Source organism: Streptomyces sp. NPDC001508 (genome assembly GCF_040298665.1).
In the GTDB taxonomy this organism is placed as follows: Bacteria; Actinomycetota; Actinomycetes; order Streptomycetales; family Streptomycetaceae; genus Streptomyces.
In genome coordinates, this window is record NZ_JBEPAP010000069.1 from 1 (window position 1) to 50321 (window position 50321).

Annotated in this window: 42 protein-coding genes, 9 tRNA genes, 1 other RNA gene and 4 pseudogenes; 28 read left to right on the forward strand and 28 right to left on the reverse strand. The window is 70.5% G+C overall.

All coding sequences use genetic code 11. The features are described 5' to 3' along the window. A partial coding sequence (locus ABT245_RS38290) for a DNA-directed RNA polymerase subunit alpha C-terminal domain-containing protein (protein WP_351743404.1) occupies positions 1-308 on the forward strand: 308 nt, incomplete at its 5' end. A gap of 136 nt (positions 309-444) precedes the next feature. On the opposite strand, the gene ABT245_RS38295 is transcribed toward ABT245_RS38290, so the two are convergent. The 4 genes from ABT245_RS38295 to ABT245_RS38310 form a co-directional block, all read right to left on the reverse strand. Then, positions 445-906 (reverse strand): hypothetical protein, encoded by a 462-nt coding sequence (locus tag ABT245_RS38295; protein ID WP_351743407.1) that lies wholly within the window; start codon positions 904-906, stop codon positions 445-447. Between the two features lie 139 nt (positions 907-1045). Then, positions 1046-1471, reverse strand: a complete 426-nt coding sequence (locus tag ABT245_RS38300) for a PIN domain-containing protein (protein ID WP_351743410.1) — start codon at positions 1469-1471, stop codon at positions 1046-1048. Then, positions 1468-1746, reverse strand: a complete 279-nt coding sequence (locus ABT245_RS38305) for a CopG family transcriptional regulator (protein ID WP_351743413.1) — start codon at positions 1744-1746, stop codon at positions 1468-1470. Before ABT245_RS38305 ends, ABT245_RS38300 begins: the two co-directional genes overlap by 4 nt. Positions 1747-1908: 162 nt before the next feature. Continuing rightward, positions 1909-2436 carry a hypothetical protein gene (locus ABT245_RS38310; RefSeq protein WP_351743416.1) on the reverse strand — a complete coding sequence of 176 codons (528 nt, stop codon included), beginning with the start codon at positions 2434-2436 and terminating at the stop codon, positions 1909-1911. Between the two features lie 239 nt (positions 2437-2675). On the opposite strand from ABT245_RS38310, the pseudogene ABT245_RS38315 reads away from it, so the two are divergent. From ABT245_RS38315 to ABT245_RS38335, 6 genes and pseudogenes are all read left to right on the forward strand, one after another. After that, a pseudogene (locus ABT245_RS38315) lies at positions 2676-3265 on the forward strand (tyrosine-type recombinase/integrase); the annotation flags it as partial. Between the two features lie 167 nt (positions 3266-3432). Continuing rightward, positions 3433-4125, forward strand: coding sequence for a Crp/Fnr family transcriptional regulator (locus tag ABT245_RS38320; protein WP_351743419.1), 693 nt, complete (start codon positions 3433-3435; stop codon positions 4123-4125). A gap of 138 nt (positions 4126-4263) precedes the next feature. Beyond that, a pseudogene (locus ABT245_RS46330) lies at positions 4264-4866 on the forward strand (hypothetical protein); the annotation flags it as partial. Further along, positions 4847-5239, forward strand: coding sequence for a Pycsar system effector family protein (locus ABT245_RS46335; protein WP_502982265.1), 393 nt, complete (start codon positions 4847-4849; stop codon positions 5237-5239). The pseudogene ABT245_RS46330 and the gene ABT245_RS46335, both read left to right, overlap by 20 nt. A gap of 76 nt (positions 5240-5315) precedes the next feature. Beyond that, positions 5316-5600, forward strand: coding sequence for a hypothetical protein (locus ABT245_RS38330; protein ID WP_351743424.1), 285 nt, complete (start codon positions 5316-5318; stop codon positions 5598-5600). Continuing rightward, the gene (locus tag ABT245_RS38335) at positions 5582-5995 is read left to right on the forward strand and encodes a DNA-binding protein (protein ID WP_351743427.1); all 414 of its coding nucleotides are present in this window, start codon (positions 5582-5584) and stop codon (positions 5993-5995) included. Before ABT245_RS38330 ends, ABT245_RS38335 begins: the two co-directional genes overlap by 19 nt. Positions 5996-6106: 111 nt before the next feature. Here the strand turns inward: ABT245_RS38335 and ABT245_RS38340 are convergent, their stop codons facing one another. The 3 genes from ABT245_RS38340 to ABT245_RS38350 are packed head-to-tail and all read right to left on the reverse strand — an operon-like array spanning position 6107 to position 7354. Then, positions 6107-6247, reverse strand: a complete 141-nt coding sequence (locus ABT245_RS38340) for a hypothetical protein (RefSeq protein ID WP_351743429.1) — start codon at positions 6245-6247, stop codon at positions 6107-6109. Continuing rightward, positions 6244-6840 (reverse strand): plasmid pRiA4b ORF-3 family protein, encoded by a 597-nt coding sequence (locus ABT245_RS38345; RefSeq protein ID WP_351743432.1) that lies wholly within the window; start codon positions 6838-6840, stop codon positions 6244-6246. The genes ABT245_RS38340 and ABT245_RS38345 overlap by 4 nt, the downstream gene beginning before the upstream one ends. Further along, positions 6794-7354 carry a hypothetical protein gene (locus tag ABT245_RS38350; protein WP_351743435.1) on the reverse strand — a complete coding sequence of 187 codons (561 nt, stop codon included), beginning with the start codon at positions 7352-7354 and terminating at the stop codon, positions 6794-6796. Before ABT245_RS38350 ends, ABT245_RS38345 begins: the two co-directional genes overlap by 47 nt. 110 nt (positions 7355-7464) lie before the next feature. On the opposite strand from ABT245_RS38350, the gene ABT245_RS38355 reads away from it, so the two are divergent. Together ABT245_RS38355 and ABT245_RS38360 are read left to right on the forward strand one after the other, a co-directional pair. Next, on the forward strand, positions 7465-8190 hold the full coding sequence (locus tag ABT245_RS38355; protein WP_351743438.1) for a hypothetical protein: 726 nt from the start codon (positions 7465-7467) through the stop codon (positions 8188-8190). A 58-nt stretch (positions 8191-8248) separates the two neighbouring features. Then, positions 8249-9580: a helicase-associated domain-containing protein gene (locus ABT245_RS38360; protein WP_351743440.1), complete on the forward strand. Its 1332-nt coding sequence runs from the start codon at positions 8249-8251 to the stop codon at positions 9578-9580. 200 nt (positions 9581-9780) lie between these two features. On the opposite strand, the gene ABT245_RS38365 is transcribed toward ABT245_RS38360, so the two are convergent. Further along, a tRNA-Ser gene (locus tag ABT245_RS38365) sits at positions 9781-9865 on the reverse strand. 71 nt (positions 9866-9936) lie between these two features. Here ABT245_RS38365 and ffs point away from each other — a divergent pair. The 6 genes from ffs (at position 9937) to ABT245_RS38395 (ending at position 19699) form a co-directional block, all read left to right on the forward strand. Then, positions 9937-10035: signal recognition particle sRNA small type (gene ffs / locus ABT245_RS38370), an RNA gene on the forward strand. A 60-nt stretch (positions 10036-10095) separates the two neighbouring features. Beyond that, positions 10096-12402, forward strand: a complete 2307-nt coding sequence (locus tag ABT245_RS38375; RefSeq protein WP_351743443.1) for a DNA polymerase III subunit gamma and tau — start codon at positions 10096-10098, stop codon at positions 12400-12402. 656 nt (positions 12403-13058) lie between these two features. Beyond that, a complete protein-coding gene (gene purD / locus ABT245_RS38380; RefSeq protein ID WP_351743445.1) occupies positions 13059-14309 on the forward strand; it encodes a phosphoribosylamine--glycine ligase in 1251 nt (416 codons plus the stop codon). A 269-nt stretch (positions 14310-14578) separates the two neighbouring features. Continuing rightward, on the forward strand, positions 14579-16675 hold the full coding sequence (locus ABT245_RS38385) for a M48 family metalloprotease (RefSeq protein ID WP_351743515.1): 2097 nt from the start codon (positions 14579-14581) through the stop codon (positions 16673-16675). Between the two features lie 547 nt (positions 16676-17222). Then, on the forward strand, positions 17223-18731 hold the full coding sequence (locus tag ABT245_RS38390) for a N,N-dimethylformamidase beta subunit family domain-containing protein (protein WP_351743448.1): 1509 nt from the start codon (positions 17223-17225) through the stop codon (positions 18729-18731). 68 nt (positions 18732-18799) lie between these two features. After that, a complete protein-coding gene (locus ABT245_RS38395; protein ID WP_351743451.1) occupies positions 18800-19699 on the forward strand; it encodes a phosphoribosylaminoimidazolesuccinocarboxamide synthase in 900 nt (299 codons plus the stop codon). A gap of 45 nt (positions 19700-19744) precedes the next feature. Here ABT245_RS38395 and ABT245_RS38400 read toward each other — a convergent pair. The 8 genes from ABT245_RS38400 to ABT245_RS38435 form a co-directional block, all read right to left on the reverse strand. Beyond that, positions 19745-19817, reverse strand: a tRNA-Gly gene (locus tag ABT245_RS38400). A 23-nt stretch (positions 19818-19840) separates the two neighbouring features. Then, complete coding sequence (locus ABT245_RS38405; RefSeq protein WP_351743454.1) at positions 19841-20455, reverse strand: response regulator; 615 nt, start codon at positions 20453-20455, stop codon at positions 19841-19843. Continuing rightward, positions 20452-21690: a sensor histidine kinase gene (locus ABT245_RS38410; RefSeq protein ID WP_351743457.1), complete on the reverse strand. Its 1239-nt coding sequence runs from the start codon at positions 21688-21690 to the stop codon at positions 20452-20454. Before ABT245_RS38410 ends, ABT245_RS38405 begins: the two co-directional genes overlap by 4 nt. 28 nt (positions 21691-21718) lie before the next feature. Next, a complete protein-coding gene (locus ABT245_RS38415) occupies positions 21719-22570 on the reverse strand; it encodes an ABC transporter permease (RefSeq protein ID WP_351743460.1) in 852 nt (283 codons plus the stop codon). Then, positions 22567-23511: an ABC transporter ATP-binding protein gene (locus tag ABT245_RS38420; RefSeq protein WP_351743463.1), complete on the reverse strand. Its 945-nt coding sequence runs from the start codon at positions 23509-23511 to the stop codon at positions 22567-22569. Before ABT245_RS38420 ends, ABT245_RS38415 begins: the two co-directional genes overlap by 4 nt. A gap of 142 nt (positions 23512-23653) precedes the next feature. Next, a tRNA-Gly gene (locus tag ABT245_RS38425) sits at positions 23654-23726 on the reverse strand. Positions 23727-23806: 80 nt separating this feature from the next. Continuing rightward, positions 23807-23878, reverse strand: a tRNA-Gly gene (locus ABT245_RS38430). Positions 23879-24002: 124 nt separating this feature from the next. Then, positions 24003-24320, reverse strand: coding sequence for a histone-like nucleoid-structuring protein Lsr2 (locus ABT245_RS38435; protein ID WP_351743466.1), 318 nt, complete (start codon positions 24318-24320; stop codon positions 24003-24005). Positions 24321-24629: 309 nt separating this feature from the next. On the opposite strand from ABT245_RS38435, the gene purS reads away from it, so the two are divergent. From purS to purM, 7 genes are all read left to right on the forward strand, one after another. Beyond that, a complete protein-coding gene (gene purS, locus ABT245_RS38440; RefSeq protein WP_067056252.1) occupies positions 24630-24902 on the forward strand; it encodes a phosphoribosylformylglycinamidine synthase subunit PurS in 273 nt (90 codons plus the stop codon). Then, positions 24899-25579 (forward strand): phosphoribosylformylglycinamidine synthase subunit PurQ, encoded by a 681-nt coding sequence (gene purQ, locus ABT245_RS38445; protein WP_351743470.1) that lies wholly within the window; start codon positions 24899-24901, stop codon positions 25577-25579. The genes purS and purQ overlap by 4 nt, the downstream gene beginning before the upstream one ends. After that, a complete protein-coding gene (purL, locus tag ABT245_RS38450) occupies positions 25576-27834 on the forward strand; it encodes a phosphoribosylformylglycinamidine synthase subunit PurL (protein ID WP_351743473.1) in 2259 nt (752 codons plus the stop codon). The genes purQ and purL overlap by 4 nt, the downstream gene beginning before the upstream one ends. Positions 27835-28284: 450 nt before the next feature. Then, positions 28285-29085, forward strand: coding sequence for a maleylpyruvate isomerase family mycothiol-dependent enzyme (locus ABT245_RS38455; RefSeq protein ID WP_351743476.1), 801 nt, complete (start codon positions 28285-28287; stop codon positions 29083-29085). 32 nt (positions 29086-29117) lie between these two features. Then, positions 29118-29957: an META domain-containing protein gene (locus tag ABT245_RS38460; RefSeq protein WP_351743479.1), complete on the forward strand. Its 840-nt coding sequence runs from the start codon at positions 29118-29120 to the stop codon at positions 29955-29957. 73 nt (positions 29958-30030) lie between these two features. Next, positions 30031-31560, forward strand: a complete 1530-nt coding sequence (gene purF / locus ABT245_RS38465; RefSeq protein ID WP_351743483.1) for an amidophosphoribosyltransferase — start codon at positions 30031-30033, stop codon at positions 31558-31560. 30 nt (positions 31561-31590) lie between these two features. After that, on the forward strand, positions 31591-32655 hold the full coding sequence (gene purM, locus ABT245_RS38470; RefSeq protein WP_351743486.1) for a phosphoribosylformylglycinamidine cyclo-ligase: 1065 nt from the start codon (positions 31591-31593) through the stop codon (positions 32653-32655). A gap of 74 nt (positions 32656-32729) precedes the next feature. Here the strand turns inward: purM and ABT245_RS38475 are convergent, their stop codons facing one another. Both ABT245_RS38475 and ABT245_RS38480 read right to left on the reverse strand, forming a co-directional pair. Beyond that, complete coding sequence (locus tag ABT245_RS38475) at positions 32730-32981, reverse strand: DUF3073 domain-containing protein (RefSeq protein ID WP_121895237.1); 252 nt, start codon at positions 32979-32981, stop codon at positions 32730-32732. 352 nt (positions 32982-33333) lie between these two features. Next, positions 33334-34422: a Leu/Phe/Val dehydrogenase gene (locus tag ABT245_RS38480; RefSeq protein ID WP_351743489.1), complete on the reverse strand. Its 1089-nt coding sequence runs from the start codon at positions 34420-34422 to the stop codon at positions 33334-33336. A 282-nt stretch (positions 34423-34704) separates the two neighbouring features. Here ABT245_RS38480 and ABT245_RS38485 point away from each other — a divergent pair, with 282 nt between their 5' ends. Then, on the forward strand, positions 34705-35547 hold the full coding sequence (locus tag ABT245_RS38485; protein WP_351743492.1) for a DUF8083 family protein: 843 nt from the start codon (positions 34705-34707) through the stop codon (positions 35545-35547). Between the two features lie 507 nt (positions 35548-36054). Next, positions 36055-36261, forward strand: coding sequence for a developmental transcriptional regulator BldC (bldC, locus tag ABT245_RS38490; protein WP_003949541.1), 207 nt, complete (start codon positions 36055-36057; stop codon positions 36259-36261). 486 nt (positions 36262-36747) lie between these two features. Here bldC and ABT245_RS38495 read toward each other — a convergent pair whose 3' ends face one another. The 8 genes from ABT245_RS38495 to ABT245_RS38530 form a co-directional block, all read right to left on the reverse strand. Continuing rightward, positions 36748-36948: a DUF6274 family protein gene (locus ABT245_RS38495; protein WP_351743494.1), complete on the reverse strand. Its 201-nt coding sequence runs from the start codon at positions 36946-36948 to the stop codon at positions 36748-36750. Between the two features lie 154 nt (positions 36949-37102). Further along, positions 37103-37177: transfer RNA gene (locus tag ABT245_RS38500), tRNA-Asp, on the reverse strand. Between the two features lie 94 nt (positions 37178-37271). After that, complete coding sequence (gene hrpA / locus ABT245_RS38505) at positions 37272-41249, reverse strand: ATP-dependent RNA helicase HrpA (protein WP_351743497.1); 3978 nt, start codon at positions 41247-41249, stop codon at positions 37272-37274. Positions 41250-41625: 376 nt separating this feature from the next. After that, on the reverse strand, positions 41626-42456 hold the full coding sequence (locus ABT245_RS38510) for a hypothetical protein (RefSeq protein ID WP_351743499.1): 831 nt from the start codon (positions 42454-42456) through the stop codon (positions 41626-41628). An 852-nt stretch (positions 42457-43308) separates the two neighbouring features. Continuing rightward, positions 43309-43382, reverse strand: a tRNA-Phe gene (locus ABT245_RS38515). Between the two features lie 26 nt (positions 43383-43408). Continuing rightward, positions 43409-43483 (reverse strand) — tRNA-Asp (locus tag ABT245_RS38520). Positions 43484-43520: 37 nt separating this feature from the next. Then, positions 43521-43593: transfer RNA gene (locus ABT245_RS38525), tRNA-Glu, on the reverse strand. A 202-nt stretch (positions 43594-43795) separates the two neighbouring features. Then, complete coding sequence (locus ABT245_RS38530; protein ID WP_351743502.1) at positions 43796-45364, reverse strand: metallophosphoesterase family protein; 1569 nt, start codon at positions 45362-45364, stop codon at positions 43796-43798. 146 nt (positions 45365-45510) lie between these two features. On the opposite strand from ABT245_RS38530, the gene ABT245_RS38535 reads away from it, so the two are divergent. From ABT245_RS38535 to ABT245_RS38545, 3 genes are all read left to right on the forward strand, one after another. Further along, on the forward strand, positions 45511-45861 hold the full coding sequence (locus ABT245_RS38535; protein ID WP_351743504.1) for a metallopeptidase family protein: 351 nt from the start codon (positions 45511-45513) through the stop codon (positions 45859-45861). Between the two features lie 83 nt (positions 45862-45944). Continuing rightward, positions 45945-46460 carry a hypothetical protein gene (locus tag ABT245_RS38540; RefSeq protein WP_351743507.1) on the forward strand — a complete coding sequence of 172 codons (516 nt, stop codon included), beginning with the start codon at positions 45945-45947 and terminating at the stop codon, positions 46458-46460. 244 nt (positions 46461-46704) lie between these two features. After that, on the forward strand, positions 46705-48966 hold the full coding sequence (locus tag ABT245_RS38545; protein ID WP_351743510.1) for a DEAD/DEAH box helicase: 2262 nt from the start codon (positions 46705-46707) through the stop codon (positions 48964-48966). A 177-nt stretch (positions 48967-49143) separates the two neighbouring features. On the opposite strand, the pseudogene ABT245_RS38550 reads toward ABT245_RS38545, so the two are convergent. Then, positions 49144-49341: pseudogene (locus ABT245_RS38550) on the reverse strand (IS110 family transposase); the annotation flags it as partial. Between the two features lie 596 nt (positions 49342-49937). Between ABT245_RS38550 and ABT245_RS38555 the strand changes: the two are divergent. Further along, positions 49938-50010, forward strand: a tRNA-Lys gene (locus ABT245_RS38555). Between the two features lie 146 nt (positions 50011-50156). Here ABT245_RS38555 and ABT245_RS38560 read toward each other — a convergent pair. After that, a pseudogene (locus ABT245_RS38560) lies at positions 50157-50321 on the reverse strand (SAM-dependent methyltransferase); the annotation flags it as partial.

Here is a 50321-nt window from a genome sequence, read left to right on the forward strand (position 1 = left end):
CCCCGACGGACGCCGCCCTGGCCGCGGACCTCGCGCTGCCGATCGAGGAGCTGGAACTCACCGTCCGCTCCTACAACTGCCTCAAGCGTGAGGGCGTCCACTCGGTGGGCGAACTCCTGGCGCGCTCCGAGGCGGACCTGCTGGACATCCGCAACTTCGGTGCGAAGTCCATCGACGAGGTCAAGGCGAAGCTGGCCGGCCTGGGCCTGGCCCTGAAGGACAGCCCGCCCGGATTCGACCCGACCGCCGCCGCCTTCGACGCGGACGACAACGCGACCTCGGGCTTCGTGGAAACCGAACAGTACTGACCGCTGAACGCTGCGCCGGGCGTACCCGGCGCACAAAGCCCCCTCGGAGCCCCCTCCGAGGGGGCTGTTCGCGGGGACGCAGCCACGGAGTTCGCTCGCGATCGCCGTATTCCGGGACCGGTGCTGATCAATTTCCTCAGCACCCCTGCGAACCCGCGCGGTCCGCGACGATCTCTACATGGAGCAGGCCGTCGTCCGGGCCCTCCGTACCGAGGTAGGCCGTCGTCCCGCCCATCGACTTGGTGAAACAACCGGGCACCGTCCGGCCCTCGGCCGTGGTTCTCGGCTGCCAGCCGTCCGCCCTGGCGGCCTCTTGATAGTGAGCCAAGACACTCTTCGCAGACCCGCCGTACCGGTACTGCGTCCCGACGACCACGCGGCGATCGTCATCGTCGCACTCCCGGTAGCGGTCCTCCGGATCAGCACCCTCCGGGGCCGTGTCCAGCACCGCCGCGCCCGCCATTACGTCGGCGAGCCGGCCCTCGTCCTCACCACAGCCGTAGGCGGCCAGGAAACACACCGCGGGCAGCCCCACCAGCACCAGCCCCGAAACGGCCACGACAACGGCCAGACGGGACCCCACCGCACTTCTCTTCATGCCGCCGGACGCTAGCGCACCCCCCCCGTGAAGGCCCTCCGCGCTGAGGCCTGGGGCGGACGGAGCAGGTCAGCGGCCGGGTGGTGGACGGCGCTGGACGGCGGTGGACGAAACACCAGGAGTGAGACCAGAACGCCGGTCATACCCGCTTGACGACGATCGAGCCCGGGACCAGTCTCTCCAGGTCGTCCACGTCCGAGGTGAAGACGGTGACCAGCCCTTTCTGCCGGCGCGCGATGACGGCGAGTACGGCGTCGATCGCGTACTTGTGGCCGTGGAGCTTGGCGTCGGACAGGAGACGGCGGGCCCGGCGGGCCTCGTCCTGCCCGATGTCGGTGACCTTGAGCCGGGAGAGCACCCAGTCCCAGCGCTGCCCGGTGGTTCTGCCGTCGTACGCCTCGACCAGCGTCATGGGCGACGTGACCACCTCGGCTTCCCCTCCAGCCGCGAGATCGAGCCAGGCGATCATTCTCCGATCGCCGCGCACAGCCAGGGACAGCGCCTCGCGGTCGAGCACAAGGACGCGCAGGGGCCGCTGCCTGTGCTCACCGGCTCGCTTCTTCACGCAGCTCCTCCGGCGTCATGCCCTCCGGCGGTGCGGCGCCGCTCGTGCTCGGCATCGAGATCTTCCAGCTCCGCGCGTGCTGCGGCGTGCTCGTCCTCGGTGACCGGGCCGTGTTCCTCCTGAAGCCAGTCGACCAGCTCCAGCAGCCGGTCCCGGTCGCGTTTGAACCGCAGCGCTTCGGCGACATACGCGGAAAGCCCCCGCTCAGCCGCCTCGGCGCGGATCTCGTCCAGGAGATCCGCGGGGATCGTCACCGTCACTTTCTTGGCGGCCATACAAGGGACCATGCTCTTGGTGTAAGCGCCCCTACGAGGGGTCGTCGGCCTCGCCGCCGGTTGACGTCCGGGGTCGACCGCCGGCAGCAGGGGCCACACGCCCCCCGGAAGGACGGCTTCGCCCCGCCGGAGCCAGACCGGCGGGGCGGAGCGGCCGGATGGTCAGCAGCGCTTCGATGTGACCGCCTGGCCCGCCACCGGGTCGCCGGGGGCGCGAAGGGTGCCGATGCCCGCGGTGCACTCGTTCACCGTGTCCGCCGGCAGGGACCAGAACTCCTGGGCGTTCGTGGCCTTCCACGAGGCCTGGCCCACGACCTGGTCGCGCGCGTAGCTGTAGACGCCGGTGCTGACGTCATAGTCCTTGATCTTGTCGCGGAAGCTCTGCCACACCCACAGGTAGCCGTAGTTGCGGTCGCAGTTCGGCGAGTAGAACTGCTTCACAGAGGCGACGTGCGCTCCCCCTCGGTCGATGTAGGCGGTGGTGCCGATCTGGTAGGCGTCCGCGCAGACACCGGCGGCCTGAGCCTTGACGCTCATCGGGTTGCCGGCCTCGGACGGGACGGTCGAACGGGCGGTCTTGTGCTGCTTGTTCGGTGACGGAGCGGGTCCGGTGCCGGCCACGGCGGAGGTCGCCGGAAGGAGGGCACAGGCGGACACCGCCGCCACGACCAGGATTCTGCGAGCACGCATGAGGAAGTTCCCCCTAGCTCTGGATGACTGACTCGACGGGTGCCGTTCATCGTCGCGGGACAGCGGGCAGGGCATTGCATATCCCTGTGAATCACCATGAACCCCCGTGAAGATCACTGTCCGCGCGTTTCGGTCATCAGGTCAGACAGGCGGACCCACCGGATGGTTGTGGCCCAGAGCACATTTATTTCCACGCCCTGGAGCTGGTCTCGCTACCAGGGGACGTCGGGGGAATGGGCGCGGATGCCCTTGGCTGGCAGGGCGAAGCGCTCGGGCTGCACTGGGGGGACGTGGACCAGGAGGTGGTGTACGTCCGTATCCGCAAGAACCGGCTGCGGGCCGAGTACCCGCACGGCTGTGATGGCCGATCCGTGCGGCCCGAAGGCCCGGTACTGCCCCAAGCGCGAGCCGCGAGCACAAGAGGACCAAGTCGCCTGCCGGGCGGCGCACGGTCGGTCTGCCCGATCCGCTGGTCAAGCTGTTGCGCCAGCATCGGGAGGAGCAGGAGAAGGAGCGGGCGGAGGCCGGCACCGACTGGGAGGGCAAGGGGATATGTCTTCGCCTCACCGACCGGCGGGCCGCCGAGCCCGAACACCGACTATCACGTCTGGAAGCGGCTCCTTCGGGACGCGGGCGTACGGGACGGGCGTCTCCACGACGCTCGCCACACTGTCGCGACCGTCCTCCTGATCCTTCGCGTCCCGGACTTCCTGATCGCCGCGATCATGGACTGGGAGCCGGGGGAGCGGCACGAACGCGCGTCCGATACATGCATGTGACCGGAGTCATGCTGTGCAAGGTTGCTCAGCAAGTCGGAGACGCTGTCTGGGCTGGCGGAGGATACAAGATTCGAACTCCGGTGCTGTACGCGGGCGAACGCAACCAGAACTGTAACCAGAGGTGGGAACCGGGGCTCCGTCAACGGGCTGCCAGGAGAAGGCGGATCGGTGACTTTCCTTCTGGGCAGATAAAGACGCCCTCTTCTAAGGTCATCGCATGAGCGAACGCGTGGGCGGAGCGCCGGATCCGTTAGGCCAGACGTTGTGTCACCTCGTCGGTGACGCAGTCTGGACGGATCTGCTGGACCAGGCATTCGAGCGCCGACACACCGTCGGCGACACACTGATGCGGCAGGGAGAGCCCGGCACTCATGTGCTTGCCCCGCACAGCGGGGTGGTCAAGGTGACCCGGCGAGAGCGCAGCGGAGACGTCACACTGCTGGCGTTCCGCGGCCCCGGCGAACTGCTGGGCGAGGTCGCGGTGTTGGACGACGACGTGCGTTCGGCAAGTGTCGAGGCGATCTCGCATTGCTCAGTCGCCGTCCTGGGCAGAACGGAATTCCTGCGATTCGTCACGGACCGTGATTTGTTTCCCGTGCTGGTGCGTTACGCCCTCGGTCGGCTGAGAGAGTCGGACCGCGCCCGCGGCGGTGGTGATGTCGTCGCGCGCCTGGTGACAACCTTGGTGAGCCTGGCCGACATCTCGGGGTACTCCGCGATCCCGCCGGGGCGGCAGCTGGAGCTCGCCTTGACTCGGGACGAACTCGCGCAACACCTGCAGGTGTCACGCAACACGGTCACCGCATGCCTTTCCACACTTGAGCGCCTTCACGTTCGCACCGGACGGAAGCGCATTTTCATCGACGACCTGCCCGCTCTGCGCCAAGCGACCTCGGTGCTCTACGACTGAGAGCACGGCGCCGCCAACGGATACCACCGCATGCTGTGATGCCCGTCACTGCTCCTGCGCACTGAGTGGGCACACCGCGACAGGCAACCCCGCGAAGCTCGGACGCACAAAGCCCGTAGGGAAAGCCAAGGAGTCCTCATGTCGCAGTTCCGCCGGCCTCTGCCCGAGGCCAGTGCCATGCCCTACGCCCAAAGCCGCCACCTCCCTCCTTACCGAGGGATCGTGGCCGTCGATGCGAAGGATTTCACCGGTTATCCCGCCATCGAACATGGAGCGATCAGCCAGGCCATCCCGCAGCTACTCCAGCGGTCGTTCGAACGTGCTGGAGTGGCGGAGGTCTGGAAGGACCGGAGGTTTCCCTCGTCCACGGGCGACGGGTACGTTTTCGGCTTCGATCCGGCGTGGATGCCCTACGTGATCCACCCATGGCTTCACACCCTCCAGGACGTACTTGCCGAGTTCACCGTGCACTCCACGGGAACGGTGCGCATTCGACTGAGGGTCAGTCTCCACATCGGGCCGCTGCCCGACTCGGGAGGTGAGTTCGACGGCAACGGCACACCGCGCAACGACACCCACCGACTGCTCGACTCCCGCCCGGTCAAGGCCATGCTGGCCGCTTCCAACGAGAGCATCACCCATGTCGCAGCCATCCTCTCCGACCACTGCTACCAGGACGCAGTGGCGAGCGGCTACACAGGCCGACACCCCGACCACTTCAATGAGGTGCCGGCGACCGTTGGAGCTCACGCGGGCAGATACCAAGGCTGCCGTGCTCCTGGGCTTCACGGGAGCGGTTCTCGGCGTCTTCATCACGGTGACCAGGAGCGCGGACGTCGCACAGGTACCCGGCGCCTGGAAAACGCACGTACTGTGGTGGACCGCTGTCATCAGCGCGCTGCTGGCCATCGTCTGTTTCGTGTGCGCCATCGCCCCGCGCCGCCGCGGAGGGCGGCGCCAGGTGAGGGGTTGCCCCCAACACGCTTTCCAAATGTTCGTCTGGGTGTCCATCGAGGCCGGAAGCGTCCTGACCTGCGGTGGAGCGGATCGTTCAGTGACGTCGGGACGCAACTGGACGTGGGTGAATGAGACCAGAACTGAGACCAGGAGGTGACAGGTGTGCGGCTCGCGTCGTTCGGTGGGTGCTACACCAAGGGTCGAATTCCTACTTGTTTGATAATTTAGGTCCCATGAGCGAGATTCCTTACGGCGTCGGCGAAGGGCCGGCCACCAGGGTCAGCCTCTCCCTGCCCGAGGGGACGGCGGAGGCGATTCGCCGACGGGTCGGCAAGCGTGAGTTCTCCGCGTTCATCACCGAAGCGGTGGAGCGCGAGCTGCGCGGTCAGATCTTGGATGAGTACCTGGCCGACTACGAACGCCGTCAGGGGCCGATCTCCGAGCCCGAGCAGGAGCGGGCACGTCGGGTCTTCGACGAGGTGTTCGCCGAGGAGGGGCAGTGGCCCGCCGCAAGCTGAGTCACGAAGGCACCCTCGTTCTCGACTGCGAGGGCCTGTCGAAGTTCGTCAGTGATCACGAGCCCGTCATCGCCCTCATCGCCGAAGCCCGCCAGCGGGGCATGGAGGTGGTCATCAGCGCACTCACCATCATCGAAGCGGTGCATCGCCGGACCGACAAGGCGCGGCTCGCCTGGGTCCTGTCCGGCGTGCGGATCGTGCACATCGGCGACGAGGAGGCCAAGGCCGCCTCAGCCATGCTGATCAACGCCGGACTGCATGGTCACAAATACGCCATCGACGCTGCCGTGGCCGAGACGGCGCTACGTCAGCGCCGCCCGGTCGTCATGCTCACCTCGGACATCGACGACATGACGAAGCTCTGCGGTGACAGAGTGCGCCTCGTCGCCGTGTAGTCGACGCCCAAGACCTGAACGCCGGGACCCGAGGTTGAGCGCGGCGGGGCCGGTGGACCAGTCGGTGGCACCCAGGGCCGTGAACGTCTGTGTGGCCGGACGGCTTGTCTTTCATGGTGCTGTGAGGCTCAGCAGCCGCGCGTTGGCCTCGTCCGGCGCGAAACGGTCAGGGGCGAATTCCGCGGAGGACCGGAGTCCGAGCCACACCAGCATGGCGTGGTGTTCATCATGCGCCGGGCCGGCGAGGATCACTTTGAGATCGCTGTAGCCGGGAGTGCCGTCGCAGTCCTCGGGCGGGCACGCGCCCCGGCACCGTCCACACAGTGCGGATAGCGGATCCCGGCTGCGGCTGTCTGGAACTCCTCCACGGTGATGAGGTGCTCCCAGGAGTCCCCGAAGCCGTACGTGTACACACACTGGGCACCCGGCTTGAGTAGGGCGTCCGGTGTGGCTGTGCGCTCGTCGCGGAATTCGAGTTCGCCGTCGGGGCGGCCGTACCGGACGCCGTCGATGGTGAACGCGTGCATGTGGCAGTTCTGCCAGCCCATCGCGTCCTGGATGACGGAGTGGAGCCGGTCCAGGCGGATCGCGGCGGGCACCAGCAGCTGCCGCCAAACCCGGGGGCCGCCCACGTCGGCGAGCTCGACGAGGGTCCGCAAAACCGCGTCGCCGGGCTCGGGCTCGCAGCGCATCCGGGCCGTCTCGGTACGGCCGTCCGCCGTCAACTCGCCGCTGTCCTCAGTGAGATGGACAGCGCCCAGGGAGGCGAGGGCCTTCAGGACCCGTCGGATGTCGTGGTCATTGGCGATGCGCAGATGTCCCAGACGGTCGTAGGGGCAGGTCATCGAGCACGTACAGCGGGCTGACCGCCTGCCACACCACCTCGTACAGGTCACTGAGCCGCACCGGGGTGGTGGCCGCGTACAGCCGCTGCAGCAAGGCCCGCAGGCCCCGGTCGTACTCGTGCGCGAACAGGGACTCCAGCCAGCCGGACGCCGTCACGGCCGGGCTGATGCGCGGCAGCGCGCCGAACAGCGTGCGACGCAGTTCGTCGGGGCGGTCCAGCAGGGCGGCGTTCTTCTTCACCGGCAGCAGGCGCCCGCCGGCAGTCCGCAGCACTCGTGCCGCCTTCGCCCACTCGACCAGCAGGGTGAGCTGGTACAGCTCCTCGCTGGACTTCGTCTTGAACGCACGGTCACCGATCATCGGGTCCATCCGGTCGCCGGTGTCCAGAACCTCCACCAGTGCCCGCGCGTCGGCGAGCGTCACACGGCCGGTCTGGGTCAGTTTGCGGCCCGTGCCCACCCAACCGACCAGCGCTCGCACCTGCTCGACGGTCCCGCCCACTGCCTCACTCATGCTGACCTGCCGTTCCGGTTCGGGTCCCGTATCGCCCGACCCGGGATGGCAGCACCGCCGACGCACCCTGTGCTTCGCATGGTGCGACACGGAAGTGGCAGACTGTGACGGTGACAACGCATGACGAGCAACTGCTGGCCCGGGTCCGGGAGATGAGGGAGCGCGGCAGCGCGCCGAAGCAGATTGCGAAGGCGCTGGGGCTGCGCCCGGCCCAGGCCACCGCGCTGGTCAGACGGGTCGCCGAGGTGGCGCTGGCGAACCTCACGCCGGATGAGCGGCCAGTGGTGGGCTGCTGGGTCAACGCGGGCTGGAGCGCGGGACTGGACATGGCCGAAGCCCCGGACTGGGCGGCGGCCGATCCCTTCGGCCAGGAGCCGGACCCGGGCACGGGCGGCGGCTTCGCCCAGATTCTCCTGGCCCGCCAGGAGCGTGCCAGCAGGGTGACCGTCATCGGGTTCCTGGTGGACGTTTACTGCCTGGGAGTCAAGAACGTCACGGACCCCGAGGTGATGGGGTCCGGATCCCTGACCACGTACGTGCCGACGTATTACTCGGCCTTCGACCACCGGCCGCTGCCGATCGGCGTGGAGCAGGCGCAGACGATCGTGCACGATGCGGCCGCCTACGCCCGCGGTCTCGGCTTCGAACCCGCCGGCGGCTTCGCCGACGCCGCAGTGCACCTGGGTGCCCCGCCCGGCGACCGGCCCGTCATCGGCTTCGGACGGGACGGCAAGCCGTTCTACTTCTCCGGCCCCTACGACAACCCGCGCCAGGTGGTTCAGACACTTGAGCGTACCTGTGGCCCGGGCAACTACGACTACGTTGCCCACCTGTAGATACGTTCCCCATCGGTAGGAACGGGACACGAGCGTCACGAAGCGGGGAACACGAGAAGTGATACCGGTCGAACAGCAACAGGATCCCACCAGCACCCCACAGGTTCGCCACACCGAACACGAGGCGCAGGCCAACCTGCTGTCGGTGCTGCGCCTGTGTATGACGGGGAAGCTGCGGTGCAGCGAAAAGACCCGCCGTCCCGGCACGGCCACCGTCTCGGCGGTCGCCGAGGTCCTGGACGGCGGCGACTTCTACCCGGACGAGGCCATCGCCGCCTTCGCCTGGCCGATGCTGCTCCAGGCAGGCGGCCTCGCCCAGCTCACCGGTGGTCGGCTGGTGCTGACCACGCGCGGAAAGACCGCGCTGACCCGGCCTTCACACCTGACCATCGCCCAGCTGTGGCAACGCTGGCTGAACAACAGCCTCCTGGACGAGTTCTCCCGCGTCGAGGAGATCAAGGGCCAGCGCTCTGCGAACGTCCTGACCGCCGCCAAACCGCGCCGCAAGCTCGTCGGCCAAGCACTGGCCGGCCTCACTCCGGGCGAGTGGACGTCCGTCGACGGCCTGTTCACGGACATGCGCGCGGCCGGCCTGAATCCGGTCGTCCAACGCAGCGAACGTGCCCTGTGGAAGCTGTACCTGGAGGATCCGCAGTACGGCAGCCTGGGCTACGACGGCCACCACGGCTGGTCCCTCCTCCAGGGCCGTTACACCCTGGCGGTGCTCTTCGAGTACGCCGCCACGCTCGGCCTCATCGACATCGAGCACGTCCCCCCGGCAGGCGCCCGCGACGACTACCAGGAGAACTGGGGCGGCGACTACCTCGACCAGCTCAGCCGCTACGACGGCCTGTGCGCACTCCGCCTCAACCCCTTGGGTGCCCACGCCGTCGGCCTCACGGACGACTACGTCCCTGCCCAGGCCCCCGCCTCGGCCGTCCCGGCGGGCAGGGTCACCGTCCTGGCGAACTTCGACATCGTCGCCCTCGACGGGCTGCCCGCCGCCGACACACTCCTCCTGGACGCCTTCTCCGACCGGAAAACCGACAGGGTCTGGACGCTCACCACCGCTACTCTTCTGCACGCCCTCGACCGCGGGCACACCCTCGATGAGTTCCGTGGCTACCTGAACCAGGCCGCCTCGCACCCCGTGCCTCAAACCGTCACCACCTTGCTCGATGACACCGGCCGCCGTACCGGCCGACTCCGCGATACAGGGCAGACCCATCTCATCGAGTGCGCGGACGAGGCACTGGCAGCCCTCATCATCAGCGACCGCCGCCTGCGCGTGTTGTGTACCCGAATCGGCGAGCGCCACCTTGCGGTCTCCCCCGACCGTCTGCCGGCGTTCCGCAAGGCCGCCCTGGCCCTGGGCTACCCGCTGGCCTGATGGCACGAGGAGAGCAGCTTCGGGGCACCTCGGGCCGGGGCGCACTCGACGCGTGACCGCTGATCACCGACAGCGTTCGCCGCATAAGCGAAATGGGTTGAATGCCAGAAATAAATGAGACCAAAACTGAGACCAGAGCATGCCAGAGCGTCGGACCGCAGCTACGGTCCGACGCTCTGTTTCGCCTGGTCAGGCGCCTGCGGAGGATACGAGATTCGAACTCGTGAGGGGTTGCCCCCAACACGCTTTCCAAGCGTGCGCCCTAGGCCTCTAGGCGAATCCTCCGCCGGAAACATTACATGACCCGGGGGAGTGCTCGCGAACTCGTTCCTCCCGCTGACATCGGGTACTCTTTCCGAAGCCCCTCACGCGGCGCTATCTGACTGAACTCCCCCAGGGCCGGAAGGCAGCAAGGGTAGGTTGGCTCTGACGGGTGCGTGGGGGGCGCTCGCATGCCCGGGGGCGGGGGGCCGCGGCGGGGATCGTTGTCAGTGGGCGCCTATAACCTCGTAAGCGTGTCGTCTCTCGCGCTGTACCGCCGCTATCGCCCGGAGACCTTCGCCGAGGTCATCGGGCAGGAGCATGTCACCGACCCGTTGCAGCAGGCGCTGCGGAACAACCGGGTCAATCACGCGTACCTGTTCAGCGGGCCCCGCGGATGTGGCAAGACGACGAGCGCGCGCATCCTGGCCCGCTGTCTGAACTGCGAGCAGGGTCCGACGCCCACGCCGTGCGGCGCGTGCCAGTCCTGCCGTGACCTGGCCAGGAACGGGCCCGGTTCCATCGACGTCATCGAGATCGACGCCGCGTCGCACGGCGGCGTGGACGACGCCCGTGAGCTGCGCGAGAAGGCCTTCTTCGGCCCCGCGGGCAGCCGCTTCAAGATCTACATCATCGACGAGGCCCACATGGTCACGTCGGCCGGCTTCAACGCCCTGCTGAAGGTCGTCGAGGAGCCGCCGGAGCACCTCAAGTTCATCTTCGCCACCACCGAGCCCGAGAAGGTCATCGGGACCATCCGGTCGCGGACCCATCACTACCCGTTCCGGCTGGTGCCGCCCGGCACCCTGCGGGAGTACCTCGCCGAGGTGTGCCAGAAGGAGAACATCCCGGTCGAGGACGGGGTGCTGCCGCTCGTGGTGCGCGCCGGGGCCGGGTCCGTGCGTGACTCCATGTCCGTCATGGACCAGCTCCTCGCGGGCGCGGGCGCCGACGGTGTGACGTACGCCATGGCCACTTCACTGCTCGGGTACACCGACGGGTCGCTGCTGGACTCCGTGGTCGAGGCGTTCGCCACCGGTGACGGGGCTGCGGCCTTCGAGGTCGTGGACCGGGTGATCGAAGGGGGCAACGACCCCCGCCGGTTCGTCTCCGATCTGCTGGAGCGGCTGCGTGACCTGGTGATCCTCGCCGCCGTGCCGGATGCCGCGGAGAAGGGGCTCATCGACGCCCCCGTCGATGTCGTCGAGCGCATGCAGGCCCAGGCGGGCATCTTCGGCGCCGCCGAGCTGAGCCGCGCCGCCGACCTGGTCAACGAGGGGTTGACCGAGATGCGCGGGGCCACCTCGCCCCGCCTCCAGCTCGAACTCATCTGCGCGCGCGTGCTGCTGCCCGCGGCCTACGGGGACGACCGCTCCGTCATGGCCCGCCTCGACCGGCTGGAGCGCGGCGTCAACTTCTCCGGAGGCGGCGGCGCCCCCGCGGCGGGCTACGTCCCCGGTCCCGACGCCCACCCGGGAGGCGGCGGGCTGCCCGGCGGTGGTCCCGCCGCGGCCCGCGCGGCCGTACGGCCACCGGGCGGCGGCGCCTCCCCGATGACACCTGCGACGGCGCCGCCTGCGCAGACGCCGCCGGGGACCCCTCCTGGTGCCATGTCCACGGCCCCGGCCACCGCAAACCCGCAGGCCCCGCAGGCCCCGGCGGCTCCGACGCCCGCGCCCGCGGCTCAGCCGGCCCCCGCGCCGGCCGCCCCCCAGGCCCCGGCGCCCGCTCCCGCCTCCGCCCCGGGTGCCTGGCCCACCGCGGCGCCCGCGGGCGGTGGGCGACGGCCCGGCGGCTGGCCCACGGCGGCCGCGGCGGGCGGCGGACAGCAGCCCACGGCCCCTCCCGCCGCAGCCCCCCAGGCTCCCGCCGCTGCCCCGCAGGCTCCCGCCGCCGCACCGCAGGCCCCGGCGGCACCCGCCCCCGGCGGCCTCGACCCCCGTATGCTCTGGCCGAACATCCTGGAGGCCGTCAAGAACCGCCGCCGCTTCACCTGGATCCTGCTCAGCCAGAACGCCCAGGTCGCCGGCTTCGACGGCAGCACCCTCCAACTCGGCTTCGTCAACGCGGGCGCCCGTGACAACTTCGCGAGCAGCGGCAGCGAGGACGTACTGCGGCAGGCGTTGGCCGAGCAGTTCAGCGTGCAGTGGAAGATCGAGGCGATCGTCGACCCGTCGGGCGGCTCGGCCCCGGCGCCGACCGGCGGAACTCCGGGCGGCCACGGCGGAGGCGGCGGCTACGGCAACCCCGGCGGCGGCTACGGCGGTGCCGGAACCCAGGGTTACGGCACCCCCGGCACCGCGCCCGGCCCACGCCCCGCCGCACCCCAGCAGACGGCACCCCCACCCGCGGCGCCCCAGGACCGGCCCTCCGCCGCAGCCCCGGCCGCCGCCGCCCCGGCCCCCCGGCCCACGGCGGCTCCGGAGCCGCCCCCGGTCGCCCCCGAGGACGACATCCCCGAGGACGACGACCCCGACCTCGACGAGTCGGCCCTGTCCGGCCATGAACTCATCGTGCGGGAGCTGGGCGCGACGGTGGTGGAGGAGTTCACAAACGAGTAGCACCCCGCCTATACCGCCCGGGAAGCGGTCTGGGTACGACAGCACTCCTCGCCGCCCGCGGCGGAGCGGTTCGGGTGCGCCGACGGCCCTCACCGTCCGGGGGAGCGGTCCGGCACCCCGCACTCCTCGCCGACCAGGGGGAGGGGCCCCCGGGCACGCCGGCACCCCTCGCCGTCCGCGGGAGCGGTCAGAATGCGCCGCGTTCCTTGCCGTCCGGAGGAGCCGTCCGGCTACGGCGGCGCCCCCTGAGGGAGCGGTCCGGGTGCGGCAGCACTCCTCGCAGCCCGGGGAGCAGGCCGGATGCGCCGCACTCCTCGCCGCCCGGGAGCGGTCCGGGTACGGCAGAACTCCTCGCCGACCGGGGGAGTGGTCCGGGGGACCCTGCACTCCTCGCCGACCGGGGGTGGTCAAGGTGTGGCAGAACTCCTCGCCGACCGGGGGAGTGGTCCGGGGACCCTGCACTTCTCGCCGACCGGGGGTGGTCAAGGTGTGGCAGAACTCCTCGCCGACCGGGGGAGCGGTCCGGGTGCCCCGCACTCCTCGCCCGCCCCCGGCGTACTGCTTCGTACTCCTTCGGAGATTCACACCAACCCGCCTCCCCCGCCCCTCGGCAGCCCGCACAGTTCGGTGCCCCCCGTGCCGGTTAGGCTGACCCCGTGAAGGTCCTCGTCATCGGCAGCGGTGCCCGCGAACACGCCCTGTGCCGTTCCCTGTCCCTCGACCCCGCCGTCACCGCGTTGCACTGCGCCCCAGGCAACGCCGGCATCGCCGAGGTCGCCGAGCTGCACCCGGTCGACGCCCTCGACGGCGCGGCCGCCGCCGCGCTGGCCACCGACCTCGGCGCCGACCTCGTGGTCGTCGGCCCGGAGGCCCCGCTGGTCGCCGGGGTCGCCGACCACGTGCGCGCGGCGGGCATCCCCGTGTTCGGCCCGTCCGGGGAGGCCGCGCGGATCGAAGGATCCAAGGCGTTCGCCAAGGACGTGATGGCGGCGGCCGGGGTGCCCACGGCCCGCTCCTACGTCTGCACCAGCGCCGACGAGGTCGCCTCGGCGCTCGACGCCTTCGGGGCGCCGTACGTCGTCAAGGACGACGGTCTCGCCGCCGGCAAGGGCGTCGTCGTCACGCACGACCTCGACGCCGCGAAGGCGCACGCCGCCGCCTGCGAGCGCGTGGTGGTGGAGGAGTTCCTCGACGGCCCCGAGGTGTCCCTGTTCGCGATCACCGACGGCGAGACCGTCGTCCCGCTCCAGCCCGCGCAGGACTTCAAGCGCGCCCTGGACGGCGACGAGGGCCCCAACACCGGCGGCATGGGCGCGTACTCGCCGCTGCCCTGGGCCGACCCGAAGCTGGTGGACGAGGTCCTGGAGACCGTGCTGCAGCCGACCGTCGACGAGATGCGCCGCCGCGGCATCCCCTTCTCCGGCCTGCTCTACGCCGGCCTCGCGATCACCTCGCGCGGCGTCCGGGTCATCGAGTTCAACGCCCGCTTCGGCGACCCCGAGACCCAGGTGGTGCTGGCCCGGCTGAAGACCCCGCTGGCCGGCGTGCTGCTCGCCGCCGCGCGGGGCACCCTCGCCGACCTGGAGCCGCTGCGGTGGAGCGAGGAGGCCTCGGTCACCGTGGTCGTCGCCTCGCACAACTACCCCAGCAGCCCGCGCACCGGCGACCCGATCAGCGGTCTCGACAAGGTGGCCGCGAAGGACGCCCCGCACACGTACGTCCTGCACGCCGGGACCAGGCGGGACGGCGACGCGATCGTCAGCGCCGGCGGCCGTGTCCTGTCCGTGACGGCAATCGGCGCGGACCTGGCACAGGCCCGCGACCGCGCGTACACGGCCCTGGGGCGTATCGGTCTCGACGGATCCCAGCACCGTACGGACATCGCGGCCGAGGCGGCGGGCGTCTGACCGCAGATCGACGCAGCTCAGGCCCCGGACGTAAATCCGGGGCCTGATCTTTGCTGTCTGTCATCCACCTCTGACCAAAGCCATTCCATCGAGTGAGCGATGTTCCATCCGGCTGACGCGGGCCGGGGCCCCAACTAGGGTGCGGCGCATGCGTTCCGGCACTTGGCCCACCGGCATTGCGATGTCAGTGGCGGGTGCCACAGTGGGGGAGTGAGCAACGCCAGCAGAGCGCCAGGACAGTGAGGGGGTGACGTCCGGTCGTGACCGGTATGGGTGTGGAGGCGGGCGCGCAGACCGCGCGCTCCCGGGCCCTCGCCGTGCTGCGGGTGCGCGGGCGGGCGCTGGCCGTGGCGCTGCTGCCCGCCGCGGCGGCCGTGATCCTGCTGGCCGGCGGCACCACCGGCCATCTCGTGGGCGACGGCTGGGACACCGCGCGCGGCATCGTGACCGTGGTCGCCCTGCTGGTGCTGCTGGCCGCGGCGGGCGTCGCCCTGGTCGTGGCCCGCGCCCGCCCCGCCGTCAGCCCGACGATCCCGATCTCCGAGGAGTCCGCCCCGGATCTGTACCGGATGGTGCGCGACCTCGCCGACCGGCTGGACGTACCGGCCCCGTCCGCCATAGCGCTCACCCCGGACTGCGACAGCTGGCTGGAGGACCGCACCCATCCCGCGCACGGCCCGCCCGCGGCGCGTGGCCGCGACGAACTGACGGACCCGGGGCCGCGCCCCCACCGTCGTACGCCCGCCGCGCCCGTCCTCGTGATCGGCTCGCCCTTCCTGTGGTGGATGCGCGTCGGTGAGCTGCGCGCGGTCCTCGCCCCGGTCGTCGCCGGCACGGGACCCTCGGCGCACCCCGACATAGCGGCGGCCCGCCGCTTCGTCCGGGGGCTGGACGCGGCGGTGGCCGTGACCTCGGCGCCCGGCCGCGGCCCGCTCACCCGCACCGTGCTGGCGGGCGCCGGCTGGGCGGCCCGGCTGATGCTGCGCGGCTGCCGGGGGCACGCCGCCGAGATGGAGCGGGGCGTGGCGGCGGCCGCCGCCGAGCGGGCCCAGACCGTGGACTACGGGCTACGGATCGTCGCGCAGGAGCAGGTGGGCCTCGCGTACGCGGGCTGGGACCGGCTGCTGACCCGCGTCGCGCTCCCCGCCTGGCGGATGGGCCGCTGGCCGTCCCGGCTGGACGCCGGCGTCGTCGCGGCGCTGACCGAGCTGTCCCGCCGTGACCGGCTGGCCGAGGGCTTCGCCTCCCGGCTCGGCGAGCGCCCCGCCTGCGACCTGCTGGAGGAGCCCGGCACGGTGGACGAGGCCGCCTCGCTGCTCGCCGCCCGCCTCTTCCACGGCGGCCCGGCGGAGCCCGGACCCGACTGGTCCCCGGTGGGCTGGCAGGAGTATCCGGAGGAGGTCGTCGACCGCAAGTGGCGTACGGACGCCGCCAGGCTCCACCGCGTCCTGGACGCGGTGGGCGTAGGCCCGGTGCCGGACGCCACCGCCCGGGACCCCGAGGGCCCCACCCTGGCCCGCGTCCTCGACCACCTGTCACAGCCACCGACCCCCACCCCCACCCCCACCGCGACCGCCCGCCACGACCTCACCGACCACCCTGGCCGGACCGACCTTCTGGATCTCGGAGACCACCACAGCCCGACTGACCTCACCGACCACCCCGACCGGACCGACGTCCCGAATCTCACCGACCACCCAGGCCCGAGCGACCTCGCGGACCACCCCCGCCGGACCGACCTCCCGGCCCACCGAGGCCCGACCGGCCTCTCCGACCACCCAAGCCGGTCCGACCTCCCCGATCTCACCAACCACCCAAACCCGACCGACCTCGATAACCTGACGAATGTCCCTGATGTCCGGGATGCCACCGCCTTCACGGGCCATCCCGGCCCCGGTCCCGGCGACGCCGAGAAGCCGGAGTGGCCGGAGTGGTACGACGAGGCGGGGGCCGACACCGGAACCCCGCGCGGTGCCGCGCTCGCCGCCCGGCTCAGCGCCGAACTGGCCCGCGAGGAGGCGTCGGCCGCCGCCCCCACCGGCCGGACCGCCCCCGGCCAGGGCCCCGACACCGCACTCTGGGAGGACGGCGCCCTGCCGCTCTTCCCGCTCCAGCCGCCGCGCAGCGCCCGTGAACTCCTCGCCGACCACGTCACGGCGATGGTCTGCTGCGCCGCGATGGACACCGCCGGTGCCACCCCCGGCCTGGACTGGCTCGACGGCCCGTCCCTGATCGTGAACGGCGAGCGGGCCGCCGACCTGGGTTCCAGAGTCCTCAGCCTGACCGAGGACGGCGACCCGACCCCACTGCGCGCCTGGCTGGTGGAGTCGGGGATACGGCCGGAGAAGCCGGTACGGCTGGTCTGACGCACCCAGTTGCAGCCGCATCCCGCCGCACCCGGACTCGCACCCGCCGCACCGCACCCGCACCGTGCCGCAGCCGCAGCCGCAGCCGCAGCCGCAGCCGCAGCCGCAGCCGCAGCCGCAGCCGCAGCCGCAGCCGCAGCCGCAGCCGCATCCCGCCGCAGCCGCATCCCGCCGCACCCGGACTCGCACCCGCCGCACCGCACCCGCCGCACCCGCACCGTGCCGCAGCCGCATCCCACCGCACCCGCACCCGCCGCACCCGCACCGTGCCGCAGCCGCATCCCACCGCACCCGCACCCGCCGCAGTTGCACCGTGCCGCACCCGCATCCCGCCGCAGTTGCACCGTGCCGCGGCCGCACCCCACCGCAGCTCCCGACCATCCGGCATAGCGGAAAGCAATCTTCCACTTTCGGTCGATTCGCAACAAGTAGTGACTGCGCGCGTGCGGAATGTGATGTGCTGGGACCGTTCGCGCACGTGGTGCCGGAAGACACACACGGCAGCGCGGACGGCGCACCACGGGGGGCGCGAGGGAGGGGAGCGACCATGGGATACGAACACATCCGCCGCTGGGAGTCGGGCGCACTCGCGCACGCCGTCAGCGACCCCTTCGGCCAGGGACCGGTTCCCTGGCTGCGCGGCAGCGAGACCTACTTCGACGACACCGGCCACGTCGTCCCCTGGTACGTGGACCCGATCCCGCAGCAGTCCGCCGGCCTCGACGTCGGCGGCGGCACCGCCCGGGTACCGGCGCCGCGTTCGTCCGGCGGCCCGCGCTCGGCCGACGATGTACACCGGCAGATCAAGGGCTTCACCTCGACCGGAGCGGTGGCACCGGGCGAGGCCGTCGACTTCCACATCACCGTCGACCCGCCGCAGGAGTTCAGCGTCGACGTCTACCGGATCGGTCACTACGGCGGTGACGGCGCCGCCAAGATCACCACCAGCCCCCGGCTCTCCGGCATCGTCCAGCCCCCGCCGCTGACCGCCGAGCGCACGGTCTCCTGCCACCACTGGTGGCTGTCCTGGCGGCTCCAGGTCCCGTCGTACTGGAGCAACGGCGCCTATGTAGCCGTCCTCACCACCGCGGACGGCTACCGCTCCCATGTGCCGTTCACGGTCCGCGACAGCCGGCCCGCCGACCTGCTCCTGCTGCTGCCCGACATCACCTGGCAGGCGTACAACCTCTACCCGGAGGACGGCCGCACCGGCGCCAGCCTCTATCACGCCTGGGACGACAAGGGCCGGCTGCTGGGCGAGGCCGACGCGGCGACCACGGTCTCCTTCGACCGTCCGTACGCGGGCGCGGGCCTGCCCCTGCATGTCGGCCACGCCTACGACTTCATCCGCTGGGCCGAGCGCTACGGCTACGACCTCGCCTACGCCGACGCCCGCGACCTGCACGCCAGCCGGGTCGACCCCACCCACTACCGGGGCCTGGTCTTCCCCGGCCACGACGAGTACTGGTCGACCAGCATGCGCCGCACCGCGGAGCTGGCCCGGGACAACGGCACCTCGCTGGTCTTCCTGTCCGCCAACACCATGTACTGGCAGGTGGAGCTGGGCCCCGCCCCGTCCGGCGTCCCCGACCGCCTGCTCACCTGCCGCAAGCGCAAGGGCCCGGGCAGGCCGGTGCTGTGGCGGGAGATCGACCGGCCCGAGCAGCAGCTCGTCGGTATCCAGTACGCGGGCCGGGTTCCCGAACCCCACCCCTTGGTCGTGCGCAACGCCGGACACTGGCTGTGGGAGGCGACCGGCGCCCACGAGGGGGACGAACTGGCCGGCCTGGTGGCGGGCGAGGCCGACCGCTACTTCCCGCGCACCCCGCTGCCCGACCACGAGGAGCGCATCCTGCTCGCCCACTCCCCGTACACCGACAACGACGGCGTCCTGCGCCACCAGGAGACCTCGCTGTACCGGGCGCCCTCCGGCGCGCTCGTCTTCGCCTCCGGCACGTTCGCCTGGTCCCCGGCCCTGGACCGCCCCGGACACGTGGACAGCCGTGTCCAACGCGCCACGGCGAATCTGCTGGACCGTATCTGCAAGCGTGACTGACCCCCTGTCGGCGGTCCCTGTCCGATACGGGAGAATCAACCCGTTGGACAGAGCCACGGGGAGGAACCGTGTCCGGATTCGTCGAAAAGCCCGAACCGATCCAGGTTCCGGGTCTGGTGCATCTGCACACCGGGAAGGTGCGCGAGCTGTACCAGAACGAGGCGGGCGACCTCGTGATGGTCGCCAGCGATCGCATTTCCGCCTACGACTGGGTGCTGCCGACCGAGATCCCCGACAAGGGCAGGGTGCTCACCCGGCTGTCCCTGTGGTGGTTCGACCAGCTCGCCGACCTGGTGCCGAACCATGTGCTGAGCACGGAGCTGCCCGCGGGCGCGCCCGCCGACTGGGCGGGCCGCACCCTGGTGTGCAAGTCCCTGCGGATGCTCCCCGTCGAGTGCGTGGCCCGCGGCTATCTGACCGGCTCGGGCCTGGCCGAGTACATCGAGTCCCGTACGGTCTGCGGACTCGCCCTGCCCGAGGGCCTGGTCGACGGCTCCGAACTGCCCGCCCCGATCTTCACCCCGGCCACCAAGGCCGAGGTCGGCGAGCACGACGAGAACGTCTCCTACGAGGAGGTCGCCCGCCAGGTCGGCGCGGAGACCGCGGCCCAGCTGCGCCAGGCCACCCTCGCCGTGTTCTCCCGGGCCCGGGACATCGCCCGTGACCGCGGGATCATCCTGGCCGACACCAAGTTCGAGTTCGGCTTCGAGGGGGAGACCCTGGTCCTGGCCGACGAGGTGCTCACCCCGGACTCCTCCCGCTTCTGGCCGGCCGACCAGTGGCAGCCGGGCCGCGCGCAGCCGTCGTACGACAAGCAGTTCGTGCGCGACTGGCTGACCTCCGCCGCATCCGGCTGGGACCGCAGGAGCGAGCAGCCCCCGCCGCCGCTGCCGCAGGAGGTCGTGGCGGCGACCCGGGCGAAGTACCTGGAGGCGTACGAGCGGCTGACCGGCACGAGCTGGAGCTGACGGCACGAAAAGACCCCGGTCCGGTGGACCGGGGTCTCATTCCCGAGCGGACGACGAGGCTCGAACTCGCGACCTCAACCTTGGCAAGGTTGCGCTCTACCAACTGAGCTACGTCCGCGTTGCGCCGTGGCGCGAGAGCAACTATACCCAACCGCGCTCCCGGGCGAGACGGACCGCCGTATGACGGTTCTCGGCGCCGAGCTTGGTCACCGCCGAGGAGAGGTAGTTCCGCACGGTCCCCTGGGACAGTGCGGCCCGCTGGGCGATCTCCGCGACCGGCGCCCCGTCCGCGGCCAGCTCCAGCACCTCGGCCTCCCGCGCGGACAGCGGCGAGTCCCCGGCGGAGATCGCGTCGGCGGCCAAGTCCGGGTCGACGTAGCGGTTTCCGGCGTGCACGGTGCGGATGATCTCCGCGAGCCGCTGGGCGCTGACCGTCTTCGGCACAAAGCCGCGCACGCCCGCCGCGAGGGCCCGCTTCAGATGTCCGGGGCGGCCGTGCCCGGTGACGATCAGCACCTGGCAGTCGGGCAGCTCCGCCCGTACCGATGTGGCGACCCTCACACCGTCGGCGCCCGGCATCTGCAGATCCAGCACAGCCACGTCAGGACGGTGGGCGCGGGCCATCGCCAGCGCCTCGGGTCCGCTGGCCGCCTCCGCCACGACGAGGAGGTCGTCCTCCAGGGCGAGCAGCGCGGCCAGCGCGCCCCGGATGAGGTGCTCGTCGTCGGCGAGCAGCAGCCGTACCGGGGAACTCATCGCGTCACTCCGCTCCGACTCGTCAAGGGCACCTCGGCCACCAGCCGGAACCTGTCCGTTCCGACGGCGTCCGCCTCCAGCGTGCCGTCCACCGCGGCCAGCCGTTCCCGCAGTCCCGCGAGCCCGGAGCCCCCGCCGGCGGCGTCGGGGGCGCCGGACCTTCCGTCGTTCTCCACGGTCAGCACCACGTGTCCGTCGCGTACCCCGAGGTCCACGCGGCAGCGCGCGGCGTTCCCGTGCCGCAGCACATTGGTGGTGGCCTCGCGTACCACCCAGCCCAGCGCCGACTGCACGTCGGCGGGCAGTCCTCCGGCCTCGCCCGTCACCTCGCAGTCGATCCCGGCCGCAGTCAACACGCCCTGCGCGCCGGTGAGTTCGACGGCGAGGTCGGCCTCACGGTAGCCGCGTACGACGTCCCGCACCTCGCGCTGCGACTCCCGTGCGATGCGCTGCGCCTCGATCATCTGCTCCACGGCCTCCGGACGCCCGCGCCGCGCGAGCTGCACGGCCAGCTCGCTCTTGAGCGCTATCACCGACAGATTGCGGCCCAGGACGTCGTGCAGGTCCCGGCCGAACCGCAGCCGTTCCTCGGCGACGGCGAGCCGGGCGCGGGTCTCGCGGGCCGCGTCCAGTTCGTAGACGGCGTTCAGCAGCCAGACGGAGAAGATGCAGGTGAAGGCGAGGAGCCCGGCGCCGACCAGGATCGCGAGGACGGTGATCAGCGCGGCGGTGCCGGGCATGCCCAGCGGGAAGGCGACCAGCCCGGCGCCGGCCGCGAAGCCGGTCACGAGCGCGGGCACCCGCCGCCGGTCGCGCACCCCGAGCGGTATCGTCCCGGCGCCGAAGACCAGCACGCCGACGAACACCGTCCCCGTGGCCGCGTCGACGCCGTTGTCGCCCGGCCAGTACTCCTGGAGGCCGAGCGCGGCGACCGCGACCCCGAAGGTGACCGCGCCGTACGCCCACAGCAGCCGCACCGGCTGCGGGCGCAGACCGCGGGTCCAGTCCAGCGCGCGGGAGGCGGTGAGGGCGCCGAGCACCGCGTGCACCAGGACCATCGCCGTGAGCCAGCCCGCGAGGGCCGCGTCGCCCTGCGCGAACGCCGACAGTCCGAACGATGCCGACTCCATCACCGCGAAGGAGTGGAACGACCAGCGCGTATAAGTCTCGACCTTGCCCGGCGTGCTCTTTCGCCGCCACCAGCCGTGCCCGTCGCCCATCTCCCCGTCGCCCATCTCCCGTCCCCGTGTCGTCGGCCCGTGGTCAGCGCCGCGGCTCCCAGCGGAACCACCGCCGTACAGCAAACACCGCGACTGCGGTCCAGGCCAGCGCGATGGCCAGGGCGCCCTGGGCCTCGTATCCGGTCAGCCGGCCGGTCCAGCCGCCCTGCACCAGCCGGATGGCGGGGGACAGCGGGAGGAAGGCGCAGACGGAGGCGAGCCGGTCCGGCATGACCTCCGGGGGGATCGCGATGCCCGACCCGACCATGGAGACGAAGATCAACGGCAGCGCGGTGACCTGGGCGCTCTCCGCGGTCCTGGTGAAGGCGGCGGTGAGGGCCGCGAGCGCGGCGCACAGCACGAGGCCCCACACGACGCCCAGGACGGTCAGGTACGCCGCTTCGGGTGCCCCGGCGTTGAGGAGGACCGCGCAGCCCACGGACAGCACCAGGGCCTGGACGAGGCCGAGGCCCATGGCGGGCAGGGTCGTGCCGGCCAGGATCTCGCCGTCGCCGAGTTCCCCGGTGCGCAGGCGCTTGAGCACCAGTTCCTCGCGGCGGGCCACGAACGCGCTCACCAGGGCGGTGTACACGGCGAACAGGAAGGAGAAGCCGATCGCCGCGGTCAGCATCACCGCGCCGACGCTCAGGCCCGTGGCCTCCAGGTCCATCCGGTCGAGCGCGGGCCGCACGCTGAACGGCAGCGCCAGCGGCACGAGCAGCGCCGTCACGATCACGGTGCGGTTGCGGCCGAGCAGGGTGAACTCGGCCCGGGCGAGGGCGCGCAGCCGCCGGGCCGCGAGCGCCGCCCGGTCGGTGCGTTGGTGCTCCCGGGCGCCCGGTTTCTCCGCGCCGGTGGGTCGGGCCGACGTACTCGTGCGGGTCCGGGTGCTCATGCTGCGCTCGCCTCCCTCTCCCGGGCGATCCCCAGGAACGCCTCTTCCAGCGAGGCCGACCGCACATCGAGGCGGTGCAGCTCGACCCCGCTCCGCTCGGCCCACACCAGCAGTCCGGTGGCCGCCCGTTGCAGCTCCCGGGTGCGCAGCAGGACCGTTCGGCCGTCCACCTCGTGCCCGCACACCCTCAGGTCGGCCAGCGGCGGCAGGTCGCCGAGGAAGTAGCCCGTGGGCAGTTCGAACGAGATCCGGGAGGGCCGCAGCGCGGTCACCTCGGCCGGGGTGCCGGAAGCGGCGATGCGCCCTTCGTGCAGGATCGCCAGCCGGTCGGCCAGGTTCTCCGCCTCCTCCAGGTAGTGGGTGGTCAGCAGCACGGTCGTCCCGGCGTCGCGCAGCGCCCGCACCAACTCCCAGGTGTCCCGGCGGCCTTCGGCGTCCAGGCCGGTGGTGGGCTCGTCCAGGAACAGCACCTCGGGCTCGCCGAGGACGGCGAGGGCCAGGTCCAGGCGGCGCCGCTCACCCCCGGACAGCTGTTTCACCCGCACCCCGGCCTTGCGGTCAAGACCGGCCATCGCCAGTGCCTCGGCGGTACCCCGGCGTGCCCTGCTGGAGCAGTCCGCCCACATCCGCGCGGTCTCGGCGACGGTCAGCTCGGAGCAGAAACCACCCTCCTGGAGCATGACGCCGGTGCGCGGGCGTACGGCGGCCCGCTCCCTGTGGGGATCGTGGCCGAGGATGCGCACCCGGCCGCCGGCCGGTGCCGCGAGCCCCTCCAGCAGCTCGACCGTCGACGTCTTGCCGGCCCCGTTGGTGCCCAGCAGCGCGAAGACCTCGCCGCGCGCCACGGAGAAGCTGATCCCGCGCACGGCCTCGAACCCGCCCCCGTAGACACGTCGGAGGTCGGTGACCTCAATCACGTGTTCGTGTTCGTCGTTGTCCATGACACCAGCGTCCCGGCGCACCGGGCCGGGCAGCAGTGCGCGATGTCATCGCTCGGTATGACAAATGTCAGAGACGGGTGCGGGGTGAGGGCCGGCGGGCAAGCGAAAGACCCCGGCCCGATGGACCGGGGTCTCATTCCCGAGCGGACGACGAGGCTCGAACTCGCGACCTCAACCTTGGCAAGGTTGCGCTCTACCAACTGAGCTACGTCCGCACTGCTCCCGATCGGCTTCCACCGACCGGTGCGGGCACCAGCCTACCCGATCCACCTGAGTGGTCCGGACGGCGATGCAGAGCGGGTGACAGGAATTGCACACTGCGCCTTCCCCCTGGAAGGGGGATGTTCTACTACTGAACTACACCCGCAAGCACTCCGGGGGCCTCGGCCTTTCGGCCTCGCCCCTCGGCGTGCTCCAGACTCTAGCTGATCAGGAGGGGTGCAGCGCAAGTCGGTTGCGGCGAGGGGCGGGTGACCTGTCGTCGGCCGCGTTCACTGCGCGGCGCTGAACGCCTCGTAGACCTTCTTGGGGATGCGGCCCCGCGCCGGTACGTCCATCTTGTTCGCCTGGGCCCACGCACGGACGGCCGCCGGATCGGGGGCGACCTCCGTCTGCCGGTACGCCTTGCCCGACCTGGACCGCTTGCGGCCGGCCGCCACGTAGGGCTCCAGGGCCTTACGCAGTTTCTTGGCGTTGGTTCGGTTCAGGTCGATCTCGTACGACTTGCCGTCGAGTCCGAAGGCGATCGTTTCCGCCGCTTTCGAGCCGTCGATGTCGTCAAAGAGAGTGACCACGACCTTCTGCGCCACGAATATCGGTCCCTTCGTGCGGCACCTCATACAGCTCAGCTGTGATGACGTGCCGAGTATCGGCTATTGCCAATTCATTTGTACAGTGCCGGGCAATGAAATGTGAAGCCCGACTAAATCCCTCAGCGTGTCCCAGCGCAATAGCTATGGGGGACCGACCGAGGATCTTTCCCGGAACTTTTCACAACCGCACCCCTTCGATGCGGGATCGTGATGGTGATCACGTAGCTTCCTCCAACTCTACCCGCGTAGAAATTTCGTACCGGTACGCTGAAGGAACCTGCTCAGCACCACACACCGGGAGTGCCAGTGGCACGCGTCGTAGTCGACGTCATGCTCAAGCCGGAGATCCTCGACCCCCAGGGCCAGGCGGTCCAGCGTGCCCTGCCGCGCCTGGGTTTCGAAGGCATCTCGGATGTACGTCAGGGAAAGCGATTCGAACTGGAAGTTGACGGGCCGGTCGACGAGGCCGCGCTCGCCCGCATCCACGATCTTGCGGAATCCTTCCTCGCCAACACCGTGATCGAGGACTTCACCGTCAAGGTCGAAGAGGCGGCGGAAGTCGCGGAGGCCGCCAAGTGACCGCTCGTATTGGCGTCGTCACTTTCCCCGGCAGCCTCGACGACCAGGACACCCGGCGCGCGATCCGGCTCGCCGGCGCCGAACCGGTCGCCCTGTGGCACAAGGACAAGGACCTCAAGCAGGTCGACGCCGTGGTGCTGCCCGGCGGCTTCTCCTACGGCGACTACCTGCGGGCCGGTGCCATCTCCCGGTTCTCGCCGGTGATGGGGAGCGTCATCGAGCAGGCGCGGGCCGGACTGCCGGTCCTCGGCATCTGCAACGGCTTCCAGATCCTCACCGAGGCCCACCTCCTGCCGGGCGGGATGCTCGGCAACGACCACCTCCACTTCATCTGCCGCGACCAGAAGCTGCGGGTGGAGAACGCGGGCACCGCCTGGACCGGCGACTACCGCGAGGGCCAGGAGATCCACATCCCGCTGAAGAACATGGACGGCCGGTACGTCGCCGACCGGTACACGCTCGACAAGCTGGAGGCCGAGGGCCGGGTCGTCTTCCGCTACCTGGACTTCAACCCCAACGGTTCGCTGCGCGACATCGCCGGCATCACCAACGAGGCGGGCAACGTCGTCGGCCTCATGCCGCACCCCGAGCACGCCGTGGAACCGCTGATCGGTACCGGCCGCACCGACGGCCTCCCCTTCTTCACCTCGATCCTCAAGAAGCTGGTGGGCGCATGAGCCGGACGCCTCTGGACACGGTCGAACACGCGGCCGCGACCCCCGACGTCGAGCTGCCCTGGGCCGAACTCGGCCTGAAGAAGGACGAGTACGAGCGGGTCGTGGAGATCCTGGGCCGCCGCCCGACCGGCGCCGAACTCGCCATGTACTCCGTCATGTGGTCCGAGCACTGCTCGTACAAGTCCTCCAAGGTCCATCTGCGCCAGTTCGGCGAGAAGGCCCCCGAGTCCGACGCGCTCCTCGTCGGCATCGGTGAGAACGCCGGCGTCGTGGACGTCGGCCAGGGCTACGCCGTGACCTTCAAGGTCGAATCGCACAACCACCCCTCCTACGTCGAGCCCTACCAGGGCGCGGCCACCGGAGTCGGCGGCATCGTCCGCGACATCATCGCGATGGGCGCCCGCCCGGTCGCCGTGGTCGACCCGCTGCGCTTCGGCGCGGCCGACCATCCCGACACCAAGCGGGTGCTCCCCGGAGTCGTCGCCGGCATCGGCGGCTACGGCAACTGCCTGGGCCTGCCCAACATCGGCGGCGAGGTCGTCTTCGACGCCTGCTACCAGGGCAACCCGCTGGTCAACGCTGGTGCCATCGGCGTGATGCGGCACGAGGACATCCACCTGGCGAAGGCGTCCGGCGCCGGCAACAAGGTCATCCTGTACGGCGCCCGCACGGGCGGCGACGGCATCGGCGGCGCCTCGATCCTCGCCTCCGAGACCTTCGATGACGCGAAGCCCTCCAAGCGCCCCGCCGTCCAGGTCGGCGACCCCTTCCAGGAGAAGCTCCTCATCGAGTGCACCCTGGAGGCGTTCCAGGAGAAGCTGGTCGTCGGCATCCAGGACCTGGGCGCGGCCGGCCTGTCCTGCGCCACCTCGGAGCTGGCCTCCAACGGCTCCGGCGGCATGCGCGTCACCCTGGACGACGTCCCCCTGCGCGACTCGACGCTCTCGCCCGAGGAAATCCTCATGAGCGAGTCGCAGGAACGCATGTGCGCGGTCGTCGAGCCGGGGAAGGTCGACCGCTTCCTGGAGATCTGCGCCAAGTGGGACGTCATCGCCACGGTGATCGGCGAGGTCACCGACGGCGACCGCCTGGAGATCTACTGGCACGGCGGCAAGATCGTCGACGTCGACCCGCGCACGGTCGCGCACGAGGGCCCGGTGTACGAGCGCCCGTACGCCCGCCCGGCCTGGCAGGACGAACTCCAGGCGGACGACGCGAACAAGCTGCCCCGGCCGGCGACGTCGGCGGAGCTGAAGGACCAGGTCCTGAGGCTCGTGGGCTCACCCAACCAGGCGTCGAAGAAGTGGATCACGTCCCAGTACGACCACTTCGTGCAGGGCAACACGGTGCTGGCCCAGCCCGAGGACTCGGGCATGATCCGCATCGACGAGTCGACCGGTCTCGGCGTCGCCATCGCCACGGACGGCAACGGCCGCTACGCCAAGCTCGACCCGTACGCGGGCGCGCAGCTGGCGCTCGCCGAGGCGTACCGGAACGTGGCGACGACCGGTGCGAAGCCCCTCGCGGTCTCCGACTGCCTGAACTTCGGCTCGCCCGAGGACCCCGCCGTGATGTGGCAGTTCGCGGAGGCGGTGCGCGGCCTCGCCGACGGCTGCCGGCAGCTGGGCACGCCCGTGACGGGCGGCAACGTCTCCCTGTACAACCAGACGGGCGAGGCCGCGATCCACCCCACCCCGGTCGTGGCGGTCCTGGGCGTCATCGACGACGTGGCCCGCCGCACCCCCGTCGCCTTCCAGGAGGAGGGCCAGCTGCTCTACCTCCTCGGCGACACACGGGAGGAGTTCGGCGGCTCGGCCTGGTCCCAGGTGATCCACGACCACCTCGGCGGTCTGCCGCCGGCCGTGGACCTGGAGCGTGAGCGTCTGCTGGCCGAGATCCTGATCTCCGCCTCCCGCGACGGCATGATCGACTCCGCGCACGACCTGTCGGACGGCGGTCTGATCCAGGCGGTCGTCGAGTCGGCCCTGCTCGGCGAAAAGGGCGCGCGCCTGGTCGTGCCGGACGGCCTGGACGCCTTCACCTTCCTCTTCTCCGAGTCGGCCGGCCGCGCGCTCGTCGCGGTGCCCCGCTCGGAGGAGGTCCGCTTCAACGACATGTGCGGCGCGCGGGGCCTGCCGGCCACCCGTATCGGCGTGGTGGACGGCGACACGATCACCCTCCAGGACGAGTTCGACCTCCCCCTGACCCACCTGCGCACAACCCACGAACAAACAATCCCGTCCCTCCTGACCTGACCCCCCGGAGCCCCGCCCCACGGCGGGGCTCCACCCCGAACGGGACCACGCAGCGGACCTGCCGCCCGACAGCGACAGGTGCGCAGGGAACTGCGCGCTCAGCCCCAACGAGTCCGCACCCACCCGCCAACGGATCCACCCTCCCCGAGGCACCCCGGACCACGCAGCGGACCTGCCGACCGGCGCGCCCGACAGCGACAGGGCCGCGGGGAACTGCGCGCTCGGCCCCAACGAGTCCGCACCCACCCGCCAACGGATCCACCCTCCCCGAGGCACCCCGGACCACGCAGCGAAGCTGATGGCCGGCGCGCCCGACAGGGCCGCGGCGAACTGCGCGCTCGGCCACGACGAGCCCGCACTCGCCCGACCACAGCCCCCGCCCCTTCCCACACCCCCACACCCCCAACGCACCCCCTTCCAACGCCCTTCGGCCCACCCAGCGGAGCGTCTATGCCCCCGGCCAAAACGCGCACCCGCACCTACGACCCCGCCAGAACCCGCACCGCGGTCCTCGCCCAGCTCGGCACCGTACGGGAAGCGGTCCGCACCCTCACCCCCGAACAGCTGGCGCTTCCCACGCGGCTCGGCGACTGGACCGTACGCGAACTCGTCGCGCACATCGGGATGGCGGTCACGGCGATCGGCCGTTCCCTCGACCGGCCCGAGCCGCCCCGGCAGGGCAGCAGCACGCTTCTCGACTGGCCGTTCGCCACGTCGGCCAACGCCCCGGCCATCGACGCGTTCACCCGCGGTCTCGTGGCGCGCCACCCCGATCCGGTCGCCTACCTCGCGGACGTCGAGCGCGACCTCGTCGCCAGGCTCGACGCGCATCCCGGCAGCCGGATCCTGGAGACCAACGCGGGCGCCCTGCCGCTTGCCGACTACCTCGTCACCCGGACCGTGGAACTCGTCGTCCACACCGACGACCTGAACGCCGCCGTGCCCGGACTGGAGGCCCCCTACGACCGGCAGGCGCTCGCCGCGGCGACCCGCCTGCTCGCCGACGCCCTCGCGGCGAAGGCGCCGGGCGGCTCCACCGAGGTGCGTATCCCGCCGTACGCGGTCGTGCAGTGTGTGGAGGGGCCCCGGCACACCCGCGGCACTCCGCCGAACGTCGTGGAGACGGACCCGCTGACCTGGATCCGGCTCGCCACGGGACGACTGGCCTGGGCGGACGCCGTGGCGGACGCGAAGGTCAGCGCAAGCGGCGAGCGCGCGGACCTCGGCCGGCTGCTGCCGCTGATGTCGTAGAACCGAAGGCCCGGTCGCCGCGTCGAAGGACCATGGACGGTACGTGGACCAGGGACCGCAAGAGGCGGCGCCTGACCCTGATGGCCTCGCTCGTGCTGCTGCTGCCGCCCGCGGCCTGTGGCAGCGAGCGCGTGGACGGCGGCTCCCGCTCCGTCCGCGCGTCCGTCACCGGCGTCCGCTGGAGCGTCGACAGCGTCACCGTGGACGGCACGGTACGGCGGGCGCCCGCCGGGGCCTACGCCGAGTTCGCCGACGGCCGGGTCCGGGGCAACTACGGCTGCAACCACTTCAGCGCCCGGGCCGCCTTCGCCGGCGACCGCCTGACGCTCGAAGACGCCGAGATGACCGAGATGGGCTGCGCGCGGCAGCCGATGGCCTTCGAGCGGGCGCTCGCCCGTACCCTCGCCGACGGCCCGCTCACCACCCGGGTGCGCGGCGGCGAACTGACCCTCGGTACCGAGGCCGGCGACACCGTGCGACTGACCGAGGAGCCGGACGCGCCGCTACGAGGCACCAAGTGGATCATCACGGCACTCGATGCCGACGGCCCCGACCGCCCCGACGGCCCCGACCGCCCCGCGGCGTCGCTGCCCGGCGGCGCCGCGCCGTATCTCGTCCTCGATGAGAAGAGCGGCCGGGTCACCGGCAGCCTGGGCTGCAACCGGGTGACCGCGAGGGCCACGGTCCGCGACGCCCATATCACTCTGGGCACTCCCGCCACCACCCGAATGGTGTGCGACGTCTCACTCATGCGTACGGAAAAGAGCCTGCTGCGCCTCTTCGGCGGCACGGTCGGCTACCGCCTGGATCACCGCAGCATCACGCTGACCAGCGAAAACGGCGAGAGGGCCAGCGCGGTCGCGGAACCATGACGGATGACGAACACATAACTTCGGGGCATTAGCCAATTCGGACCAGTGGTTGATCTCGCCTACACTCGGAGCCGTGCCACGTGGTGACGGTCGACTCAATCACGATCTGCTCCCCGGTGAGAAGGGCCCCCAGGACGCGTGTGGCGTCTTCGGGGTCTGGGCTCCCGGCGAAGAGGTCGCAAAGCTCACTTACTTCGGGCTCTACGCCCTCCAGCACCGGGGTCAGGAATCCGCGGGAATCGCGGTCAGCAACGGCTCCCAGATCCTCGTCTTCAAGGACATGGGCCTGGTCTCGCAGGTCTTCGACGAGACATCGCTCGGTTCGCTCCAGGGCCATATCGCGGTCGGACACGCCCGCTACTCGACCACCGGTGCCTCCGTGTGGGAGAACGCCCAGCCGACGTTCCGTGCCACGGCGCACGGTTCCATCGCGCTCGGCCACAACGGCAACCTGGTCAACACGGCGCAGCTCGCCGAGATGGTCGCCGACCTGCCGAAGGACACCAACGGCCGCTCGACCCGGGTCGCGGCCACCAACGACACCGACCTGCTCACGGCGCTCCTCGCCGCCCAGGTCGACGACGACGGCAAGCCGCTGACCATCGAGGAGGCCGCGCACGCGGTCCTCCCCAAGGTCAGGGGCGCCTTCTCACTCGTCTTCATGGACGAGCACACCCTGTACGCCGGCCGTGACCCGCAGGGCGTCCGCCCGCTGGTGCTGGGCCGCCTGGAGCGCGGCTGGGTGGTCGCCTCGGAGACCGCAGCCCTGGACATCACGGGCGCCAGCTTCGTGCGTGAGATCGAGCCCGGCGAGTTCGTGGCGATCGACGAGAACGGTCTGCGTACCTCGCGATTCGCGGAAGCGAAGCCCAAGGGCTGTGTCTTCGAGTATGTGTATCTGGCCCGCCCGGACACCGATATCGCCGGCCGGAACGTGTATCTCTCCCGTGTCGAGATGGGCCGCCGGCTCGCCAAGGAGGCCCCGGTCGAGGCCGACCTGGTGATAGCGACCCCGGAGTCCGGCACCCCGGCCGCCATCGGCTACGCGGAGGCCAGCGGGATTCCGTTCGGCGCCGGTCTCGTCAAGAACGCCTACGTCGGCCGGACCTTCATCCAGCCCTCGCAGACCATCCGCCAGCTCGGCATCCGCCTGAAGCTGAACCCGCTCAAGGAAGTCATCAAGGGCAAGCGCCTGGTCGTCGTGGACGACTCCATCGTGCGCGGCAACACCCAGCGCGCCCTGGTCCGCATGCTCCGCGAGGCGGGTGCGGCCGAGGTGCACATCCGGATCTCCTCGCCCCCCGTGAAGTGGCCCTGCTTCTTCGGCATCGACTTCGCCACCCGCGCCGAGCTGATCGCCAACGGCATGAGCATCGACGAGATCGGCACCTCGCTGGGCGCCGACTCCCTGGCCTACATCTCCATCGACGGCATGATCGAGGCGACCACCATCGCCAAGCCGAACCTGTGCCGCGCCTGCTTCGACGGCGAGTACCCGATGGAACTCCCGGACCCCGAGCTGCTCGGCAAGCAGCTCCTGGAGACCGAGCTGGCGGCCGGCACGGCCGCCCCGGCCGCAGTCGACGCGATCCGTCGCCCGTAACACCTGCCGTACGACACGAAAGTCACAGTCATGCCTGAGACCACTGGTGCCAGCTACGCAGCCGCGGGCGTCGACATCGAGGCGGGCGACCGCGCCGTCGAACTGATGAAGGAGTGGGTGAGGAAGACCCGGCGCCCCGAGGTCCTCGGCGGCCTCGGCGGCTTCGCCGGACTGTTCGACGCCTCGGCGCTCAAGCGCTACGAGCGCCCGCTGCTGGCCTCCGCCACCGACGGCGTCGGCACGAAGGTCGACATCGCCCGTCAGCTGGGCGTGTACGACACCATCGGCCATGACCTGGTCGCGATGGTCATGGACGACATCGTGGTGTGCGGCGCTGAGCCGCTGTTCATGACCGACTACATCTGCGTCGGCAAGGTGCACCCGGAGCGGGTCGCGGCCATCGTCAAGGGCATCGCGGAGGGCTGTGTGCTGGCCGGCTGCGCCCTGGTGGGCGGCGAGACGGCCGAGCACCCGGGTCTGCTGGGCGAGGACGACTTCGATGTCGCGGGCGCCGGTACGGGCGTTGTGGAGGCCGACCGGCTGCTGGGCGCGGATCTCATCCGTACGGGTGACACGGTGATCGCCATGGCGTCCTCCGGTCTTCACTCGAACGGGTACTCCCTGGTCCGTCATGTGCTGCTGAACCAGGCCGGGCTGTCCCTGGACGCGGGGATCGAGGAGTTCGGCCGCACCCTCGGTGAGGAGCTGCTGGAGCCGACCAGGATCTACTCCCTGGACTGTCTGGCGCTGACCCGCACCACCGAGGTGCACGCCTTCAGCCATGTGACCGGTGGCGGGCTCGCCGCCAATCTCGCGCGGGTGATCCCGGACGGGCTGCACGCGGTCGTCGACCGTTCCACCTGGAGCCCGGGCCCGGTGTTCGACCTGGTCGGCAGGACCGGTGACGTAGCGCGACTGGAGCTGGAGAAGACCCTCAACATGGGCGTCGGCATGATCGCGGTCGTGCCGCAGGAGTCCACGGACGCGGCCCTCGCGACGCTCGCCGACCGCGGCGTCGACGCCTGGGTGGCCGGCGAGATCACCGACCGAGGCGACGAACCCACGGGTGCGAAGCTGGTCGGCGACTACGCGTAACCGCGACGTCAGCACAAATCCCGGTCCGGTGCTGAGCCCCGGACCGGGATGACACGGCTAAGCCGCTGCCGGCGTCACGCGCCGCGACGGTGTTGCGAGGACTGGCCGTCCTCGTCCTCCTCGTCGTCGTCCTCATAGAGGTCGGCGTACCGTGAATACAGGTCGTCGTCATGCTCATCGTCCTCGAAGCGGTCGCCGTTCGGCGACTGGTTCGACGTCGATGCGCCCAGCTCCTCGGCCAGGCGTGAGAGGTCCGTCCCACCGCTGTTGTACTTCAGCTGGCGGGCGACCTTCGTCTGCTTGGCCTTGGCCCGGCCGCGCCCCATGGCTCGACCCCCTCAACGACGGGGCTCGACGGCCCCAGAGTCTGACACGCGTTCATGATCCGGAACGGACTCTCCGCAGAGAGGCCCGTCCGTAGGGCTTCCACGGTACCTGAGCCCACGCCCATACGGTACGTCGCCCACAGCACGCGCGTGTGCACAGGACCGTCGAGGTGCCCCGTCCTCGCTGGTCAGTGGCGATTTTAACCACTTATCCGGGGACGACCCGCCGGTTGAAGTGAGAGTTCTCTCCAACTTCGTGCCGACGGGTACCGGTCAGACGTGCGATCTAGGGCCGGCCACGACACCGCCGCGGCGGCCTCGGCGGCGCGTCATGGGCTGTCCGGCGGAGCGCTCAGTGTGCGCTGCGGGCCTCCGCCATCCGCTGCTCGGCGATCCGGTCGGCCGCGGCGGCCGGCGGAATCCCGTCCTCCTTCGCACGTGCGAATATGGCCAGCGTGGTGTCGAAGATCTTCGCCGCCTTGGCCCTGCACCGGTCGAAGTCGAACCCGTGCAGTTCGTCGGCGACCTGGATGACCCCGCCGGCGTTCACCACGTAGTCCGGCGCGTAGAGGATCCCGCGGTCGGCGAGGTCCTTCTCCACACCCGGGTGGGCGAGCTGGTTGTTGGCGGCGCCGCACACCACCTTGGCGGTGAGCACCGGCACGCTGTCGTCGCCGAGGGCGCCGCCGAGCGCGCACGGGGCGTAGACGTCCAGCCCCTCGACCCGGATCAGCGCGTCGGTGTCGGCGACCGCCGTCACGCCCTCGGGGTGCTGGTCGAGGATGCGGCGCACGGCCTCCTCGCGCACGTCCGTGATCACCACCTCGGCGCCCTCGTCCCGCAGGTGCCGCACCAGGTGGTGGCCGACCTTGCCGACGCCGGCGATGCCCACCCGGCGTCCGCGCAGCGAGGGGTCGCCCCACTGGTGCTGGGCGGCGGCGCGCATGCCCTGGTAGACGCCGAAGGCGGTGAGGACGGAGGAGTCGCCCGCGCCGCCGTTCTCGGGGGACCGGCCGGTCGTCCAGCGGCACTCGCGCGCCACGACGTCCATGTCGGCGACGTAGGTGCCGACGTCGCACGCGGTGACGTACCGTCCGCCGAGCGAGGCCACGAACCGCCCGTAGGCGAGCAGCAGCCGCTCGGACTTGTCCCGCTCCGGGTCGCCGATGATCACGGCCTTCCCGCCGCCGTGGTCGAGACCGGCCATGGCGTTCTTGTACGACATCCCGCGCGCGAGGTTGAGGGCGTCGGCGACGGCCTCCTCCTCGTTCGCGTACGGATAGAAGCGGGTGCCGCCGAGCGCGGGGCCCAGAGCGGTGGAGTGGATGGCGATGACGGCCTTGAGGCCGCTGGCGCGGTCCTGACAGAGCACGACTTGCTCATGTCCTCCCTGGTCCGAGTGGAACAGGGTGCGCAGGACGCCGTTGGTCACGTCGGTCACTGTGGTGACTCCCGGGTAAGTAGCGGCGAGTGGAGACGGGTCTCCCGGGGGCACCCCCACACTTTTGGTAGTGGGGGAAGGCGGCGGGATGCCGTGGCACGAGCGTAGAGCCTGGGCCGCCCGCCGACCGTACAGTGTTCAGGATCACCTCGGCGCGTCGTCCGTCCCTCCGTGGCCGTGGCAGGATTTCCGGTGTTTCCCTATGTCCGAGCGCCGCTCGGGCAGGTCCGAGTACGGGTTTCGCACGGGTTTCGAGCCGGGTCCGATGGGGAGGGAGCAGGCGTGCCCAAGGTGTCCTCGGTGATCGTCCCCTACGCGACGTATCTGCGTGTGTACGAACCGCTGGCCGCTTTCCCGGAGTCGGAGCGCGGCCACTGGGCGCGCTACGCCCGCCGCCCCGACCGCCCCTCCTACCAGGACGAGCTGCGTCGCTCCCTGGCGGATCTGCTGCCCACCCCGCCGATGCCGGTGCCGGTGCACGAGAGCGGCGAGGCCTTCGTGCTGGACGTCGACGGGGTGGTCTGCGTCTGTCCCTGGCGCACCCGGCTGCGCGGCTGGCAGGCCCTGGGCGAGCTGGCTGAGGAGCTGCCGCAGCCGGTCCTGGACGCGGTGCTGCCCCCGGTGGTGCGCCGCCAGGCCGCCCAGGACTACGAGCGCTGGCTCGCCCGCAACCCCGATGCCCGTCCCTGGATCCGCACGGCCACCTGGCAGGTGCCGTTGAGCTGGTTCGTGCTGGTCTCCGACGCGGAGCGGGAGTACGCCGAGGGCGCCGACGAGGAGGCGCCGCTGCTGCGCTACCGCACGCCGATGGTGCAGGCCCGGCGCCGGGTGGCGCGGGCGCTGCGCACCCTCAAGGACGCGGTCGAGGAGGGTCCCCTGATCGACGGCGTGGTGGATGTGGGGCGCTGGCTCGAGGAGTTCCATCCGCGCTCGCTGGTGGAGCTGGACTACGGCGGTCTGGTGCACGCGGTGCCCGCGGGAGAGCTGGCCGGGGACCACTCGGCGGCCGACGTGGCCGAGGGCATCGACGCGCTGCGCCGGGGCGACGGGGCCGCCGCGGGGGAGGCGTACGGCCGGCTCGTGGAGCGCTGGCGGACGGTCCGTGACCTTCGCTCCGCAAACTGACGCTACGTCAGAAGTGATGTACGTCACGGCTGTGGCGGCAGGGTCCGCGTACGGTCGACGGTACTTCCCCGACAGTCCCCGACGTCACGGGATGTTGGGCCCGATCCGGGCTTTTGCGTCAAGGGTGATGGACCGCACTTTACCCGGCTCTTGCGCCTCTTGCCCCTCCTCATGCCAAAATAGGACAAGGAGTCCGGGAAGGGCTCGGCATTGCATGCTTTAGGGGGGTCTCGTGTCTCCTGGGTGCCACTGTGACTGATCGTCACAGTGGCGTGACTGTCCGTTATGGCATGGTCCATCGGCTTCCGTCGGTGATGAACACCTGGGAGGGCAATTCCATCGGTTTGGCCGACGCGGCTGGACAGATGGTGTAGTTGTAGTGCCGAGGACAAGCCGTTCGTCCTATAACCGACTCGACTCGCGTCCGCCATTTCGGGCAACGCGGGTCAAGGTGCAGAATTTAGAGGAAAGAACCGAGATGGTTCGGTTCTCCCGAGGAGGCCGCTCATGACCGCTCGCACCCCTGATGCCGAGCCGCTGCTGACCCCGGCTGAGGTCGCCACGATGTTCCGCGTTGACCCGAAGACGGTCACGCGGTGGGCGAAGGCCGGAAAGCTCACGTCGATCCGTACGCTCGGCGGGCACCGCCGCTACCGCGAGGCGGAGGTCCGTGCACTGCTCGCGGGCATCCCGCAGCAGCGCAGCGAGGCCTGACAACTCCATAACCGGGCAATACGGCTGGTTCCCCCAACCCGTCGAGACGCCCGGAACCTAGCTCCAAGCGACGCGGGACCTGCCCCAACAGGCCCGACGCCCAAGCCGATCAGAACGTTCTAGGCAGCGACACAGGGTGCGTCGTCGATCGCGCTGGACTCCGCCGGGTCCAGCGCGATCTTTTTTGTGCGCCGGCGGCCCGGGCGACGCGGTGTCTGTGAGCGGGCTTGTCGGAGTCTGGGGAGCGGTGTCGGATCCGCTGTGGAAGGCCCCGGAGAGGGGTGCAATTGCACATATTAAATTGACTAGTTGTAGGACGTGCGTAAGCGCCACCGTTTCAAAAACTCTTGCGGTGACACCCGTCACATACCGAAGTGCTTGTTACCCCCGGTCCGGATGCGCTAGAGGAGCCCGCCCACGGCCCGCGCCGAAGCCGGCCCGCGGGGCCAGTTGCCCATCGTGGCAAGGGTGTTGGGGCGCAGGGGGTCACGCGGGAAAGGCGCTCTCGTCCTCGCTGACGTCCTCGGTGGCCTCCGCGTCCTCTGTGGCCCGTGGGGCGGAATCCATCGCCAGACGCAGCAGACGGTGGCAGATCGCGCAATGCCGGGTCAGATGCCGGTAGGACGAAGCGGCCGACAGATGGGCCCTGAGGAGCGCCCGCGTCTCGTGCCTGGCCGCCGCCGCCATACGCCACCTCCACAGGCCCGCACACGGGGACAGGGGCCCTGCTCCCTGGGTACCGGCGGAAAGTGACTCCGTCAAGACGCCCCGGCACCATCCGGCCGCACCCGGAGACGCAAGAAGGGCCCGCCCCCTGCCGGGGCGGGCCCTTCTTGTACTGCGGTCCTGACGGGATTTGAACCCGCGGCCTCCACCTTGACAGGGTGGCGAGCACTCCAAACTGCTCCACAGGACCTGGTGTCGCGGCGCCATTCGTGCGGTGCGCCGCGAGAAGAGACTGTACAGGAGGGCGCGCCCCCTGGTCGAACTCACCCGGCGTACCCGAGTGATCACGGAACGACGGCGTCGATCGCCTTCACGATCCGCTTGTCCGAGACCGGATACGCCGTGCCGAGCGCATGCGCGAAGTAGCTGACCCGCAGCTCCTCGATCATCCACCGGATGTCCAGGACCGCGGCGGGCACCGGACGGCCCGGCGGGAACTGCTCCAGCAGCCACGCGTACTCGTCCTGCATCTCGTGCACCTTCTCCATGCGCGTGGTGTCCCGCTGGACGCCCGTCGCCATCTGCTGGAGCCGCCGGTCCGCCGCCACCAGGTAGCGCATCAGGTCGGGCAGCCGCCGCACCCCCGCCCAGGTCACGAAGCCCGGCTTCACCAGGCCGTCCAGCTGGGCCCTGACGTCCGCCAGGTTCGGCAGCAACGCCGGGCTGCGCACCGCCTTCAGCCGGCGCTCACAGGACTGCCAGGCGGCCAGCACCTGCTGCACCTGACCGACCGTCCGCACCGTGGTGTCGACGATCTCCGCGCGCACCTTGTCGTGCAGCTTCCGGTACGACTCCTCGTCCCACACCGGACCACCGAAATCGGCGATCAGCCGGTCCGCCGCCGCCATCGCACAGTCGTCGAACAGCGCCTGCACGGAGCCGTGCGGATTCGCGGACAGAGCCAGCTTCTGGGGGTTCGTCAGACGATCGCTCGCGTACTTCGCCGGGTTCACCGGGATGTTCCGCAGGATCAGCCGGCGTGTGCCCCGCCACATCGCCCCGGCCTGCTCCGCCTCCGTGTCGAAGAGCCGCACGGAGACCGTGTCCCCGTCGTCCACCAGCGCCGGGTACGCCTTCACGGGCTGACCGGCCCGGCGCGTCTCGAAGACCCGGGTGAGCGACCCCATCGTCCAGTCCGTCAGCCCGCCGCGCTCCAGGGACTCGCCTCCCGTGCGCACGGCCGTCGCCGCCGCGGCCTGCGAGAGCGCCTTCCTCGCCTTCGGCTTCAGCCGCAGCCGCAGCGCCTCCAGATCCTTGTCCTCGGCGAGCTTGCGGCGCCGCTCGTCGACGATCCGGAAAGTCACCTTCAGATGGTCGGGGACCTTCGACCAGTCGAAGTCGTCCGCCTCGAACGGCACCCCCACCATCCGCTTCAGCTCACGCGCCATGGTCACCGTCAGCGGCTCCTGCAACGGCACCGCACGCTCCAGGAACGCCTTCGCATAGTTGGGCGCGGGCACATAGTTGCGCCGGATCGGCTTCGGCAGCGAACGGATCAGCTCCGTGACCACCTCCTCGCGCAGCCCCGGGATCTGCCAGTCAAAACCATCGGCCGTGACCTGGTTGAGGACCTGGAGCGGAATGTGCACGGTCACGCCGTCCGCGTCCGCACCCGGCTCGAACTGGTACGTCACCCGGAACTTCAGCGGGCCCTGACGCCAGGAGTCGGGATAGTCGGCCTCGGTGACCGCCGCCGCCGACTCGCGGATCAGCATCTCCCGCTCGAAGTCCAGGAAGTCCGGCTGCTCGTGCCGCTGCCGCTTCCACCACGCGTCGAAGTGCGCCCCGGACACCACGTCCTCGGGCACCCGCTGGTCGTAGAAGTCGAACAGCGTGTCGTCGTCCACGACGATGTCCCGGCGCCGCGCCCGGTGCTCCAGCTCCTCGACCTCGCTGAGCAGCCTGCGGTTGTCCGCGAAGAACTTGTGATGGGTGCGCCAGTCCCCCTCCACCAGCGCGTTCCGGATGAACAGCTCGCGGCTGGCCTCCGGGTCGATCCGGCCGTAGTTGACCTTGCGGTCGGCGACGATCGGGACGCCGTACAGGGTCACCTTCTCGTACGCCATCACGGCCGCCTGGTCCTTCTCCCAGTGCGGCTCGCTGTAGGTCCGCTTCACCAGGTGACCCGCCAGCGGCTCGACCCACTCCGGTTCGATCCTCGCGTTGACCCGGGCCCACAGCCGGCTGGTCTCCACCAGCTCCGCCGACATCACGAACCGCGGCGGCTTCCGGAACAACGCCGAACCCGGGAAGATCGCGAACTTCGCGTTCCGGGCGCCCAGATACTCGTTCCTCCCGCCGCCCTTCGCGCTCTCCGCGCCGGCGCTCTTCACGTCCTTCATGCCGATGTGCGACAACAGACCGGCCAGCAGCGAGACATGAATGCGGTCGGCCGGGGCGTCCTGCTCGTTGAGATGGATGCCCATCTGCTTCGCGACGGTTCGCAACTGCGTATAGATGTCCTGCCACTCGCGGATCCGCAGGAAGTTCAGGAACTCCTGCTTGCACATCCGGCGGAACGACGAGGAACCCCGCTCCTTTTGCTGCTCACGGAGGTAACGCCACAGGTTCAGGAAGGCGACGAAATCGCTCGTCTCGTCCTTGAACCGGGCGTGCTGCTGATCGGCCTGCGTCTGCTTGTCCGCCGGGCGCTCGCGCGGATCCTGGATGGACAGCGCCGCCGCTATGACCATGACCTCGCGCGCACAGCCGTTGCGGTCGGCCTCCAGGACCATACGGGCCAGCCGCGGATCGACGGGCAGCTGCGCCAGCTTGCGGCCGGTCTCGGTCAGCCGCTTGCGCGGGTCCTGCTGCGCCGGGTCCAGCGCGCCCAGCTCCTGGAGCAACTGCACGCCGTCACGGATGTTGCGGTGGTCCGGCGGGTCGATGAACGGGAACCTCTCGATGTCGCCGAGGCCGGCCGCGGTCATCTGCAGGATGACGGAGGCGAGGTTCGTCCGCAGGATCTCGGCGTCCGTGAACTCCGGCCGGGCATCGAAGTCGTCCTCGGAGTACAGCCGGATGCAGATGCCGTCGGACGTACGGCCGCAGCGGCCCTTGCGCTGGTTCGCGCTCGCCTGGGAGATCGGCTCGATCGGCAGCCGCTGCACCTTCGTGCGATGGCTGTAGCGCGAGATCCGCGCGAAGCCGGGGTCGATGACGTACTTGATGCCCGGCACGGTCAGGGAGGTCTCGGCGACATTGGTCGCCAACACGATCCGGCGGCCGGAGTGCGGCTGGAACACCCGGTGCTGCTCGGCATGCGAGAGCCGGGCGTACAGCGGCAGGATCTCCGTGAACCGGTAGTTCTTCTTCTCCAGCGCGTCCGCCGTGTCCCGGATCTCCCGCTCGCCGGAGAGGAAGACGAGGATGTCGCCGCCGCCCTGCGCCATCAGCTCCTCGACCGCGTCCGTGATCGCGGTGATCTGGTCCCGGTCGGCGTCGTCACCGTCCTCCTCCAGCAGCGGCCGGTAACGCACCTCCACCGGGTAGGTCCGCCCGCTGACCTCCACGATCGGGGCGTCGCCGAAATGCCGGGAGAAACGCTCGGGGTCGATGGTCGCCGACGTGATGACGACCTTCAGGTCCGGCCGCCTCGGCAGCAGCTGCGCCAGATAGCCGAGCAGGAAGTCGATGTTCAAAGACCGCTCATGGGCCTCGTCGATGATGATCGTGTCGTAGGCGCGCAGGTCACGGTCGGTCTGGATCTCGGCGAGCAGGATGCCGTCCGTCATCAGCTTGATGAAGGTGCCGTCCGGGTCGACCTGGTCGGTGAACCGCACCTTCCAGCCGACCGACTCACCGAGCGGCGTCCGCAGTTCCTCCGCGACCCGCTCGGCGACCGTGCGAGCGGCGATCCGGCGGGGCTGGGTGTGCCCGATCATCCCGCGGACGCCACGGCCCAGCTCCAGACAGATCTTCGGGATCTGCGTCGTCTTGCCGGAACCGGTCTCACCGGCGACGATGACGACCTGGTGATCGCGAATGGCCGCCGCGATCTCGTCCTTCTTCTGGCTGACGGGCAACTGCTCCGGATAGCCGACCTCGGGCACGCGCGAGCGCCGCCCGGCCATGCGCTCCTCGGCCCTGACGACCTCGCCCTCGATCTCGGCGAGAACGGCCGCACGGGCCTCCGGCTTACGGATCTTGCGCGCGCCCTCGAGCCTGCGCCCGAGGCGATGCGCGTCACGCAACGACAACTCGGTCAGGCGGCCGGCGAGAACGCCGAGGGACTGTGCGCCGGGGGCGGGATGCGTAGACATACGCGACCCAGGATCTCATCCCGGAGAAATCCATGGCTAACGGATTTGCGGCACGACGCTCCGGGCCTTGGGCGTACGGGGCATACGAGGCGTACAGCCGGCATCCAACCGGCATCCAACCGGCGAACAACAAGGCCCCGATCCGGAGATCGGGGCCTTGACTGTGGCTGGGGCCGGGGTCGAACCGGCGACCTTCCGCTTTTCAGGCGAGTTGATCGGGCGGCCAGGATCATGATCCGGCCCGACAGCGACAGACGTCGGCATCCTTTGACATACCGCTGTGCACGTCGGCGTCCGTCTTCGTTGCCGTCGGACTGCCGTCAGGGCCGTCGGCCGAAGCGGCTGTACCCGGGCCCGCGGTCGGTGGAGTCGTACCTCACTTCACGCCGACGTAGACACCCGTGGCGCTGACCGCCGGGGTCGTGGTGGTGCCGGCGAAGCTGTAGCGCCAGTAGCCGCTGTAGTTCGCGGTCGCGGTGGTCTTCAGGTTGCCGTACGAGTCGGTGTAGACCGTCTTGATCGTGGTGTACGTGGTGGTGCCGGCCTTGCGGAACTGGAGCTTGACCGGCTGGCTGGTGTAGCCGTGGTACAGGTTGTCGTCCCAGTTGGCGCGGGAGAGCTTGCCGGACGCCGTGAAGGTCTTGCCCTTGTAGACGGACGTCGAGCTGACGGTGGTCGTCAGCTTCGAGTAGCGCTGCACCAGGGTGCTGCCCAGTCCGCTCTGGTCCTTGTAGCCGACCTTGCTCATGTCGGGGTTCTGCTGGTCCTGGCCGTTGAAGGCGACGGCTTCGGCGGCCACGTGCCAGGTGCCGGCGTCCGCGGTCTTCGGGTCGGCGTCCGTCGGGTAGATGTTGATGGAGCCCTTGCAGCTGGCCGTCGTCGACGAGGTGGCGGTGCAGGTCGCCGGGTTGTCGCCGTACAGCTCGGGGGCCGTGTCGCTGTAGGTGCCGTGGTACAGGAAGGCGTCCGTGTAGAAGTCACTCGCGGCGATGTTCACGGTCGAGCCGTGCGTCAGTGTGTACGAGTACGAGACGCTGACCTCGTTGGTGGTGCCGACCTTGATCGCCTTGGCGATCGAGACGTTGGAGAAGCTCGCGTCCAGCGTGTACGGGGTGCCCGAGTCGGTGACGGCCTGCGCGGCCGGGACTGCGAGGGCGGAGATGGCCAGGGCGCCGGAGACGGCGGCCACGGTGGCACGTATGCGCATGTGCGTTCCCCTGGAGGGAGAAGTGATCGTGGAGTCGGTTGACCCACGCGATCAGATCCGCAAGGGATGCCGCTGGTTGTACGCCCGGTGCCCCGGCGGACCAGATTTAAGGCACGGCTTACTGATCCATTGCGCAAGTGTGAGACAGCGTCTCGCTGCACGAACGGTCTGCCTGGCTGCGCGGGCGTTAAATGATCCAGTCAAGCGCCGCTGCCCGGGACCTTGAGCACCGGTTCGCAAGACGCCGTATGCGCGTATCGACTGACCTGGCGACTCCCTGACCTGTGGATGCGGCGTTACGGAGTTGGAGTGGGCTTCCTGCGCAGGGCGAGCCGACGCCGGGCCACCCAGAGGTTGATCAAGAGGAGCGCCGATCCCGCGATGGGCCACCCCACAGATCCACCGCCGCGGTGGGTTTCGATTCCCATCGCCAGAAGCATTACGCCGACCGCCGGGCCTGCAGGTCGAGGAAGAGGCTCTGTGGACCTGGGTCGACGCTCTGTGCGAGCGCAGGACGCAGCGGTAGGCGGGAACATGATCAGTGCGGGGACGAGTGGCTCGACGAGGGCTACGTCTTCACGGCGGCGGCCGGCTCGCCGGTCGACCCTCGCCATCTGAACCGGCACTGGTACGCGTTGCGGGAGCGGGCCGGGCTGGACGGCTACCGCTTCCATGATCTGCGCCACTCGTCCGTGTCGCTGCTCCTGGACCCCGGAGGGGAAACGGAAGGCGTTGACGCAGCTCAGCAAGCTCTTCGAGTGAGGCCACTGCCGTCGTACCGTCGGCATTACGCCAATGCGAAACCCCCGCCGATGACTCTCGACGGGGGTTTCTGCCCTGGTAGGGCGGTTGTGGCTGGGGCCGGGGTCGAACCGGCGACCTTCCGCTTTTCAGGCGGACGCTCGTACCAGCTGAGCTACCCAGCCATCAAAGACCTCTTTCGAGGTCTTCGCGGTCCTGACGGGATTTGAACCCGCGGCCTCCACCTTGACAGGGTGGCGAGCACTCCAAACTGCTCCACAGGACCTTGCGTTGTGTGCAACAGTGTCGCACACGATATTGCGTGCCCCCAACGGGATTCGAACCCGTGCTACCGCCTTGAAAGGGCGGCGTCCTGGGCCGCTAGACGATGAGGGCGTACTACCAGGTTGCTGCTCTGCTTCGTCCGAGCGTCTCCAGGGGGACGTGAGAAGCACGTGACTTCGCTTTCCCCCGAAGGGTTCTGCTTCTCCCTCACTCCTTGCGAAGTTCGGGCCGGTCAAGCCCCTGACCGGTTGCCCTTGGGCACGACGTGACTCTACTACGTCACTCAGAGCTGGGCCAAATTGGTTAGGGGCGGCTACTTGGGGCCGTCCTTCTCCGGGAGGTGGCGGCTGACCTCGGCGGTCGTCAGTCCCAGCCCGCCCAGTTCGATCTCGTCCCAGGCCTGGAGGCGTCGGCTGTCCCGGTCGAAGTAGAGGATCGAGGCCTCGATCGGGTCCGGGTAGCGGCCCTCCACGGCGCGCAGTCCGCTGCCGCCGGTCGAGCCCTCGACGCGCAGCCGGGTGCCGTACCGCATGACCTCCGTCTGCTCGTGGTGCAGATGGCCGGCGAGCACGAGGGGTACCTCGCCGTCCGTCTCCCGGGCCGCCGACGGCTCGTGGGCGATGGCCACGTCCACCGGCGTCCCGGCGGCCCGCTGGTCGCGCAGGGCCGAGGCCAGCCGGTCCCCGGCCAGTTGCTCGGCCCGGTCGCCGCCGGGCGCGGCCGAGCGGTCCGGCGTGAACTGCGGGTCGCCGATGCCGGCGAACCGCAGGCCGGCCACGGTCCGCGCCCGGCCGTCGTCCAGGACGTGCACGTTCTTCATGCGCTCCAGATAGCGCTGGGTCACACGGGAGTCGTGGTTGCCGCGCACCCATACGTAGGGCACGCCCAGGTTGGCGATCGGGTCCAGGAAGCCGTTCTCCGCCGCCGTGCCGTGGTCCATGGTGTCGCCAGAGTCGACGATCACGTTCACCTTGTACTGCTCCACCAGCGAGGCGATGATCTTCCAGCTCGCCGGGTTGAGGTGGATGTCGGAGACGTGCAGGACACGGAGTGTGGCGGGGTCCGGCCGGTAGGTCGGGAGCGTGGAGGTGACGTCGTACAGTTTGGTCACATTCGTCACCAGGCGGGCCAACTCCTTCTGGTAGACGTCGAATTCGGTGACGATGCTGCGGGCGTTGCCGACCAGGGAGGGCGCCGAGGAGAGCAGGCCGGAGAACTTCGGTTCCAGGACGGACCTGGGGTTCCAGGTGGCGTACGCCGTCGCGCCGGAGGCGGCGAGCAGGGTCAGGGCGAGGCCGCCGGCGGCGAGGGCACGGCGCGGCCGGCGGTAGACGGCGAGGCCCAGCGCGGTGGCGCCGGCGACGACGGCGACGCAGGAGCGCACGGCCAGGTCGAGGGTGCCGTGTTCGACGTCCCGGGAGACCTCGTCCTGGAGGCCGGAGAGCCGCTCGGGGTGGTCGACGAGGGCCTGGGAGCGCAGCGGGTCCAGTTGGTCGACGTTCACGTCCAGGCGGACGGGCGCGACATGGCTGTCGAGGGTCAGCGCGCCCAGCGGGGAGACATTGATCTTTGTGCCGCCGGTGAGCGAGGGGCGCAGTGTCATCGTGGTGTTCATGGGTCCGACGGGGGCTCGTACGTTGCCGACGATCAGCAGTCCCAGCCAGGCGCCGACCAGGACGACCGCCGTCAGGCCGAGGGCGCGGGTCCGGGGGCGCGACCGGCCGGCGAGTTCGAGGACGGGCAGGGCGCGGGACGTCTTCGGGCCGCGTTTCGCCACGGAGACGAGGCGCCGGGGCAGTCCGGCGACGCGTTTCGGTACGGAGGCGAGCCGATCGGGCAGGGCGGCGAGCCGGTGCGTCAGGGAGGCGAGGTGCTTCGGCATGGGGACGACGTGCCTCGGTATGGAGACGATGCGTTTCGGCAGGGAGACGCGGGCGCGGACCATTGGTCCCGTATGCCCAGGCGCGGAAGCGGATATGCGGCGGTCCGCGGCGCTCGTGCGGCCGTTCCGTACCGGACAATGGCCCTGTGCTGGAGATGACGCGCGAGGAGTTCGAGGAACTGGTCGCCGAGGCGCTGGACCGGATTCCGCCCGAGCTGACACGGCTGATGGACAACGTCGCGGTGTTCGTCGAGGACGAGCCGCCCGCCGACGATCCGGAGCTGCTCGGCCTGTACGAGGGGACTCCGCTGACGGATCGCGGTGAGTGGTACGCGGGCGTACTGCCGGACCGGATCACCATCTACCGGGGGCCGACGCTGCGCATGTGCGAGACGCGGGACGACGTCGTCGCGGAGACGGAGGTGACCGTGGTGCATGAAATCGCCCACCATTTCGGGATCGATGACGCCCGACTGCATGTGCTCGGCTACGGCTGACGGGGCCTGCGCGTGTCCTCTTGCGGGCGGCGGGAGTTGGGCAGGTCGACTTCTTGGCCCGCCCGTCGTCGGAGGTGGCTTCCGTGCGCCCCTTGTCCGTACCCGTCCGTCTCGCCGCCACGGTGCTGGCCGTCGCCGCTGCCGCCGGCTGCGTGAACGTCGGCGGCGGTGCCGGCCGGGCAGGGCCGTCGCGGTCCGCCGCGCAGCAGGACGGTAAGGCGCCCGACGGCGGCTCGGCGGTGTCCGGCGCCGATGCCGGTGGCGCGGGCGCGGAGGGCGGTGAGGGCAAGCGCGGGCGCGGCGGGAAGGGGAAGTCCGGGGAGTCGGCGTCCGCGTCGGCCACGCCCTCGGGCCGGGGCAGCGCGTCCGCGACGCCGGCCGGGCCGGGGCGGAGCGAGAAGCCGCGCGATCCGGCGACGCCCGGGGAGCAGCCGCCCGATCCGCATACGGATGAGCCGACGCCTCCGCCGCCGCCTCCCGAGCCGCCCGCCTCGCCGCCCGCGCCGCCGACCGCGGAGCCGTCCTCGTCGGCGCACGAGGAGCCGGGCCCGCAACTGGTCCAGCGCGAGCCGGCCCCGACGGCGGGCGCTCGGGCCTGAGCGCTCCAGCGGCGCAGCCGCATATCGGTACGCCCCGCGCCCCTTCGGGACTCGGTTTGCGTTGGGGGGCGGTGGGTGCGTATGGTGGTAGATCGTTTGATCCCATTTGCCCGGCGCCATCGCAGAGCGCGCCGTGTGGCGCGTTCTCTCCTTTGCCGTGGCTGACCGCATTGAGGCGGTCGTATTGCGCACCACGGAGTTGACGGGCGCGTGCCGACGAGACTCCGGAAGGTTTCGCATTCGCATGTCCGTGTCCAGCACCGACCATGTCGTCGTGTCCGAGCACCCCGAGCACCCCGAGAAAATCGAGAACACCGAGCACTCCGAGCACGTCGAGAACTCGGAGGCCGTCGAGGACGCCCGGGCCGACTCGGCCACCGAGGTCACCGAGACCGCTGACACCCCTCAGATCACCTTCGCCGACCTCGGCCTGCCCGAGGGCGTCGTGCGCAAGCTCGCGCAGAACGGCGTGACCGCGCCGTTCCCGATCCAGGCCGCGACCATCCCGGACGCCCTGGCCGGCAAGGACATCCTCGGCCGTGGCCGCACCGGCTCCGGCAAGACGCTCTCCTTCGGCCTGCCCACGCTGGCCACGCTGGCGGGCGGCCGCACCGAGCGCAAGCGCCCGCGGGCCGTCATCCTCACCCCGACGCGTGAGCTGGCCATGCAGGTCGCCGACGCGCTCCAGCCGTACGGCGACATCCTCGGCCTGAGGATGAAGGTCGTCTGCGGCGGCACGTCCATGGGCAACCAGATCTACGCCCTGGAGAAGGGCGTCGACATCCTCGTGGCCACCCCGGGCCGGCTGCGCGACATCATCAACCGCGGCGCCTGCTCCCTGGAGGACGTGCAGATCGCCGTCCTCGATGAGGCCGACCAGATGTCCGACCTGGGCTTCCTGCCCGAGGTCACCGAACTGCTCGACCAGGTGCCGGCGGGCGGCCAGCGGATGCTGTTCTCCGCGACCATGGAGAACGAGATCCAGACCCTTGTCGACCGCTATCTCTCCTCGCCCGTCTCGCACGAGGTGGACGCGGCCCAGGGCGCGGTCACGACCATGTCCCACCACATCCTGATCGTGAAGCCCAAGGACAAGGCGCCGGTCACCGCGGCCATCGCCTCCCGCAAGGGCCGCACCATCATCTTCGTCCGCACCCAGCTGGGCGCCGACCGTGTCGCCGAGCAGCTGCGCGACGCGGGCGTGAAGGCGGACGCGCTGCACGGCGGCATGACCCAGGGCGCCCGCACCCGGACGCTGGCCGACTTCAAGGACGGATACGTCAACGTCCTGGTCGCCACCGACGTCGCCGCCCGCGGCATCCACGTCGACGGTATCGACCTGGTGCTGAACGTCGACCCGGCGGGCGACCACAAGGACTACCTGCACCGGGCCGGCCGTACCGCCCGTGCGGGCCGCACCGGCACGGTCGTCTCGCTGTCGCTGCCGCACCAGCGGCGCCAGATCTTCCGCCTGATGGAGGACGCGGGCGTCGACGCCGCGCGCCACATCATCCAGGGCGCCGGTGCCTTCGACCCGGAGGTCGCCGAGATCACCGGCGCCCGCTCGATGACCGAGGTCCAGGCCGAGTCCGCGGGCAACGCCGCCCAGCAGGCCGAGCGCGAGGTCGCCCAGCTCACCAAGCAGTTGGAGCGCGCCCAGCGCCGGGCGACCGAGCTGCGCGAGGAGGCCGACCGGCTGGTCGCGAGGAGCGCCCGCGAGCGCGGCGAGGACCCGGCGGCCGCGGTGGCCGAGGCCCAGGCGTCGGCGGCCGAGGCGGCGACCGTGTCGGTGCCGGAGCAGCCGACGGCGCAGGACGTGGAACGGCCGGAGCGGGCCGAGCGCGCGGAGCGCGGTGAGCGGACGTCGGCGCCGGGCGGGTACGAGCGTCGCGACCGGCGCGAGGAGCGGGGCGAGCGCCCCGGGTTCAACCGGGACCGTGACCGGGACCGTGACCGTGACCGGGACCGTGACCGGGACCGGGACCGGGACCGGGATCGTGGCTTCGAGCGGCGTGACGACCGGGGCGGTTTCCGCCGGGATGACCGTCGTCCGCTCGACCGGGACCGTTCGTTCGACCGTGACCGTGACCGTGACCGTGATCGGGAGCGTGGCGGGCGTTCGTTCGAGCGCCGCGACGACCGGGGTGGCTTCCGCCGGGACGACCGTGGTGGGCGTTCCTTCGAGCGGCGTGACGACCGGGGCGGTTTCCGCCGGGATGACCGTCGTCCGCTCGACCGGGACCGTTCCTTCGACCGTGACCGTGACCGTGATCGGGACCGTGGCGGGCGTTCGTTCGAGCGCCGCGACGACCGGGGTGGCTTCCGCCGGGACGACCGGACCGGGCACCGCGGCAGCGACCGCCCGTTCAACCGGGACCGCCAGACCGACCGCCCCGGATTCCGGGCCGGCAGCCACGACCGTCCGTACGGCCGCCGTGACGACCACCGCGGCTCCGGCTCCTTCGGGCGCCGCGAGGACAAGCCCCGCTGGAAGCGCAACGGCTGAGGCGCCCGGCCTGCCTGACACACCGTGACTGAACGCCGTGGTCCCACCGACACACCGGTGGGGCCACGGCGCTCGTCATATCTGCGTCTTCTCCGCGTCAGGAAGTGGTTTTCCCCACGGCTGCGAACTGGCTGTCGCAACTGGGCACTTGAGCGACGGGTGCGAGCGGCGGCCATCGGCAGCAGCGGAGATCGCCACCGGGACGGTGCCGAACTTCGCGGTCAGCTTGTCGAAGACGGCCCGCAGTTTCGGCTCGCTGTTCGGCAGCTGCTTGTCGAAGACCTTCTTGCCGGCCGGGGTCAGCCCGTGCCCGTGGTGGGCACTCTTGCCGACATCCAGGCCGAGGAACACACCCACGTCTTCGGTGTCGAACATCGTGCCCTCTCAAGGGAGTTGCCTGGTCTGGCCTCGGCATCGGTGTCGTACGCGCGCATCCACGTTATGCAGACCTGCCGCCCGCGAACTGCCCGGCGTTGCGCCGGACCGGACGGTGGCCGGACCTCTGATCAGCGTCTCCGACGGACACCTCCCGGGCCCGGTGACACCACCCCCCAGGTCATGCCTTCGACAGGGGGACACAGTCATGCCGGGCCCGGAGGCCAGCGGCCCTCTTGCAGGACCGCGAAGAAGATAACGGGGAAGGGGTCTGGGGCCCTGGGGCTGCCTGGGGGCCGGGGCTGACGCACTTTGGGGGCTGCGGGGGGTGCCGGGGCTGATGCGTCTGGGGCTGCCGAGGGCTCCGGGGGCCGACGCGTCTGGGATCTGCGAGGGCTTCGGGGGCGAGGCGCCCGTGGATGCCGTACGCCTCCTGGCCCGCGGCGCGGATCTCCGCCAAGGTAGGAACAATCTGGACTCGGCCCCGTCCGCACGACCCGGTTTCGGCCGTTCCGTCCACGCGACGCGGCCGTGTCCCCGATACCCGATCGGCGACACGGCCTCGTCCGGCTATGCTCGGGGAAGCAACATCGCCTGGGCCCTTAGCTCAATTGGCAGAGCAGTGGACTTTTAATCCATTGGTTGTGGGTTCGAGTCCCACAGGGCCTACGGAGGAGCCCCAGTTCAGAGTGGGTCTGGACTGGGGCTCGTGGTCTTTTCGGGGGCTTGGAGATCGTTAGCTCAACCGAAGTGCAGACGATCAAGGCATGGAGCGGCCCCGGCCGGATCGGCGTCCGGCCGGGGCCGTCGAGATTTCAGGCGCGGGCCCGGACGATGAGGGTGCCGATGTGCCCGGGCTTCGGGGCATCCACCTCGGTCGCCTCCGCGGTGGCGAATCCGGCCCTGAGCAGAAGCCGTTCCCACATGGCGGGCCGGTAGCTGTACCGGTAGGTGAACATCGCCTTCCCGGCGAAGCCGCC

Coding starts and splice junctions, on each gene's coding strand:
- ABT245_RS38295 (WP_351743407.1), bottom strand. CDS start 906: ATGAAGAGAAGTGCGGTGGGGTCCCGTCTGGCCGTTGTCGTGGCCGTT.
- ABT245_RS38305 (WP_351743413.1), bottom strand. CDS start 1,746: ATGGCCGCCAAGAAAGTGACGGTGACGATCCCCGCGGATCTCCTGGAC.
- ABT245_RS38310 (WP_351743416.1), bottom strand. CDS start 2,436: ATGCGTGCTCGCAGAATCCTGGTCGTGGCGGCGGTGTCCGCCTGTGCC.
- ABT245_RS38320 (WP_351743419.1), top strand. CDS start 3,433: ATGAGCGAACGCGTGGGCGGAGCGCCGGATCCGTTAGGCCAGACGTTG.
- ABT245_RS46335 (WP_502982265.1), top strand. CDS start 4,847: ATGAGGTGCCGGCGACCGTTGGAGCTCACGCGGGCAGATACCAAGGCT.
- ABT245_RS38330 (WP_351743424.1), top strand. CDS start 5,316: ATGAGCGAGATTCCTTACGGCGTCGGCGAAGGGCCGGCCACCAGGGTC.
- ABT245_RS38345 (WP_351743432.1), bottom strand. CDS start 6,840: ATGACCTGCCCCTACGACCGTCTGGGACATCTGCGCATCGCCAATGAC.
- ABT245_RS38350 (WP_351743435.1), bottom strand. CDS start 7,354: ATGAGTGAGGCAGTGGGCGGGACCGTCGAGCAGGTGCGAGCGCTGGTC.
- ABT245_RS38385 (WP_351743515.1), top strand. CDS start 14,579: ATGGGTGTGGAGGCGGGCGCGCAGACCGCGCGCTCCCGGGCCCTCGCC.
- ABT245_RS38390 (WP_351743448.1), top strand. CDS start 17,223: ATGGGATACGAACACATCCGCCGCTGGGAGTCGGGCGCACTCGCGCAC.
- ABT245_RS38405 (WP_351743454.1), bottom strand. CDS start 20,455: ATGAGTTCCCCGGTACGGCTGCTGCTCGCCGACGACGAGCACCTCATC.
- ABT245_RS38410 (WP_351743457.1), bottom strand. CDS start 21,690: ATGGGCGACGGGGAGATGGGCGACGGGCACGGCTGGTGGCGGCGAAAG.
- ABT245_RS38415 (WP_351743460.1), bottom strand. CDS start 22,570: ATGAGCACCCGGACCCGCACGAGTACGTCGGCCCGACCCACCGGCGCG.
- ABT245_RS38420 (WP_351743463.1), bottom strand. CDS start 23,511: ATGGACAACGACGAACACGAACACGTGATTGAGGTCACCGACCTCCGA.
- purL (WP_351743473.1), top strand. CDS start 25,576: ATGAGCCGGACGCCTCTGGACACGGTCGAACACGCGGCCGCGACCCCC.
- ABT245_RS38455 (WP_351743476.1), top strand. CDS start 28,285: ATGCCCCCGGCCAAAACGCGCACCCGCACCTACGACCCCGCCAGAACC.
- ABT245_RS38460 (WP_351743479.1), top strand. CDS start 29,118: ATGGACGGTACGTGGACCAGGGACCGCAAGAGGCGGCGCCTGACCCTG.
- purM (WP_351743486.1), top strand. CDS start 31,591: ATGCCTGAGACCACTGGTGCCAGCTACGCAGCCGCGGGCGTCGACATC.
- ABT245_RS38475 (WP_121895237.1), bottom strand. CDS start 32,981: ATGGGGCGCGGCCGGGCCAAGGCCAAGCAGACGAAGGTCGCCCGCCAG.
- bldC (WP_003949541.1), top strand. CDS start 36,055: ATGACCGCTCGCACCCCTGATGCCGAGCCGCTGCTGACCCCGGCTGAG.
- ABT245_RS38495 (WP_351743494.1), bottom strand. CDS start 36,948: ATGGCGGCGGCGGCCAGGCACGAGACGCGGGCGCTCCTCAGGGCCCAT.
- hrpA (WP_351743497.1), bottom strand. CDS start 41,249: ATGTCTACGCATCCCGCCCCCGGCGCACAGTCCCTCGGCGTTCTCGCC.
- ABT245_RS38510 (WP_351743499.1), bottom strand. CDS start 42,456: ATGCGCATACGTGCCACCGTGGCCGCCGTCTCCGGCGCCCTGGCCATC.
- ABT245_RS38530 (WP_351743502.1), bottom strand. CDS start 45,364: ATGCCGAAGCACCTCGCCTCCCTGACGCACCGGCTCGCCGCCCTGCCC.
- ABT245_RS38545 (WP_351743510.1), top strand. CDS start 46,705: ATGTCCGTGTCCAGCACCGACCATGTCGTCGTGTCCGAGCACCCCGAG.